Below are 54428 nucleotides of genomic sequence, written 5' to 3' on the forward strand. Positions count from 1 at the left end.
GCGACATCCTGCCGCTCATAGCAGGGATTTCAGGAACCCGCCCAGGTTGTCGGTATGGAAATGCACATGCTCGGCCTCGTGGGCCTCGGGGGCGACATGAACACAGCGCAGCCCCATGGCATGGGGCACGGCCAGGTTGCGCGGATCATCCTCGAACATGGCGCCGCGGGTCTGGTCGAATCCGTCGGTGCCGAAAACCGTGTCGAAGGCCGCGCGGTCGGGCTTCGGGTGGAAGCCCGCATGTTCCACCCCGTAGACCGCGTCAAACAGCCCCGACAGCCCGCGCGCTGCCAACACCCGTTCCGCATAGGGCGCGGTGCCGTTGGTGAAGACGATCTTGCGCCCCGGCAGGGCGCGGATGTGAGCGGCCAGCTCGGGGTCGTGCTCCAGGTGGTCCATGTTGATCTCGTGCACATGGGACAGGTAGGGGCCCGGGTCGACGTCATGCAGGCGCATCAGTCCGGCCAGCGTCGTGCCATGCTCGCGCCAGTAAAGGGCACGCAGCCGGTCGGCCTCGGCCCGGTCGACGCCAAGCGCCTCCATCACCCAGTTGGTCATCCGCACCTCGATCTGATCGAAGAGCCGCGCCTCGGGCGGGTAAAGGGTATTGTCCAGGTCGAAGACCCAGGTGGTGACGTGATCGAAGTGAGGCTTTGGCATGGCGCGACGCTACGCCCGGGCGCGACGAAGCACAAGCGGCCCCGGGCGCGATGCGCGGCCCTTTGACGTCTTGGGTGGGGCCGCGTCAGGGGCGCAGCGGGTCGTCCCCGTTGCGGGCCTCGGGGGCTTTGTCGGGGCGCGATCCCTTGCACCTCCGCCCCGGCCTCGCCTAGGGTGTCGCGATGAGGAAAGGAGCCTGCCCCAATGGCCACGAAACCCCCGCTGGGCGATGCCTATTCACTGATCCTGGAAGCCATTGACGTGGGCGTCTATCGCCCCGGTGACCGGCTGGTGGAAAGTGAACTGGCCGAGCGGTTCGGCGTCTCGCGCACGCCCATTCGCGAGGCCCTGCAGCGGCTGGAAACACAGCGCCTGCTGACCCGCGACGGGCGCTCGCTGATCGTGGCCTCGCTGGATCACAACCAGCTGGCCGAGCTTTACGTGGTGCGCGCCGAGCTGGAGGCGCTGGCCGCGGGGCTGGCGGCGCGCCATGCGACCGCCGAAGAGGTGCGGGTGTTGCAGGAAATGGTCGCCCAGGACCGCCGACTGGCGGGCGACCCCACGGCGCTGGCGCGGGCCAACAAGCGGTTCCACCACCAGATCCACCTCGCCTCGCACAACCGGTTCCTGGTGCAGCAGCTGGACCTGGTGCATCGGTCCATGGCGCTATTGGCCACAACCTCGCTGGCGGCCGAGGGCCGGACCGAGGATGCGCTGAAGGAGCATGAGGCCATCGTGCGTGCCATCGCGGCGCGGGACGAAGAGGCGGCCGCAGAGGCGCTGCGCACCCATATTTCCAAGGCCTTCGTCACCCGGCTGAAGCTGGACGCGGAGCGTCACGAAGAGGGCATCTGACCGGCCGGCGGGCCTTGGTTCGCGTCTGGGGTCCGGGCAGCGGATGAGGCCGCGCCTGCCAGGGAATGACCGTGCTGGGTCTTGTCCCAGTAGAAGGGTTTCACCACCAGCTCGTAAAGCGCCTTGTAAACCGCCAGGCAGCCCAGCGGATAGTAGAAGTGCATCGTCGGGACCCAAGGCCAGAGATGGCGATGCTCGGCGCGCCGCGTGGCGATCAGGCCGAAGGTGATGTTCTGCACCTCGGCGCAGAAGAACAGCACCGCGCAGGTCTTCAGCAGCGCCGGCGGCACCAGCGTCAGCAGCGGATGCGGCAGCCCGGCCAGCATCAGCCAGAAGGACCACAGAAGAGGCGCCAGCATGAACTGCGACACCGCGGTGATGAAATGGGCGTGGAACCCGAGGCACCGCCAGGCCCCGAGGTCGCGGTAAAGGCGCGCGGGCCGGCGCAGGTGCACCAGGTAGGTCACGATATACCCCTTCAGCCAGCGCGAGCGTTGCTTGACCCAGGGCAGGGGGTGGCAGGCGGCCTCTTCGCGGGTGGTGGTGTCCAGCAGCTCGGTCCGGAACCCATGCCGGGCGATGCGGATGCCGAGGTCGGCGTCCTCGGTCACGTTATGGGCGTCCCAGCCGCCGAGGATTTCCAGCGCCGTGCGGCGCATGAACAGGGTCGTGCCGCCCAGGGGGATGGCAAAGCCCAGGCCGGCCATGCCGGGCAGCACCAGGCGGAACCAACTGTTGTATTCGATGGTGAAACAGCGGGCGAGCCAGTTCTGCCGCGGGTTGTAGTAGTCCAGCGCCCCCTGCAGGCAGACGACCTCCGCCGGGGCAGCGGCAAAGCGTGCGGCCACCTGGCGAAGTTGGTCGGGGTCCGGGGCGTCCTCGGCGTCATAGATGCCGATGATGTCGCCGCGGCAGAAATCCAAAGCGTAGTTCATCGCCCGGGGTTTCGTCTGCGGCGCCCCGGCTGGGACGACGACGCAGCGGATCCAGGGCGGCAGGGTCAGATCGCGGATCGTGGTGCGGGTCACCTCGTCCGCCTCTTCCAGCACCAGGACCACGTCCAGGCGGTCGCGCGGGTAGTCCAGCCGATCCAGCCGTTTCAGCAGGGCGGCGGCGATGCGTCTTTCGCGAAAGAGCGGGACAAGGACCGATATCTCTGGCAGCTCCGCTTCTGGCGGGGGCAGGTCCGTTTGCGCCTCCGGCAGGGGCGCCTTTCGCCCCAGGTGGCGGAGGGCCGCGGCCCCTTTCAGGATCATCGCCAGCACCAGGGTCAGCACCGCCCAGCCTGTCAGAGCCAGAAGCACCGGGGCCGGATGCGCGATCAGCAGGGCGAGCCCCAGCAGGGCGAGGCCGAGCATCAGTCGCATCCGGCTGGCGGTCGCCGACCAGCCCCGGCAGCTCTCCGAGGGGGGAACACGGCAGGCCATCTTCCGTGTCAGCTCCGCCCGGCTGGCCTGGGCGACGGTCTGCTGAACCTCCTCGCGCCGCACGATCACCGGGCGCAGGCCAAGGCGCAGGTCGCGGCGCAGCCTGTAGGCGAGACTGGCCATCACCTCCGCGAAATGTTCGGGGCGGGCGGTGGCGCAGACCAGCACGTCGTCATGAAGGCGCCAGGGGACGATCTGGTGATGGAGGCAGAAGGCCGGGTCCAGCAGGGCCTGCAGCGCCGGGTCGGGCGGGGCCTCGGACAGTCCACCCGGTCGAGGCCATGCCGCTCGGCCATGAGATCCAGCAGGGTGCCTTCGTCGAGTTGGCCCGAGGCCCAGGCCGCCCGCAGTGTCGGATTGGGCGGCAGGGGGGGCTGTGCCGCGTCGCCCGAGAGAGGGGAGGGCAGGACAAAGGCCGTGCCGGCCTCCTGCAGGCCTCCGAAGGTGGGGTCGCGGAGTTCGTCGGACGCGACTGGGCCGGTCGGCACGGCGCATGTAGCCGAAAACTTCCGCGCGTTCGTTGCCATGGACCGTCGACCTTCTGTCTGCTCCGCCCCCTGTCTCGCAAGACATCGTTAATTGGCCGTTAAAGCGAACTGAAGAGATGGTTAACGGGGGGCATCGGGGGCAGGTCCCCCGTCCCGCAAAAGCTGCACTGCGCCATGTCCGGCAAGCAAAGGGCGCCGCCGGTGTTTCCGGGGCGCCCCTAGGCATCTGTCATTCGCGATCAGGCGGCTCAGCTGGCCTTTTCGAGCTGTTCATCCATCGAGGCGACGAAGCGCTCGAAGAGGTAGAAGCTGTCTTGCGGACCCGGGCTGGCCTCGGGGTGGTACTGCACCGAGAAGACCGGGCGTTCGGTCATGCGAATACCGCAGTTGGAGCCGTCGAAGAGGCTGACGTGGGTCTCCTTGACGCCCTCGGGCAGGGACTGGCTGTCGACGGCGAAACCGTGGTTCATCGAGGTGATCTCGACCTTGCCGGTTTCCAGGTCCTTCACCGGATGGTTGGCGCCGTGGTGACCGTGGTTCATCTTCACCGTCGTGCCGCCGAGGGCGAGGGCCAGCATCTGGTGACCGAGGCAGATGCCGAAGACCGGCAGGTCGGTCTTGTCCAGCACGTCGCGGATCATCGGCACGGCGTATTTGCCGGTGGCCGCCGGATCGCCGGGGCCGTTCGACAGGAAGACGCCGGCGGGTTCATGGGCCAGAACCTCTTCCGCGGTCGCGGTGGCTGGCAGCACGGTCACGTCGCAGCCGGCGGAGGCGAGGCAGCGGAGGATGTTGCGTTTCGCGCCGTAGTCGATGGCGACGACCTTGTGGCGGGCGTTCTCCTGCCGGGCGAAGCCGTCGGGCCAGGCCCATCTCATCTCGTCCCAGCGGTAGGACTGGGCACAGGTCACGTCCTTGGCCAGGTCGAGGCCGACGAGCCCGGCGAAGCTGCGGGCGCGGGCCACCAGGGCCTCGACGTCGAAGTTGCCGTCGGGGTCATGGGCCAGGGCGGCATGCGGTGCACCGCGGGCGCGGATGGCGCGGGTCAGGCGGCGGGTGTCGATGCCGCCGATGGCGATGCGGCCGCGCGCGGCCAGCCAGTCGCCCAGCTCTCCGGCGGAGCGCCAGTTGGAGGGCTCGGTCGGGTCCCACTTCACCACCATGCCGGCGGCGACCGGATCGGCGGTTTCATCATCTTCAGGGTTCACGCCGACATTGCCGATATGGGGGAAGGTGAAGGTGACGATCTGGCCGGCGTAGGAGGGATCGGTCATGATCTCCTGGTAGCCGGTCATGGCGGTGTTGAAGCACAGTTCCGCCTCAGTCACGCCGGTGGCACCGAAGCCTCGGCCGTAGAAGAGGGTCCCATCGGCCAAGGCGAGGCAGGCGGTCGGTTTCGATCCTTGGGACAGGGGCATGGGCGACTCTCACGACTGGGGACAAATTGGCGCATAGCTATGAGCGGCACGGACAGAGGTCAAGACCCGTCGCGGCGCTGCGGGCCTTTGCGTCATGCCTAATTTGCAGGCCGGCCCTGCGGTGTGACCAGGCGCCGGGGCAGGGCGATTGACGCAGCGACGCCCCTGCGGTCCGGAACCTTGTGAGCGTAGGGCCGTTTCTATATGGTGGGCATCTGCAATCAACGCGAGGGTAGAAGCGAGATGCAAGTGAGGGAACGGGTCAATACCGCCCTGAAACAGGCGATGAAGGACCGGGCCGGCGACAGGCTGTGCACCCTGCGGCTGATCAGCGCCGCCATCAAGGACCGGGACATCGCGACGCGCGGCGAAGGCAGTGAAGAGGGGGTCGGCGAAGACGAAGTGCTGGCAATCCTTGGAAAGATGGTCAAGCAGCGTCAGGAAAGCGCCCGCGTCTATGAGGAGGGCGGCCGCATCGATCTGGCCCAGCAGGAGCTGGAGGAGATCGAGGTGATCGAGGAGTTCCTGCCCCGCCGCCTGTCCGAGGACGAGGTGGAAAACGCCGTCGACGAGGCTGTCTCGGCCACCGGCGCCAACTCGATTCGCGACATGGGCCGGATCATGGGACACCTGAAGTCGCGCTACAGCGGCCAGATGGATTTTGGCTCGGTCGGTGCGAAGGTGAAGGCCCGTCTGGCCAGCTGACCGCGCCCTTCGGTGCATGAGAGATAGAGCAAGGGCCCGCGCCGCCTCCCGGCGCGGGCCCTTTGCATGTCTGGCGGCCCGCCCGGGCCAGGGCTGGGCTGAGGGCGGCGGGGGCGGAACAGCGGCGCCCGGCGCGGCGTTTCCCTTCGAGACAGATCGGAAGGAGAGACCCGATGAAAGCCCAATCGAAAAGCCAGCAGCGCGCCGCTGGCGCCGCCCTGTCCGCGAAGCGCGGCGAGAGCAAGGTGAAGGACCTGCAAGGCGCCTCGAAGGAGATGTACGACAGCATGACAGAGGCAGAGCTGGATGAGATGGCCTCGACCCCGCGCGAGGACCTGCCCGAGGAGAAGGACTAGAGGCGCGGCGCCCCGCCGTCCGGGCCGGCGGCGGCGCGCATCTCGCTGATGGCGGCCCGCAGCTCGGGGTAGAGGCGCTTGCGCTCCTCTTCCGACAGGAAGGCGCCGATCTCCACCTCGCGGCCATTGCCCGACAGGGTGACATAGTGCTTCACCGGGCCCGCGTCTTCGTGGGAGGTGACGCGCACCCAGTAGGGATTGCAGGCCCATTCCGCATGGGCGCCGCGGGGCCCATGGCGGGTCAGGCGGCAGCTGTCGGGGGTCAGCACCAGGTGTTCGGTGATCGCGCCATCGGCGTAGGACCGGCGCAGCCCCCACCACAATCCCCAGAGCGCCAGCATGGCAAAGGGCAGCAGACCCCAGAGGGCCAATGTGCCCAGGAAAGCCAGGATCGGCACGAGGACGAGGGTGAAGAACAGCAGGATCACCCCGGCGAAGCCGCGCGGTGACAGCGAGCGGTGCGGGCTGAGTTCCAGTTCGGTTTCCGTGGTCCAGCGGTAGGGCATTGGCGGCTCCGCGCACAGGGGTCGTGACATCATCGGAAGGCTTGAAAGCAGAAGGGGCGCCCCGCCGGGCGCCCCTTCTCGTTTCGGTCTCGCCCGCGGCTCAGTGCGCGTGGGCCTTGTCCCAGTCTTCCTGCTTCGGCAGCTGCTCGAAGGTGTGTTCGGGCGGCGGCGAGGGCAGGGTCCATTCCAGGGTGTCGGCGTATTCGTTCCAGTAGTTGTTCTGGGTCACCTTCGCGCCGCGGAACAGCGAGTAGAAGATGATCCCGAAGAAGAACAGGAAGGACGCGAAGGAGATGAAGGCGCCGATGGACGACCAGTAGTTCCAGACGGCGAAGCCTTCCGGGTAGTCGATGTAACGGCGCGGCATGCCCTGACGGCCCAGGAAGTGCTGCGGGAAGAAGGTCAGGTTGGCCCCGATGAACATCATCCAGAAGTGCAGCTTGCCAGCCCATTCGGGGTACTGGCGGCCGGTCATCTTGCCGAAGTAGAAGTAGATCCCGGCGAAGATGGCGAAGACGGCGCCCAGCGACATCACGTAGTGGAAGTGGGCCACGACGTAATAGGTGTCATGGAAGGCCCGGTCGACAGCCGCCTGCGACAGGACCACGCCGGTCACGCCGCCCACGGTGAACAGGAACAGGAAGCCGAAGGCCCAGAGCATCGGCGTCTTGAACTCGATCGAGCCCTGCCACATCGTCGCGATCCAGCTGAAGACCTTCACGCCCGTTGGCACCGCGATGACCATCGTCGCCAGCATGAAGTAGCTCTGCTGGGTCAGCGACAGGCCGACGGTGTACATGTGGTGCGCCCAGACGACGAAGCCCAGCACGCCGATGGCGATGATCGCCAGGACCATCGGCAGGTAGCCGAAGATCGGCTTGCGCGCGAAGGTCGAGATCACGTGGCTGATGATGCCGAAGCCGGGCAGCACGATGATGTAGACCTCCGGGTGGCCGAAGAACCACAGGATGTGCTGGTAGAGGATCGGGTCACCGCCGCCCGAGGGCTGGAAGAAGGTCGTGCCGAAGTTCCGGTCGGTCAGCAGCATGGTGATGGCGCCGGCCAGCACGGGCAGGGACAGCAGGATCAGCCAGGCGGTGACGAAGACCGACCAGGCGAACAGCGGCACCTTGAATAGGGTCATGCCGGGGGCACGCATGTTCAGGAAGGTGGTGATGATGTTGATCGCGCCGAGGATCGAGGAGGCACCGGACACGTGGACGGCGAAGATCGCCAGGTCCATCGAATAGCCGCCCTCGTTGGTCGACAGCGGCGGATACAGCACCCAGCCCACGCCGGAGCCGGCCTGGTCGTTGCCGCCCGGGGCCAGCAGCGAGGCGACGCCCAGGGCGACACCGGCCACGTACATCCAGAAGCTGAGGTTGTTCAGCCGCGGGAAGGCCATGTCCGGCGCGCCGATCTGCAGCGGCATGAAGTAGTTGCCAAAGCCGCCGAACAGCGCGGGGATGACGACGAAGAACATCATCAGCACGCCGTGGTAGGTGATCATCACGTTCCACAGGTGGCCGTTCGGGGTACATTCCGCGGCCGACGGCCAGAAACGCGCGCCCTCCAGGCACATGAACTGCACGCCGGGGTGCATCAGCTCCATGCGCATGTAGACGGTGAACAGAACCGAGATCAGGCCGGCCACGGCGGCGACGACCAGGTAGAGAATCCCGATATCCTTGTGATTGGTGGACATGAACCAGCGAGTGAAGAACCCGCGGGTATCTTCATGCCCGTGGTCCTGGACGGCTGCGTCGGCCATATCTTGCCTCCTCATCAGATTGGTCGCTACCGAGGAAGACGGACTCTCCCCTGGCTCGCAAATTAGAGGCTTTTTAGTCGCGCGCGCGTGATCGGACAATGGGCCTGTTTGATGCAGATCAAATTTTTCGGCGCGGTGACGCGGGATGGCGTCGGATTCGGGCGCCTTTTCAGGGGGCTGGCGCGGCGGTCATGGCGCGTGGGCCGGGCGGGGCGCGGCGAGATGACGCGGGGCAGGGTGCAGATGCAAAGGCCCGCCGGAGGGCGGGCCTTCGAGGTCTTGCGTCGTGGTGGCGGAGGATCAGTCCCCGGCCGCCTCGCCTTCTTCTTCGCCGCTGTCGTCCGAGAAGGTGGCCAGGTAGGCGGCCATGTCTTCCTGACCGCGCGTCAGCTTGAAGGTCATCTTCGTGCGGGCGCCGCCGTCGTCCAGCTGCTCCTGCAGGAAGGCGCGCGGGTCGGTCATGTAGGTCTGGATGTTCTCCACGTCCCAGACGAGACCCTGCTCGCCCAGTTCGACGATCGAGTCGCCATAGCGGAAATCCTCGTAGGTGCCGGCGGTGCGGCCGATCACCCCATAGAGGTTCGGGCCGGTCTTGCCGCCCCTGACGATAACCTCGTCGTCAGATGCGATGGTGTGGCAGGCCTTGCACTTCCTGAACTCCTTTTCGCCGGCTGCCGCGTCGCCGACGTCGGCGAGGGCGGGGCTGGCGGTGACAAGAATGGCGGCTGCCGTCATCAAAAATCGGGTCATGCTCTGTCCTCCGATCCGGGGTTGCTGCGTTCCCATCCTCCCTCTCTATGGCATCCGTCCCGGGGGCCACAGGGGAAAAAGATCGACGTATTGTCGCAGAAGGATTTTTCCAGTCACTTGGCCCGCTTGCGCCGGGATCTGCCGCGGGTTTCGGCAGCGGACGCCGGTGCGAGATGCGGTCGGTCAGGCCGGGGGCGGCGGAAATGCCTGGTCGAAGGTGGCCATCAGGGCGGCGTCCAGGTCCTCCATCGTCACCGGCAGCCCGAGGTCGACCAGGCTGGTCACCCCGTGGGTGGCGATGCCGCAGGGCACGATGCCGGTGAAATGCTCCAGCTCCGGCTCGACGTTGATCGAGATGCCGTGGAAGCTGATCCAGCGGCGCAGGCGGATGCCGATGGCCGCGATCTTGTCCTCGCGCAGCGATCCGTCGGCCTGGGGCGCCTTTTCCGGGCGGGGCACCCATACGCCCACGCGGCCCTCACGGATCTCGCCGCGCACGCCGAACTCCGCCAGGGTGGCGATCACCCAGCCTTCCAGCGCCTTGACGAAGGCGCGGATGTCGCGGCCGCGCCGGTTCAGATCCAGCATGACGTAGACCACCCGCTGACCGGGGCCGTGATAGGTGTACTGCCCGCCGCGCCGCGCGTCGAAGACCGGGAACCGGTCGGGATCCACCAGGTCCTCGCGCCGGGCCGAGGTGCCGGCGGTGTAGAGCGGCGGGTGTTCCAGCAGCCAGATCGCCTCGGGCGCGCGCCCGTCGGCGATGGCGGCGGCGCGGGTTTCCATTTCGGTCAGGGCCGTTTCGTAGTCCACGAGCCCGGGCGAGATGATCCATTCGATCGGCTGGGCGCTCGGCCGTGCGCTCTGCGGATCGCTCGGATTGTCATGAATGCTGTCGTTATTCGGCGTCAAAACGCTTCTCCAAACGGACGGGGCTGGTCTAACATGGAGTCAAGTTCTCGTGATTTGATTGCCATCTGGGGAGATTATTCCATGTATTCCAAACTTATTCGCAGCACCATCGCTGCATCGCTACTGGCGACAGCACCTGTGGCGGCCATGGCCGACAACCTCGGCGCGGCCATCGTTGGCGGTATCATCGGGGGCGCCATCATGAACGGCGCCTCGCAGCAGCGCAAGAAGACGACAACAACCTATTACGCGCCCTCGGCCACCCGCACCGCAAACCGCGAAACGCAGACGGCGCTGAACTACTTCGGGTTCAACGCCGGTACGCCGGACGGTGTGCTGGGCTCGCGCTCGCGCAGCGCGATCAGCCAGTACCAGGTTTACATGGGCTACCCCGCCACCGGCCGGCTGCAGCCGCATGAACGGGATGCGCTGGTGGCCTCCTACAATCGCGCCCTGATCGGGGGGCCGGACGTGACCCGGGCGCTGAACCGGTCGAAGGATGGCGTGCGCGGCCTGCTGGTGCTGTGGCGCGGCGGGGCCGGGAGTTCCGGCCATGGGGGCATGGGCTATGCCGGCCTGCCGATCGAGGTCTCCGACGCGGTCGACGAGATTGCCGAAAGCACCGAACCCTCGCCCGAGCAGTTGCTGCAGCGCGCGGGCTTCATTCAGACGGCGGACCTGAACGGCGACGGGCAGAACGACTACATTGTTGATACCGCCGTCACCGGCTCGACCTTCTGGTGCGGCGCCAGCCAGTGCACGACGATGCTCTTCGTCTCCACCTCCGACGGCTATCAGCGGCGGCAGTTCCAGTACCTGATGAATCCGCAGCGCACCAACACCGTGCAGGTCAGCTACTTCCAGTGCGACCATACCGGCTGCCGGATGAATGACCCGCTGGCCGGTGGTGGCGCGACGCAGCAATTTGCCGCCGCGCCGGCCCCCGCACCGGTTGCCCCCGCGCCGCAGACGCAGATGGCCGTGGCCCCCGCGCCGGCCCCTGCACCTGCGGCGCCTGCCACCCTGCCGACCTTCGCCATCCCCGTGCCCGCCCCGGCGCCCGCGCCCTCGCTTGCCAGTTACTGCGAGAAGGTCAGCCTGATGACCAGCTCCAACGGTGGTTATGTCACCGCCGCCACAATGACCGACCCCAAGGTCGCCCTAGGAGAGCAGTTCTGCTACTCGCGCACCTACGCCAAGACCGCGGGCGAGCAGCTGATGCAGAAGGTGCCGGGCCTGACGCCGGCCGCCGCCGCCCAGCAATGCGCGGGCTTCGAGCCGGTGCTGGCCCCCTACGTGGGCAGCCTGACCACCACCCCGGCCAAGCAGGTTGTGGCGAATGTCGCGCAATACGCAGCCAATTCCGGCATGACGGCGGATCAACTGGCCACCACCGCCCGCATCTGCCTCTACTCGGGCTACAACGGCGACACGATGGGCGTGGCCCTTGGATCGGCGCTGCTGCTGACCGCGCTTGGCCAGGACGCCTACGCGGAACTGGTGGGGCATCACCTGAACGAGGGCTTCGGCACCACCGCGTCGCCCGTGGCGGCCGCCAACTGGTACCGCTTGGCGATCGAGGCGCAGGAAGCCGGCGCCCCCTCGGCCTTCGGCGACAGCCTGCCGGGCCGCGTCGAACTGCTGCGCGCCGCGGCCCTGGGCGCTGCAAACCCGGCGCAGACGACCACCGCGCCGACCGTGGTGCCGACCGCGCTGCCCAGCTTCACCATCTCCGAATGATGCGGGCCGGGGCCACCGGCACGGTCATCACGCAAGATCAGAAGGGCCGTCCGCACCGGGCGGCCCTTTGACTTGGGCGCGCTACAGTACCGGAGCGCCCCGGCGGGGCAGGGCGCCCGCGAAGCCGCTGCAAGCGCCCATGCAAAAACCTTTTCGGCGCCCGAATTTTCCGCTTCACATCGCCGTCGCCGCTCGGTATACGCCCGCTACCTACCGGATCACGTGCGGTCGTGGCGGAATTGGTAGACGCGCAGCGTTGAGGTCGCTGTGGGGTAACTCCCGTGGAAGTTCGAGTCTTCTCGACCGCACCATCCGGAAGCTGACCTGACGGTCACCCGGTCCCGCTCAGGGCCAATTTCCCCAGATTGCACAACACCGAGAGCTTCGCCGGAAGGCGGAAGCAGGCATCGGTGATCCGCGACCGCGGGTGATGCGCCTCGACCGTATGAGCGCCTAGTTCCCTTTGCCGAGCCTTTGCCCAAGTCCTGCGTCGGACACGGCTATGTGCGCCCGCGCATATCCGGAATGCACCTTTGCGGCGCGCCGGGGGCTTGCGTCGCGGCAGGGGGCGGGACAGAAGGTTAGCGGTAGCAGTCTTCCCCGGCTGCCTCTTCAGAAAAGATCCGCGGGCCATGCTGCTGCCCTCCGACCCGCGACGGCGCGATCGGGAGGAGGCAACAGGGCCTGCCCCTGCTGCGAAAGGCCCCGCCATGATCCGACAGGAGACGGCCGCCCATCCCATGCTGGTCACGCTGGCCCTTGCCCTTGGCGGCTTCGCCATCGGCGTGGCCGAGTTCGCCACCATGTCCATCCTGCCCTATTTCTCGGCCGAGTTCGGCGTCTCGGAAGCGGTGGCAGGCCATTCCATCGCCGCCTATGCCATCGGCGTCTGTGTCGGTGCCCCGCTGATCGCCTTGGGAGCCGCGCGCATGGCGCGGCGGTCGCTGCTGGTGCTTCTGATGGGGCTTTATGCCCTGGCCAACGGCTTGTCGGCCATTGCCCCCGACTGGACCCTGTTCATCGCCTCGCGCTTCGTCGCCGGTCTGCCGCATGGCGCCTTCTTCGGGGTCGCGGGCCTGATGGCCGCGTCGCTGGCGCCGCCCGAGCGGCGGGCGCGGGCCGTGGCCTCGGTGCTGACCGGCCTGACGGTGGCCAACGTGATCGGCGTGCCTTTGGCCAATGTCTTCGGCGCGCAACTTGGCTGGCGCTGGACCTTCGCCTTCGTGGTGCCGCTGGCGGCGGGCTGTGCGATCTTCGTCCGGCTGCTGGCGCCCCGGATCGAGGCCCTGGCCGATGCCAGCCCCCTGCGCGAGCTGTCGACGCTGAAAAGCCGCCAGGTCTGGCTGACCTTGTCGGTGGGGGCCATCGGCACGGGCGGCATGTTCTGCATCTACACCTACCTCGCCTCCATCGTCATCGAATACGCGGGCGAGCCGGAAACCGTGGTGCCGGTACTGCTGATGATCTTCGGCATCGGCATGACCTGCGGCCAGTTCATCTTCGGTTGGGCGGCCGACAAGTCGCAACTGGGCGCCGCCGCCGCCGCCCTGGCGTTGGCCTCGGTGATGATGATCGTCTTCTGGGCCGTGGCCGGCAACGTCTGGCTGATCGCCCCGGTGCTGCTGATCCTGGGCTGTTCGGGCGGCCTCAGCTCCGTCCTGCAAGCGCGGCTGATGACGCTGGCCTCGGATGCGCCGACCCTGTCGGCGGCGCTGAACCACTCGGCCTTCAACCTGGCCAATGCCATTGGGCCGGTGCTGGGTGGCATGGCGCTGGCGGCGGGCTATGGCTGGCCGTCGGTCGGCCTGGTGGGCGCCAGCCTGTCCGGCGCGGGCCTGCTGGTCCTCGCCATCACCGCCTGGGACGCGGCGCCCCGCCGGCGTGGCCTGGCGGCGGGCTGAGGGCACTTCGGCTTGCAATCCGCGCCGGTTTCGCGATGGTCTGGCCCAAACCGGACAGACCCAGGAAAGCGGATTGCACGCCGAATGACCCAGACGCCCTCTCAGCCCGACAGCCTCTCTGATGGCCCCGAAGCCGACATCCTGACCCCGATCCTCGACGTAGAGCGGATCGAGGATGACTATTATCGCGGTATCGCCACGCCCGGCGGACGCGGTCGCAGCTTCGGCGGGCAGGTGATCGCCCAGGCGCTGATGTCGGCCACCCGCACGGTGGAGGCGGGGCGCGCCAACCACTCGCTGCACGCCTATTTCCTGCGCCCCGGCAAGGCGGACGAACCCGTGCTTTACCGCGTGGCCCGCGACATGGACGGGCGCAGCTTCTCCAACCGCCGGGTGGTGGCGGTGCAGAACGGCAAGCCGATCCTGAACCTCACCGCCTCCTTCCAGGTGGAGAGCGAGGGACTGGCGCATGAGGATGCCTTCCCCGATGACATCCCCGATCCCGAGGAGCTGGAGAACGAGCTGCAGCTGGCCGAGCGTCATCCCGGTGCGGTAGCGCCAGAGGTGATGGAGTTCCTGCGCCTCAACCGCCCCGTTGAGGTGCGCCCCGTCGGCCCCACGCCGCCCTTCGACATGACGCCCCGCCGGGGCGTGCAGTACCGCTGGATGCGGACCCGTTTCCCGCTCTGCGACGACCCGATCATCCATCGCGCGGCGTTGGCCTATACCTCGGACCTGGGCCTGATCCAGGGCGCGCTGACGGCCCATGGCCGGGCCTGGCTGGACGAGGGGGCCAAGGTGGCCTCGCTGGATCACGCGCTTTGGATCCACGGCGATTTCCGCATGGACGACTGGCTGCTCTACTGCATCCAGAGCCCCTGGACCGGCAGCGCCCGGGGCATGGCGCTTGGCCAGGTCTATACCCGCGACCGGCGTCTGGTGGCCTCGGTCGCGCAGGAAGGGATGATGCGTTTCCCCGACTGACCCAGGCGCCTGCGGGCCTTGGCGGGCCTCAGCCCAACAGGGGCAGGCGCCGCACCAGGTGGAAGCGACCTTCGTCATCCTCGCCGCAGAGGCTCAGGCTTTCGATGCGGAAGGGGACGGGCAGGACCGGCGCCAGCGCCGGGCGCAGCGCCTCCTCGACCCGGCCCGCATCGACGCCCGACAACTTGCCCGTCAGCGTCAGGTGAAAGCGGAATTCCTCCATCACGTAGGGATAGCCCCATTGCTGCAACAGCGCCTCCTGCCGGGGGCTGAGGCCTGCCTTGCGGCGCTTGTCCAACTCGCTTTGCGGGGCGGGGGCGCGGAAGGCATCCAGCCCCTGCACGGTTTCCGAGGCCAGCGCGGTCAGGGCCGCGATCTGGCCCTTGTCGCCCTGCGGGGTCAGCGCCAGGAAGCTGCCCAGGCGGGTCAGCGCCAGGCCGTCCAGCGTCACCGGCTCCAGCCGGGTGGCGAGATGTTCGGCCGCGTGCTCCAGACCTTCGGCATCATGGCCCTCGGCCAGGCGGAAGGGCGGTTTCACGGTGCCGTGAAAGCCGTACTTGCGCGGCGTTGCCGTCAGCTCCGTCACCGGGCGGGGCAGGCCGGGCAGGTCGGGGTGGGCAACCTCCGCGCCGGTGGCGATGTCCCAGCCCAGCCAGGCGGCGCCGAAGTCGGCCAGGGGCCCGGGTTCGGGGGTGTAGTAGACGGCATATCGGGCGAAACGGGGCATCTGTCCTCTCCGGCTGTTCGGCCCGTGATAGCGCAGGTCGGGTGACGAGGAAATGACGCTTGCGCAGGGGGCTTAACACGCAACAATCGGGACCTGCCCGCAGGGCGGCAAGGCGTTAAGGCTGAGCATGCATTTTCGGCGCCCGCCCTTGCAGCCGATCCGGACGATCACTAAGACTCTGTTAGGGTTCGGTCGATAGGGATCGAAACGACCGCAGAAGTGACTACAGGGCAGGGCACAGATGAAAGATCCGGTTGAGTTTTACATGAACAATCTCGTGCCGATGGTGGTCGAACAGACCAGCCGCGGGGAACGGGCCTACGACATCTTCTCGCGCCTGCTGAAGGAGCGGATCATCTTCCTCTCCGGCCCGGTGCATGACGGCATGTCCTCGCTGATCGTGGCGCAGCTGCTGCACCTCGAAGCCGAGAACCCGTCGAAGGAAATCTCGATGTATATCAACAGCCCGGGTGGTGTAGTCACCTCTGGTCTGTCGATCTACGACACGATGCAGTACATCAAGCCGAAGGTCTCGACCCTGGTCGTGGGCCAGGCGGCCTCCATGGGCTCGCTGCTGCTGGCCGGCGGCGAAGCGGGCATGCGCTTCGCGCTGCCCAACTCGGAAGTGATGGTGCACCAGCCCTCCGGTGGCTACCAGGGCCAGGCGACGGACATCCTGATCCACGCCCGCCACACCGAGCGGCTGAAGGAACGTCTGAACCGGATCTACGTGAAACACACCGGCCAGGACTACGAAACGGTTGTCGACGCGTTGGAGCGGGACAACTTCATGAGCGCGCAGGAGGCCAAGGACTGGGGCCTCATCGACGAGATCGTCGAAAGCCGCGCCGGCAAGGAAGAGACTGCCGAGTAAATCGGCCTCGGCCCCGGCCTGCAACGCGGGACGGGGCGCGCGTTCAATTTCCGTGTTGTCGCTCCGCAGGTGACGTCCTAGTCTGGTTCAATCAGGACGGGCAGATCCGGCTGGAGGAGCAGTTCCGGTGAACGCATCAGGGCCCGAACGGGCGAAAGGTAAAGAGCATGGCCACGAATTCAGGCGGAGACAGCAAGAACACGCTTTATTGCAGCTTCTGCGGCAAAAGCCAGCATGAGGTGCGCAAGCTGATTGCGGGTCCGACCGTGTTCATCTGTGACGAATGCGTCGAACTCTGCATGGACATCATCCGCGAGGAAACCAAGTCCACCGGGCTGAAATCCTCCGAAGGCGTGCCCACTCCGAAAGAGATCTGCGGCGTCCTGGACGACTACGTGATCGGCCAGATGACAGCCAAACGCGTGCTCTCCGTGGCCGTGCACAACCACTACAAGCGCCTCAACCACGCCGCGAAAAGCGGCGGGGATATCGAACTGGCGAAGTCGAACATCCTGCTGATCGGCCCCACGGGCTGCGGCAAGACCCTGCTGGCGCAGACGCTGGCGCGGATCCTCGATGTGCCCTTCACCATGGCCGATGCCACCACGCTGACCGAAGCCGGTTACGTTGGCGAGGACGTGGAAAACATCATCCTGAAGCTGCTTCAGGCGTCGGAATACAACGTCGAGAAGGCGCAGCGCGGCATCGTCTACATCGACGAGGTCGACAAGATCACCCGCAAGTCGGAAAACCCCTCGATTACCCGCGACGTCTCGGGCGAGGGCGTGCAGCAGGCGCTGCTGAAGCTGATGGAAGGCACCGTTGCCTCCGTGCCGCCGCAGGGCGGGCGCAAGCATCCGCAGCAGGAATTCCTGCAGGTCGACACGACCAACATCCTGTTCATCTGCGGCGGCGCCTTCGCCGGCCTCGACAAGATCATCGCGGCGCGCGGCAAGGGCTCTGCCATGGGCTTCGGCGCCGATGTGCGCGACAACGATGAACGCGGCGTGGGCGAGATCTTCCAGGACCTCGAACCCGAGGATCTGCTGAAGTTCGGCCTGATCCCCGAATTCGTCGGCCGTCTGCCGGTTCTGGCCACGCTGGAAGACCTGGACGCGGACGCGCTGGTCACCATCCTGACCGAGCCGAAGAACGCCCTGGTGAAGCAGTACCAGCGTCTGTTCGAGCTGGAAGATGCAGAGCTGACCTTCACCGACGACGCGCTGACCGCGATCGCCAAGAAGGCCATCGAACGCAAGACCGGGGCGCGTGGCCTGCGCTCGATCCTCGAAGACATCCTGCTGGACACGATGTTCGAGCTGCCCGGCATGGAAGACGTGACCGAGGTCGTGGTGAACGAAGAGGCCGTAACGGCCGACGCGGCGCCGCTGATGATCTACGCCGAGAACAAGAAGGAAGAGGCGACCGCGGGCTGATCCCGCCGCCCTTTCGCGAAGAGCAGGCCGGTCCCCCTGGGGCCGGCCTTTCTCTTTCCGCGCAATCGCCTCAGGCGACCTGCGCCCCCTCGCACAGGGCAGGGGCTTGAGCGTGGCCTCCGGTGATCCGAATGTCGCCGCGTCTCAACCAGGAGGTGGCGATGACCATCAAGCGTATTTTCTCCGGCGGCCCGTTCGAGGCCAAGATCGGCTATTGCCGCGCCACCGTGGGCGGCGGCTTCGTCCATGTGTCGGGCACCGTGGGGGCAGGGGACACCGTCGTCGAACAGTGCCGCGCGGCGCTGGAGGTGATCGGCGGCGCCCTGGCCGAGGCCGGGGCCGGCTTCGCCGACGTGATGCGGGTGCACTACTACCTGCCCGACGCGGCGGAGTTCGAGGCCTGCTGGCCGGTCCTGACCGAGGTCTTCGGGGCGAATCCCCCGGCGGCGACCATGATCGAATGCAACCTGATCGACCCGAAATACCGCATCGAGATCGAGGTCACGGCCCTGTTGCCTGCCTGATCCAATCACGGCAAAGCGAACAATTTCAGGCGTTCCGTCCCCTCCGGGGCTGCGGGACGCACTGGACCTCGCCCGCGGAATGCGCCATATCGGTAGCAACACTGACCGGAGGCTTCGATGGGCATTCTGAATTCGCTTCTGCGCGCCGTGACCTGGTGGAACGGCTCCACCCTGAACACGTCGCTCTACACCAGCCGCAAGGGCAAGAAGGTCGGCGAAGACGATCAGGGCAATGTCTTCTACCAGACCGCTGACGGTAAACGCCGCTGGGTGATCTTCAACGGCGAGGCCGAGGCCAGCCGCATTTCCCCCGACTGGCATGGCTGGCTGCATCACACCTTTGACGAGATGCCCGCCTCGAAGCCGCTGGCACACAAGTCCTGGGAAAAGCCCCACCACGAGAACCTGACCGGCACCATGCTGGCCTATGCCCCCGCAGGCTCGATCCGTCGCCCGGAACCGGCCACCCGCGCGGACTACGAGGCCTGGAGCCCGGAATAAGCCCGCGCTGCCCCTGCGCGGTGTCATCGTGACCGGTCCCGGAACGGGGCCGGACGGATCGGGGGGCAGCACGGCCGCTGCCCCGAGTATCGGGCCACGGCGGTCTGCCCAGGCCAGCCGGGCGCCACCACAACGGGAAGGCCCGCACCCATGTCGAATAACAGGATCGAGATCGTCACCGGCGCGCTGGTGCTGCTGATCGCCGCCGCCTTCTTGGCCTATGGATCCCGTGTCGTGGACCTGGGCGGATCTGGCGGCGGGAGCTATCCTCTCAGCGCCTCCTTCCGCTCTGCCGAAGGGGTCAGCACCGGCACCGACGTGCGGCTGGCCGGCGTGCGCGTCGGCACTGTCACCGGGCTGGAGCTGGATCCCGCCACCTTCCGCGCCAATGTCGGCTTCACCTTGCGCGAGGGCGTCGAAATCCCCGATGACAGCCAGGTGGCGATTTCGTCGGAGGGTCTTCTGGGCGGCAACTACGTCGAGATCCTGCCGGGCGGCTCGCCCTTCAACTATGCGGCTGGCGACGAGATTCTGGACACCCAGGGCTCGGTCAGCCTGATTTCCCTGTTGCTGCAATTCGTGGCCGGGGATTCGGAGGAATGATGCGACGCACCCTGTTTCTGTTGCCGCTGGCGATGATGCTGGCGGGCCCCCTGGCGGCACAGGAGGCCGTGGCCCCCGGCACCGGCGCCATGCTGCGCGGCCTGGACAAGATCAACGCCACCACCGAGGACCTGGAACTGTCCACCGGCGAGACCGGGCAGGTCGGCTCCCTGGAGGTGACGCTGCGCGACTGCCGCTACCCGGAAAACAACCCGGCGGGCGACGCCTTCGCCTTCCTCACCATCCGCGACATGCGGGCGGAGGAGGGCACCGGGCCGATCTTCGAGGGCTGGATGGTGGCTTCCTCCCCGGCGCTGAATGCGCTGGACCACTTCCGCTATGACATCTGGGTGCTGCATTGCGTCCTGCCGGCGGGCGTGGACACGACGCCCGATGCCGTGGTGCCGGAGGCCGAGCCCGCGCCCGAGCTGGACCCGGATCAGCCGGTCGACTGACTCGAGGCAGGGCGCGGTCAGCCGCGCTCTCGCGCGGTCCGGGCGTCGTGCCGGGCCAGCAGACCGTCGACATCCTGTGGCCCGACAGCGGCGAAATTCGCGTCCTGCAGCAGGGCGTCCGACAGGTGCGCATGATAGACCGCCCGGGGCACCTCGACGGCCCCCAGGGAGGCCAGGTGGTGCGTCAGGAACTGCGTGTCGAACAGGGAGTAGCCCGCCAGGTTCAGCCGGTCCACCAGCCAGGCCAGCGCGATCTTCGAGGCATCCGTGCGGCGGCTGAACATGCTCTCGCCGAAGAATGCCCCGCCCAGGGCGACGCCGTAGACGCCGCCGATCAGGGTGCCCTGTTCGTCCCGGACCTCGACCGAATGGGCCTGCCCACGGTCGAAGAGCGCCTCGTAGAGGCGGGCGATCTCGTCGTTGATCCATGTCTCTGCGCGGTCGGCGCAGCCGTCCAGAACGCCGGTGAAATCCCGGTCGAAACTGACGCTGTGATCGGGCCGACGCAGGGCGCGGCGCAACGAGCGGGAAATGTGGAAACTATCCAGCGGAAAGATCCCGCGCCGGCGCGGGTCGACCCAGAACAGCTCGGGGTCGTCACGGCCCTCCGCCATCGGGAAGATGCCGGACATATAGGCCTGAAGCAGAAGATCGGGGGTGATGCCGTCGTCTTCGCTGTCATCCCTCATCGGAAGAGACCTCCGTCGAAGCGCAGCGGCGCGGCGGGAAGGGGCAGGCAGAGCGAGGCAGGGGTCCCTGGCCCCGCTCTGCGCCGATATGAAAGCCGGCGATCAGGGCTTGAAGGTCCTCTCAAGCCAGTCTTCCAGCCAGTGGATGTTGTAGTTGCCGGTCAGGATCTCTTCCTCGCCCAGCAACATCTCGAACAGCGGCACGGTGTTTTCCACGCCATCCACGATCAGCTCTCCCAGGGCCCGGTCGAGACGCGCCAGCGCCTCGCGCCGGTCGCGGCCATGGACGATCAGCTTGCCGATCAGGCTGTCGTAGTAGGGCGGGATCGAGTAGCCGTCGTAAAGCGCGCTGTCCATCCGCACGCCCAGGCCGCCGGGGGCGTGGTAGGCGGTGATCTTGCCGGGGCGCGGTGCGAAGGCCGGCACGGTTTCGGCGTTGATGCGCACCTCGATGGCATGGCCGTTGATCTGCAGGTCATCCTGACCGAACGACAGCGGCAGCCCTTCGGCCACGCGGATCTGTTCGCGCACCAGGTCGACGCCGAAGATCGCCTCGGTCACCGGGTGTTCCACCTGCAGGCGGGTGTTCATCTCGATGAAGTAGAACTCGCCGTTCTCGTACAGGAACTCGATCGTGCCGGCGCCGGCATAGTTGATCTCGGCCACAGCGTCGGCACAGATCTTGCCGATGCGGGCGCGCTCTTCCTCGGTGATGCAGGGGCCGGGAGCCTCTTCCAGCACCTTCTGGTGACGCCGCTGCAGCGAACAGTCACGCTCGCCCAGGTGGACCGCCTGGCCCTTACCGTCACCGAAGATCTGGATCTCGATGTGGCGCGGGGTGGTCAGGTACTTCTCGATGTAGACTTCATCGTTGCCGAAGGCGGCCTTGGCCTCGGACCGGGCGGAGTAGAAGGCGTTCTCCATCTCCTTGGCGTTATGCGCGACCTTCATGCCGCGCCCGCCGCCGCCGGCGGTGGCCTTGATGATGACCGGGTAGCCCATTTCGCCGCCCAGTCTCTGCGCCTCCTCCAAAGAGGCCACCCCACCGTCGGACCCGGGCACGCAGGGCACGCCCAGTTTCTTCATCGTGTCCTTGGCGGTGATCTTGTCGCCCATCACCCGGATGTGCTCGGCGCGGGGGCCGATGAAGGTCAGGCCGTGGTCCTCGACGATCTGCACGAAGGCGGCGTTTTCCGACAGGAAACCGTAGCCTGGGTGGATCGCCTGGGCGCCGGTCACTTCGGCGGCGGCGATGATCGCGGGGATCGACAGATAGCTTTCGGTCGAGGAGGGCGGGCCGATGCAGACGCTTTCATCGGCCATGCGGACATGCATCGCGTCGGCGTCGGCGGTGGAATGCACGGCGACGGACTTGATGCCCATCTCGCGCGCGGCACGGATCACGCGAAGGGCGATCTCGCCGCGGTTGGCGATCAGGATCTTGTCGAACATGGTTCGCCTCACTCGATGATCATCAGCGGGGCACCGTATTCGACGGCGGCCTTATCCTCGACCAGGATGCGCTTGACGGTGCCGGCGCGCGGCGCGGGGATGTGGTTCATGGTCTTCATGGCCTCGACGATCAGCAGCGTGTCACCTTCGGACACCTGGTCACCGACCTTGACGAAGGCCGGCGCGCCGGGCTCGGCCTGCATGTAGATCGTGCCCACCATGGGCGAGGTCACGGCGCCGGGATGATCGGCGGGATCTTCCGACGCGGCAGGGGCCGCAGCGGCGGGCGCTGCAGGGGCGGCCGGGGCGGGTGCGGCGGCAGGCGCCGGGGCCGGCGCGGCATAGCTGATCGGGGCCGGGGCTTCGCCCTTGCGGCTCACCCGGACGTTCAGCTGATCGTCCTTGCCATATTCGCGCTTCACTTCCAGCTCGGTCAGGTCGTTCTCGCGCAGCAGTTCTGCCAGAGCCTGAATGAAGGCCACGTCTGCGTCATGCGTCTTTTCGGTCATTGCACCCTCGGTCACATCTACCTGCTTCCATCGCCGGAAGCCCTATGATTGCAACCTCTATAGAGAAAGCCGGGGGGAGAGAAAAGCCGTGGAACGCACGTGAGGCGCAGCCGGCAAACCACGTCCTGCAAACGGCAGAAGCCGCCCCGGGGGGCGGCTTCGCCTGGCCTGTGGCCAGTCATGATCGCATCAGGATCCGGTCAGGATCAGGAGCCGCCCAGCATCACCGGTTCGTCATCGCTGACCTCTTCGGCGCTCTCCGGATCGAACTCGGCCATCGATTCCAGCTGTTCCTTGGTATAGCCCTCGGCTTTCAGCATCTCGATTTCGCCCTCGGCGGAGGTGGTGGTGCTCAGATCGCTCAGCGGCAGGGCGACGTCATGTTCGCCAAGACCCAGGAAGCCACCGATGCCGACCACGGCCATCTCTTCACCGTTCACCAGCACGACGTTGTCGACCTCGCCGATCACTTCGCCGTTGTCGCCGGCGACTTCATAGCCCACCAGGGTGCTGGCGGTCAGGGTCTCCGGGGTCATGTCGTCCATCGTCTCGTCGACATTCTCGGCCACGTCGTTGGCCGTTTCGCTGATCGCTTCGCCAGCGTCGTTGGCGGTGTCGCTGATGTAGTCGCCGGTTTCCTCGGCGGTATCGGCGATGTCGTCACCCATCGGTTCGCCGTCGTTGTCCAGATCGACCGCGGTATCGCTTTCGGTCTGCACTTCGGCACTGTCATCGGTGATGGCGACGGAGCTGTCGGTGTCGTTCTCCATCTGGGCGAAGGCGGGGGTGGCGGCGGCGATGGCAATGGCTGCGGCACCGGTCATCAGGGTCTTGATCGAAGTCATGTCGGATCTCCTCTTGCGACGTCTCAATTCCTGCCGACACAACCGGCATCCTCCCCCTTCAGTTCCGGGAAAAGTTTCGGGAACTTTTTGAAGGGCTCAGGCATTGAAGAGGCCGCCTGAAAACGCGAAAGGCCCCGCGGCAGGTGCCGCAGGGCCTTGTTTTCAAAGGGGTTGGACGGATCAGCCGCGGTGCATCCGGTTTTCGATCAGCTCGTCCACCACCGACGGGTCGGCCAGCGTCGAGGTGTCGCCAAGCGCGCCATAGTCGTTCTCGGCGATCTTGCGCAGGATCCTGCGCATGATCTTCCCCGAACGCGTCTTCGGCAGGCCGGGCGCCCACTGGATCAGGTCGGGCTTGGCAATCGGGCCGATCTCGGTCCGCACCCACTGTTCCAGTTCCTTGCGCAGCCCGTCCGAAGGCTCCTGATCGTTCATCAGGGTGACATAGGCGTAGATGCCCTGGCCCTTCATATCATGCGGGTAGCCCACCACGGCGGCTTCGGCGACCTTGGCATGCGCCACAAGGGCCGACTCGACTTCCGCCGTGCCCATGCGGTGGCCCGAGACGTTGATCACGTCATCGACCCGGCCGGTGATCCAGAAATAGCCATCCTCGTCGCGGCGGCAGCCGTCGCCCGCAAAGTAGTAGCCCTTGTAGTCGGAGAAATAGGTCTTTTCGAACCGTTCATGATCGCCCCAGACGGTGCGCATCTGGCCGGGCCAGCTGTCGGCGATGGCCAGCACGCCCTCGCACTTGGTCTCTTCGATGATCGTGCCGGCGGTCGGGTCCAGCACCACGGGCTGCACGCCGAAGAAGGGTGTGGTGGCCGAGCCGGGCTTGGTGGGCGTCGCGCCGGGCAGGGGGGTGATCATGTGGCCGCCGGTTTCCGTCTGCCACCAGGTGTCGACGATGGGCAGCTTCCCCTTGCCGATCTTGTCGTTGTACCAGTTCCAGGCCTCTGGGTTGATCGGCTCGCCCACGGTGCCCAGCACCTTGAGGTCCGAAAGGTCGATGCCTTCGACGAATTTGTCGCCCTGGCCCATCAGGGCGCGGATGGCGGTGGGCGCGGTGTAGAACTGGTTGACCTTGTGCTTTTCGCAGACCTGCCAGAAGCGGCTGGCGTCAGGGTAGGTGGGCACGCCTTCGAACATCAGCGTTGTGCCGCCGTTGGCCAGCGGGCCGTAGACGATATAGGTGTGGCCCGTCACCCAGCCCACATCGGCCGAGCACCAGTAGACGTCGCCGTCATGGTAGTCGAAGGTCAGCTGCTGGGTCATCGCGGCATAAAGCAGATAGCCGGCGGAGCTGTGCACCACCCCCTTGGGCCGCCCGGTGGAGCCGGAGGTGTAGAGGATGAACAGCGGGTCCTCGGCGCCCATGGGCCGCACGGGGCAGTCTGGGGCGACCTGTTCCATCATCGCCTTCACGTCGACGTCGCGGTCCTGGATCCAGGTGGTCTGATCGCCGGTGTGTTTCACCACCAGGCAACGCACCTTGTCGGAACAGTGCAGCAGGGCGGCATCGGCGTTGGATTTCAGTGGCGTACGGCGCCCGCCGCGCGGGGCGGTGTCGGCGGTGACCACGACCTTGGCCTGGCAGTCGTTGATCCGGTTGGCCAGCGCGTCAGGCGAGAAGCCGGCGAAGACCACGGAATGGATGGCGCCGATCCGGGCACAGGCCAACATGGCGATGGCGGCCTCGGGGATCATCGGCAGATAGATGACGACACGGTCGCCGCGCATCACGCCCTGGGCCAGTAGCACGTTGGCAAAGCGGCAGACCTTTTCATGCAGCTCGGCATAGGTGATGTGCTGCGCCGGATCCTCGGGGTTGTCGGGCTCGAAGATGATCGCGGTCTGGTCGGCGCGCGCGGGCAGGTGGCGGTCAATGCAGTTGTGGGCGACGTTCATCACCCCGTCCTCGAACCACTTGATGCTGACCTGGCCCAGCGTGAAATCCGTGTCCTTCACAGTGGAAAACGGCTCGATCCAGTCCAGCCGTTCGCGGGCTTCCTTGCCCCAGAAGGCCTTGGGGTCCTCGATCGAGGCCTTGTACATCGCGGCGTATCTGTCCGCGTCCACATGGGCGTTCGCCACGAAGTCGGCGGATGGCGGGTAAGTCGTGTTGGTCATCACGGGCTCCTCATCGCGTGATTAATCGCGGGTCGTTCTAGGCCCCGCGCCGGGGCCGGTTCAAGCCGGCCCCGGTCAGGACTGTCTCACAAACGAGTCAGATCGCAAGGTATTCGGCGCGCAATTCCTCGTTGCCCAGCACTTCGGCGGCCGAGCCGTCGAAGACGATGGAGCCGGTGTCGAGGATCACCGCCCTGTCCGCCAGCTCCAGCGCGCGCACCGCGTTCTGCTCCACTAGGATGGTGGTAATGCCCTGTTCCTTGATGATGCGCAGGGTCTTTTCGATCTCGTCCACGATCACGGGGGCCAGCCCTTCGTAGGGTTCGTCCAGCAGCAACACCTTGATGTCGCGCGCCAGGGCCCGGGCGATGGACAGCATCTGCTGTTCGCCGCCCGAGAGCGTCACGCCCTCCTGCTTGCGGCGTTCGCCCAGGCGCGGGAAAAGCTGGTAGAGACGGTCCACGGACCAGCCGATGGGGGGCGCGATCTGCGCCAGCTGGATGTTTTCCTCCACCGTCAGGCCGGGGATGATGCAGCGATCTTCGGGCACCAGCCCGATGCCGGCCTGCGCCGCCTCGTGGCTGGCCATGCGGTGCAGCGGCTGGTGATCCAGCCAGATCTCCCCATGCGTGACCTGGGGGCTGTTCATCCGCGCGATGGACCGCAGGGTCGAGGTTTTGCCGGCGCCGTTGCGGCCCAGCAGGGCCAGGATCTCGCCCTCGTGCACGTTGAAGCTGATGTTCTGCACGATGTAGCTTTCGCCGTAATAGCTTTCCATGTTCCAGACGGAGAGGAAGGCTGGGGCGGTCTCGGCGTAGTTCTTGCCCTTCGAGAAGTCGGGTTTGACGTTCATGTTCTATCCTTTCTCACTCATCTTGTCCGAAAACCGGATCCCGTTCGCGGCTCTCTCGAACCGTTGGCGGTCGCCGCTCACTCGGGATGAGTGACGAACTCCTTAGGCCGCAGCCGCTTCGCCAAGGTAGGCTTCGCGCACCTTGGGATGGCCCTTGATGTTTTCCGGCACGTCCTCGACCAGCGGCGTGCCCTGGGCCAGCACGGTGATCCGCTCGGCCAGGCTGAAGACCACGTGCATGTCGTGCTCGATGATGACGATGGTGATGTCGCGCTTCTGCTTGATCTCCTTCAGCAGGTCGATCGTGTTGTTGGTGTCCGCCCGCGCCATGCCGGCGGTCGGTTCATCCAGCAGCAGAAGGCGCGGTTCCTGCGCCAGGCACATGGCGATCTCCAGCCGGCGCTTGTCGCCGCGCGACATGGAGGCCGAATGCATGTGCCGTTTCTCGGCCAGGTTCATGTCTTCCATCATCGCTTCGGCGCGCTCGCGGATCTCGGTATCGCTTTCGACGGAGCGGATCCCATTCAGCTTGAACGCGCCGTCCCGCATGGCGAAGCAGGGGATCATCATGTTCTCCATCACCGTCAGGTCGCCGAAGATCTCCGGCGTCTGGAAGACGCGGGAAATGCCCATCTGGTTGATCTCGTAGGGCGTGCGGCCCAGCACCGACTGGCCGTCGAACATGACCGATCCGGTGTCGGGGATCAGCTTTCCCACCAGGCAGTTCAGCAGCGTGGACTTGCCGGCCCCGTTGGGCCCGATGATGGCGTGAACGGTGTTCTCCTTCACGCTGAGGTTCACATCACCGAGGGCCTGGAGGCCGCCGAAACGTTTGCCGACATTCTTGACGTCTAGAATACCCATGTTTCGTTCCTCACTCGGCCGGGGTGGATTGGGTGGCGGTCTTCTTCTCGGCGTCCTTGCGGCGCAGGAGACGGCCCAGACGCTGCCCCCCTTCCACCAGGCCACCGGGCAGGAAGGTCACCACCAGCATGAACAGCAGGCCCAAGGTCAGGTGCCAGCCGGAGCCGACGAAATGCTCCAGCACCCAGACCACGGCGTTCTCGATCCCGTCGGGCAGGGCGTGGAACCAGCTGTGAAGGACCTGCTCGTTGATCTTCGAAAAGATGTTCTCGAAGTACTTGATGAAGCCCGCGCCCAGAACCGGGCCGATCAGGGTGCCGGCACCGCCCAGAATGGTCATCAGCACGACCTCGCCCGAGGCGGTCCACTGCATCCGTTCCGCGCCCGCCAGCGGGTCCATCGAGGCCATGAGACCGCCGGCGAGACCGGCATACATGCCGGAGATGACGAAGGCCGCCAGGGTGTAGGGCTTGGTATTCAGGCCGGTGTAGTTCATCCGCTGCTGGTTCGATTTCACCGCCCGCAGCATCATCCCGAAGGGCGAGCGGAAGATGCGGATGGCCAGGTAGAAGGCCAGCAGCAGCATGATGGCGCACATGTAGTAGCCGTTGTTGAACTGGAAGGACCAGCCGCCGACGTTCATCACCTCGGTCGCGCGCATCTCGATCCCGAAGAAGTTGGTGACGGGGATCGAGCCGGTGGCCGTGGCGGTCTCGCCCAGGATGCGCGGGTCGTCCAGGGTCAGTTGCAGGCCGGTTTCGCCGTTGGTGATCGGCGTCAGCACCGAATAGGCGAGGCGGAAGGACATCTCCGCAAAGGCCAGCGTCAGGATGGAGAAGTAGATCCCCGTGCGCCGCAGCGAGATATAGCCGATCAGCATCGCGAAGAGGCCCGACACGATGACGCTGAGGATGATCGCCGGGACGATGTTCATCGACAGCAGCTTGAACATCCAGACGGCCGAATAGCTGCCCACACCCAGGAAGGCCGCATGGCCGAAGCTGAGGTAGCCGGTCAGCCCGAAGAGGATGTTGAAGCCGATGGCGAAGATCCCGAAGATCACGAAGCGCTGCATCAGGTCCGGATAGCCCGCGTTGAACTGCGCCATGGCGCTGTCGGCGGGGAAGGGGTTCAGGATGAAGGGGGCGAACACCACCAGGGCGGCGACGATCAGCAGCAGGGTGAAGTCTTTCTTGTTCAGTCCCAGCATGGGCTCAGTCCTCCATCACGCCGCGGCGACCCAGAAGGCCCCGGGGGCGGGCAAGCAGAATGACGATGGCGGCAACGTAGATGACGATCTGGTCGATACCGGGGATGATCGACTTGATCTCGTTCATCGAGGCGAAGCTTTCGAGAATGCCCAGCAGGAAGCCCGCGGCGACGGCGCCGGGCAGGGACCCCATGCCGCCCACCACGACGACGACGAAGGACAGCACGAGGAAATCCATGCCCATGTGGTAATTGGGCGAGTTGATCGGCGCGTACATCACCCCTGCAAGCCCCGCGACGGCGGCGGCGAGGCCGAACATGATGGTGAATCGCTTGTCGATGTTGATGCCCAAGAGGCCCACGGTCTCGCGGTCCGCCATGCCGGCGCGCACGACCATGCCGAAGGTGGTGAACTGCAGGAAGGCGAAGACGCCGCCGATGATGACCGCCGCGAAGGCAAAGTAGATCATCCGCCAGTAGGGATAGATGATGGTGTTGGGGTCAAAGCCCATCATGGCGCCGAAGTCGAAGGAGCCCTTGAAGGCGTCGGGCGCGGGCGTCTGGATCGGGTTGGCGCCGTAGTAGTGCTTGATCAGCTCCTGCAGCACGATGGCCAGGCCGAAGGTCACCAGGATCTGGTCGGCATGGGGGCGGCGGTAGAAATGCTTGATCAGCCCGCGTTCCATGATGAAGCCGACGGCGATCATGATCGGGATCGAAAACAGGATCGCCAGGGGCACCGACCAGTCGATGATGGCATGGCCGAGGTCCGGTCCGAACCATCCCTCGATGTAGGGCGTCTTCACTTTCAGCGGGTTGCCCAGGAAGTCGGTGCGGGTCGGATCGACGGTTTCGAAAGACAGGTTCAGCAGCTTGTTCAGCGACACGGCACAGAAGGCGCCGATCATGAACAGAGCGCCATGGGCGAAGTTGACCACGCCGAGCGTGCCGAAGATCAGGGTCAGGCCGAGGGCGATCAGTGCATAGGCACTGCCCTTGTCCAGCCCGTTCAGGATTTGGAGGATGATGGCGTCCATGGCTCTACCTTGGCTCTGTCGGCACGCCCCGTGCCGGGCGGCCGTGCGGAAGTAGGGGGAGAGGGGCCGCACCGGTCAGGCGCGGCCCTCGGAAACGGGACGGGAAGCGGGGACAGGTGGTGCGTCCTGCCCCCGCCCGTCGCGAGGAGGGCTTCCCCCCGCGACCCCGTGCCCCGCAGGCGTCAGGCGCCGGCGTTGCAGGACCCGAGCGCGCCGCCCGAGAACATCGGGTGATCCGGCGCGTAGGTGACCTGATCGACGGGCGTGACCTCGACCACTTCCAGAAGGTCGAACTCGGAGGTCGGGTTGTCCTTCCCCTTCACCACGAGCACGTCCTTGAAGCACTGGTGGTCGTCGGCACGATACAGCGTCTTGCCGTTGCCCAGCCCGTCGAACTCGTAGCCCTCCAGGGCCTCGGCCACGGCGCAGGGGTTGAAGGAACCGGCGCGGGCCACGGCATCCGCATAGAGCAGGGTTTGCACGTAGCAGGTGTGCGCGGCCTGGGACGGCGGGAAGCCGTACTTGGTGCCGAAGCTCTTGACGAAGGCCTGGGAGCCCGCGTCCTGCAGCGACCAGTGCCAGTTGGTGGAGCCAAAGATGCCTTTCACGTTCTCGCCGGCCCCGCGCGCCATCAGGCGCGAGTAGAGCGGCACGACGATCTCGAACTGCTTGCCGTTGACCATCTTCTCGCGCAGGCCGAACTGCACGGCATTGGTCAGCGAGTTGACCATGTTGCCGCCGTAGTGGTTCAGGATCAGCACGTCGGCGTCCGTTTGCAGGATCGGCGTGATGTAGGAGGAGAAGTCGGTCGCCGCCAGCGGGGTGCGGACGGTGTTGACGGTTTCCCAGCCCAGGGACTCGGTCGCCGCCTTGATCGATTCCTCCTGGGTCCAGCCCCAGGTGTAGTCGGCGGTCAGGTGATAGGCCTTGCGATCTGTCCCGTACTGCGAGGCCAGCACCGGGGCGAGGGCCGCGCCGGACATGTAGGCGTTGAAGAAGTGACGGAAGCCGTTGGCCTTCTTGTCCTTGCCGGTGGTGTCGTTGGAGTGGGTCAGGCCGGCCATGAAGATCACGCCCGCTTCCTGGCAGAGACCCTGCACGGCGACGGCCACGCCGGAGGACGAACCGCCGGAGATCATCACCGCGCCGTCCTTCTCGATCATCGACTTGGCCGAGGCACGGGCCGCGTCCGACTTGGTCTGGGTGTCGCCGGTCACGTATTCGACCTTCTTGCCCAGGATGCCGTTGCCCTCCAGCACCTGCGAGCTGAAGGTCTGCATCATGCCGCCGTCGCCTTCACCGTTCAGGTGCTCGACCGCCAGCTGAAAGGCGCGCAGTTCGTCGGCGCCTTCGTCCGCATAGGGGCCCGATTGGGGCACGTTGAAACCCAGGGTGACGGTGCCGCCCGTGGGTTCGTTGGTGAAGGCGCTTGCGCCCGAGGTGAAGATGGTCGGCAGAGCAAGACCGGCGCCAGTTACGGCACCGGTTTTCAATAGCCCGCGACGGGTCAGAAAGTTCGTCATGGATTCCTCCCTAGATCAGGTGCGCCCGGACCTCCTCCGCCCGGCCACTTCATCACGATCGGGTTCAATACCCGAGCGCATGATGCAAAAGGATCATGGCAGAGGAGTGGAAAAGCGATCAACAACCCACTTTCATTGCTTGATTTTTTTGTAAATTAATCGACTATACGTGCGCGAGTTGTGTAAATTAATCAATGTTGCGCCGCAGAATATGGTTGAAAGAACAGGGAAAATTGATGGCTGAACGTGGCAGAGGCGGATCGCTGACCGGCACGCGGATTCGCGAAAGGCGCAATCTGGTGGGCATGCGGCAGGCGGAACTGGCCCGGCGGGCAGGCATCTCGGCCTCCTATCTCAACCTGATCGAGCACAATCGGCGCAGAATCGGCGGGAAGTTGCTGCTGTCGCTGGCCGAGGCGCTGGGGGTCGAGCCCTCCGCCCTGTCGGAGGGCGCGGAGGCCGCGCTTCTGGCTCAGCTGCGCCAGGCCGCCGCCGACCGGCCTGAGGCCGGGGCTGACCTGGAACGGATCGAGGAATTCGTCGGCCGTTTCCCGGGCTGGGCACAGTTGGTGGCGCAGCAGGGCCAGCGCCTGGGGGCCCTGCAGCAGGCGGTGGAGGCGCTGACCGATCGCCTGACCCATGACCCCCACCTGGCCGCCTCCCTGCACGAGGTGCTGTCGACCGTCACGGCGATCCATGCCTCGGCCGAGATCCTGGTGGCGGAGAAGGAGCTGGAGCCCGAATGGCGGGACCGCTTCAACCGCAACATCCGCGAGGAGAGCGCCCGCCTGGCCGAGGGCGCACGGCGTCTGGTCGAGGAACTGGACGAGGGCGAGACCAGCGAGGCGGCCATCGCCTCGCCCCAGGACCAGGTCGAGGGGTTCCTCAGCGATCACGGGTTCCACTTCCCCGCGCTGGAAGGGGGCGCCGAGGACGGTGCGGTGGAGGCGTTGCTGTCGGCGGCCGCCGAACGTCTTGGGTCGGGCGCCGCCCGGCTGATGGCGCGGCGGGTGCTGGACCGCTACGCACGCGAAGCGGCGGCGCTGCCGGTTTCGGCGGTGATCGAGGCCCTGCCGGAGGGCGTGGTGCTGGACCCGGCGGCCCTGGGGGCGCATTTCGGCGTCGATGCCGGGCGGATGATGCGCCGACTGGCGACGCTGCCTGCCGACCGGCTGGCCGAGAAGGGGCAGGCGCCCCTGGGGCTGGTGGCCTGCGACGCCTCGGGCACGCTGACCTTCCGCAAGCCGCTGGACCGCTTCCCGCTGCCACGCTTCGGCGCGGCCTGTCCGCTTTGGCCGCTCTTCCAGGCGCTGAGCCGGCCGATGATGCCGATTGCCGGGAAGATCCGCCTGGCGGGCCGGTCGGAGGGGGTCTTCGTCACCCATGCCATCGCCCAGCCCGTGGGCGCCCCCGTGGCCAACCGCGATCCTACCTTCGAGGCGCATATGCTGATCCAGCCGGGGCGCGCCGAGGACCCTGCGGACCTGCCGCGCGTCGGGGTGACCTGTCGGATCTGCCCGAAAGCGGATTGCCGAGGGCGTCGCGAACCCTCCATCATGGCGGAAAGCGGGGGCTGAGGCTTTTTGGCGTCACTGATTCCGGTTGCGCGCGAGAAGGCGCTTTCAACGCGTCCGTGAAGACTGCTAGAACTTTCCGGCATTGCTCTGCTGGGAGGGGAGGACCGAATGAGCAAGTCCGTACTCGTCGTCGAGGACGAGCCAAACATCATCGAGGCGATTTCCTTCATCCTGTCGCGGGACGGCTGGCACGTGTCCAGCCACTCCAACGGCGTGGATGCGGTGGAGGTGATCCGTGCGCGGGCGCCCGATCTGGTGATCCTCGACGTGATGCTGCCCGGCCGCTCCGGATACGACATCCTGCGCGAGCTGCGCGCGGGAGACGGCGCCGGGGCCAGCCTGCCAGTTCTGATGCTGACCGCCCGTGGCCAAACCAAGGATCGCGCCCTGGCCGAGGAAATCGGCGCCAGCCGCTTCATGTCGAAACCCTTCTCCAACGCCGAGGTGCTGGAGGCGGTGAACGCGCTGGTCGCGCCGTGATGCGCTGCCTCGAAGGTCCGGGGGACTAGACGCCGATGAGCCCGCCGCCGGTCCGCCCCGTTTTCCTCGAACGCCAGAGCTACCGTCAGCGCCGGCTGATCGACGCGGCACGGTTGCTGCCGATCCTGGGGGTGCTGTTGCTGGCGGTGCCGCTCCTGTGGCCGGAGGGCAATGAGTTCGAACTGGGAGAAGGCAGCGCGGGGCAGGGCCTGCCGGTGTCGCGGGCGATGATCTACATCTTTTCCGTCTGGGCCGGGCTGGCCATCGCCTCGGCCCTGCTGGTCTGGCGCCTGTCGGTCGAGGAGGTCGAGCGGCTGGACAGTGGCGGGGCGGGGGGCGCACGCGGTGCCGCACCCGACCTGCCGGCCGCGTTTGTCCTGCGCCCCCGGGGGGCGGGTCCCACGGCTGCGGGCCCGGACCTCGGCCGTGAGGATCCGGTCGCCGATGACATGGACGCCGATGGTATAAGCATCGAGAACCCGGGCGCAGAGGGTGGGGATGGCGCCGGCGGGGGCCGGGACTGATGGCCTCGCTCAACCTGCTGATCGCGGTCTGCATGGCCTATGGCGCGGCGCTGTTCCTGGTGGCCTTCGGTGCCGAACGCGCGGCCCTGCGCGGGCGTTCGGGCTGGTTGCGTTCGCCCATCGTCTACACCCTGTCTCTGTCGATCTACTGCACCGCCTGGACCTTCTACGGGGCCGTCGGCTTCGCCGCGCGGTCGGGGCTGGAATACATGACGATCTACATCGGCCCGTCATTGGTGATGATCGGTTGGTTCTGGGGGCTGCGCAAGATCGTGCGGATCGGGCGCAGCCAGCGCATCACCTCGGTCGCCGACCTCATCTCGTCGCGCTACGGCAAGTCGAACCTGCTGGCCGTCGCCGTGACCCTGATCGCGGTCGTGGGCACCACGCCCTACATCGCCCTGCAATTGCAATCCGTGACGCAGAGCTTCGCCGTCTTCGCCGCCGCTGATCCCACGGCGCGCATGGGTGCTGAAAGTCAGACCACCGCGCTTTGGGTCGCCGCCGGGCTGGCGGCCTTCACCGTGCTTTTCGGCACCCGCAACCTGGATGCCAACGAACGCCACCACGGCGTCGTCATGGCCATCGCGGTGGAGGCGGTGGTGAAGCTTTGCGCGCTGCTGGCCGTGGGCATCTACGTGGTCTGGGGCCTGGGTGGTGGTTTGGGGGAGACGCTCGCACGGATCGATGCCTCGGCCCGGCTGGGGGAATGGCATATCGCCAACGGCCGCTGGTCGGGGCTGATCTTCCTCGCGGGCGCGGCCTTCCTGACCCTGCCGCGGATGTTCCAGGTGCTGGTGGTGGAAAACGAGGATGAACGCCATCTGCGCACCGCCTCCTGGGCCTTTCCCGGCTATGTCATGCTGATGAGCCTTTTCGTCATGCCGATTGCCGTGGCCGGCCTGTCGACGCTGCCGCGCGGCTCGAACCCCGACATGTTCGTCCTCACTCTGCCGCTGAGCCAGGGGCAGACCGGGCTGGCGGTCTTTTCCTTCATCGGGGGTTTCAGTTCCGCCACCTCGATGGTGATCGTGGCCGCCATTGCCCTGTCGACCATGGTGTCGAACCACATTGTCATGCCGATCTGGCTGAAGCTGCAGCCGGGCAAGGGGGCGATGGTTTCGGGCGACGTGCGCCACGTGGTGATCCTGGCGCGGCGGCTGTCGATCGTCGGCGTGCTCTTCCTCGGCTATCTCTACTACCACCTGTCGGGCGGGGGCGCGGCGCTGGCGGCCATCGGCCTGATCTCCTTTTCGGGGGTGGCACAGTTCCTGCCGCCGCTTCTGGGCGGGATCTTTTGGCGCGGCGGCGCGCGGTCGGGCGCCCTGGCCGGGCTGGGCGCGGGCTTTGCCATCTGGCTGTGGTGCCTTTTCCTGCCGTCCTTCGGCGAAGGCGTGGTGATCCCGGCGGAGGTCATGCGGCACGGGCCCTGGGGCCTCAGCTGGCTGCGGCCCTATGCGCTTTTCGGGATCGAGGGGCTGGATCCGCTGGTGCACGGGGTCCTGTGGTCGATGCTGATCAACTCCGGCCTCTTCGCCGGGATCTCTCTGCTGTCCTTTCCCAGCCCGATGGAGCGCCTGCAGGGGGCACAGTTCGTCAACATCTTCCAGCATTCCGCCAGCCCCCGCGGCTGGGAAGGCGGCACGGCGCAAAGCGAGGATCTGATGGTCATGGCGCAGCGCCTGCTGGGGGCGCGCGAGGCGCAGAAGCTGTTCCAGCGGGAGGCGGAACGCCAGGGCGTGCAGGGCTACCTGCCCGAACCCACGGGGGAGTTCCTCCAGGTGCTGGAACGCGAGCTGTCGGGCAGCGTGGGCGCGGCCACGGCGCACGCCATGGTGGGTCAGATCGTCGGCCGCGCCGCCGTGTCGGTCGAGGACCTGATGGCTGTGGCCGATGAGACGGCGCAGATCATGGAATACTCCAGCCAGCTGGAAGCCAAGTCGGCCGAACTGGCCCGCACCGCCCGGCAGCTGCGGCTGGCGAACGAGAAGCTGACCCAGCTGTCGGTGCAGAAGGACGCCTTCCTCAGCCAGATCAGCCACGAGTTGCGCACGCCCATGACCTCGATCCGGTCCTTTTCCGAGATCCTGCGCGATGCCCCGGACCTGTCCGGCGAGGCGAAATCGAAATATGCCCAGATCATCCATGACGAGGCGAAGCGCCTGACCCGCCTGCTGGACGATCTGCTGGACCTGTCGGTCCTGGAAAACGGCCAGGTGACCCTGAACCAGAGCCGGGTGCGTCTGGGCGACGTGCTGGACCACGCGGTGCATGCCACCGGTGCCGAAGATGGCCGGCTGTCCCTGCGCCGCACCCCGGCGCAGGAGGACATCTGGATCGACACCGATGGCGACCGTCTGGCGCAGGTCTTCATCAACCTGATCGCCAATGCGCGGAAGTACTGCGATGCCGAGGCACCGGTGCTGCGCATCTCCGTGCGCCGGGCCGAGGGGCAGCTGATCGTGGATTTCATCGACAACGGGTCGGGCGTCGAGACGTCGCAACAGGCCATGATCTTCGAGAAATTCGCCCGCATCGGCGATCAGAAGGCCGGTGGCGCGGGCCTTGGCCTGGCCATCTGCCGGGAGATCATGCTGCGCCTGGGCGGTGCCATCTCCTACCTGCCGGGGCAGGGGGGCGCGGCCTTCCGCGTCGTGCTGCCACCGCCGGAGGCACTGGCGGCGCAATAAGGCCGGGCTAAAGCGAATGGTAACCATCTGACGCCTACAACCAGCGGGGAAACCCGCGAATGGCGGTGGCGAAAGACATGGCATCAACTGCATCCAATGCGGTGCTGCGCAAAAAGGCGTCAGCGGCGCGAGAGACCTACCAGGCCCGGGCGATGTCGCCCGAGAAGGCCTTGCGGCTGTCGCTTGCCAAGAGCGCGGACGAGCTTTTGGACATGTCGCTGGTCGTGCTGTCGTGCCAGTACGACTACCTCTCGGCGGATGATCTGACCGGGCATCTGGCCGATGACGGGCTGCTGGTGCTGCTGGATGGCGCCGGGCGGGTGACCGGGGCGATGATGCTGGATCTGATGGCGGCTTCCGCCCTGGTGGAGCAGAGCACCATGGGCCGCGTTTCCCCGTTGGAGCCGGAGCCGCGCGCGACCACCACCACGGATGCCGCCCTGATCGGGCCGATCCTCGACGATGTCTTCCTGCGCCTGGCGATGATGCTGGAAGGGGACCCGGCGGCGGACTGGATGGCCGGGTACAGCTTCGGCGTCCGGTTGGAAAACGTGCGGCTGATGAGCCTGGCGCTGGATGCCCCGGATTTTCACGTCTTCCGTCTGCATGCCGAATTCGGCGGCACCCGGCAGGGGCACATGCTCTTCGCGCTGCCCGATCGCCGCCACCTGCCCGCGATCGAGCAGGAGGGCGAGGCGGCCGGCGACGCCGGACCCACCGTGGGCGAAGCGGTCATGTCGGCGCCCGCCACCATCGACGCGGTCCTGCACCGCACCACGATGCCCTTTGCCCGCGTCAGCGCGCTGAAGGTGGGGGACCTGATCGAGATTCCCCGCGCGGCCCTGACCCAGACCCGGCTGGAAACCCGCGGCGAGACCGGTCGCGCGGCTTGCCTCGGCAAGGTTCGGCTGGGCCAGATGGGCGGCTTTCGTGCCGTGCGGCTGACCATGGCGGAGCTGGCCGAGGCGCAGGGCGGCGGTGGCGCGGGCCAGGCCGGCCTGCCTGCTCCGGATGGCGGCAGAGCGGCGGGCTCGGCGATGGACGGTGGGGAGATGGGTTTCGCCGGCGCTGACATGGCGGAGGCGTCGCCCGCACCGATGGATCTCGACGCGATGGCGTTCGATGCGGCGGAGATCGGTGGGGTCGACAGCGAGGACGTCGGGGGCCTCCCACCCCTTGCCGATCTGCCATCCTCCGATGGCGGGGGAGAGGCGGATTTCCCCGCGCTCGACGATCTGCCCGATCTGTCGGACCTGCCGGAGTTGGAGGCAGGAGACGACGATTTCCCGGCCATGCCCCTGGCAGATCTGCCCGACCCGGAGGAATAAGACGCCGCGGCAGGCTCCGGACGATCCCGCGCCGTGGGCTGCTCTTCGCCCCTTTCGGCAAGGCGAAAGGCCTCTGGCGCGAAGAGCCGGAGACCGTCGGAACAGCATGAAAAAAGCGGCCGCGAGGGGCGCTGTCACGTCATGGGCGTTGAGGGGAGGGCAGAGGAGGGCGCCCGGCGAGCGCCTGGTGGCCGCGAGGGCCGGGGTGCGGCCCGGTGACCGGGCCCGCGCCTGTCGGTTCAGCCCATCTGTTCGAGGCGGGGGCGCAGGTTCGACAGGTCGTAACCTGCGCGGGCGGTGGTCGCGAGGATCTCCTCGGTGCCAAGCGCGCCGCTCATCGCCTGGCCCAGCGACCAGATCACCGAACAGCGGGTGCCCGAGGCGCAGTAGGCCAGCACCGGGCCATCGGCCTCGATCAACTCCATCTGCCGCGCGATATTCTCGGGCGTCATGGTGTCATGGGTCAGGGGCAGCACGGCAAAGTCGATGCCGGCGGCCTCGGCGGCCTTGGCCATGGTGTCGGCTTGAAGAGCCGGAGGCACCTCGGCGTCGGGGCGATTGCAGATGACCCGGGTGAACCCGGCATCCCGGATGGCCGTGAGGTCTTCCGGTTCGATCTGCGGGGAGACGGAATACTGCGGGGTGATTTGACGAATGTTCATATCCCATCAATAGGAGCGGCCCCGACGCCTGTCCAGATGCGGGGCGACCGGCGGGGTGGGGCCTCGCGACCTTCTGCCGCGTCGGTGATCATTTCCTTTGGGCGCGGGGCGTCGCTTTCGCTATAGTTGTATCAGGTCCCGTCGGAGGAGCGGCGGCCCCATTTCATCGAAAAGTACCGGGAAGCTGGCCGCAGGATGCTGCGGCGCAGAGGCTTCCCCCCACACCCGGAGGAGCCATCATGAACCCTGTCGCGCTTGACGAGTTGCAGCGGAAATTCGCGAATGTGTCGGAGCTGATTTCCGGAACACGGCCGGGTAGCCGGCATCATCACCTGCCCGAATTGCATGACCTGATCGGGAATTACACCCGCCGCGGCCTGATGGTGCCAGCCCCCCTGCGGCAGCTGCAGGAAGACCTGACCAACGAGGCCATCGAATCCCGCTTTGACAACATGCCGGTCTGAGATCGGAGGCGGACGGCCCTCCGTCCGCGCTGCGGCGCCCGGGATGCGGCGCCGCGGCATCGATTTCCGAGACGCCCGTGTCGAATCGCACGAGAGCGAACGACCCAGTGACCCGGGCCACGCAGGCCGTCGGTCAGCCCAGCCAGATCCCCAGGATCACCAGCATCAGCCCGAAGACAGACAGCAGCAATCCGCCCATGTTCATCGGCATGGCGCGGCGGATCACCTCGCGCAGTTCGGCGTCTTCCAGCCCGGCCGAGCGACCGCGCGCCACCTTGATGATCGACCAGACCAGCAGCACCAGGCCAACCAGCGACACCGCTGCGCCCCCCCAGATCATCACGTCCATCGACTTCTCCGCCTATCGCTTGTCACATCTGCGTTTCGCGCGTAGCGGAGCGGGACCGCCGTTGCAAGCGCGGGGGCGGAATGGACCCTTGCGGCGGGGCGCCCGCGCCGCTAGCAAAGGAAGCTGCCCGAGCAGGGGACCGCGCATAAAAACAGGAGGCGACAGCCATGATGGACGATGAAGACGTCAAGTCCGACAACTACCGTGTGACCGCAGGCGAGCTGCGCCAGTTCATCGAACGCTTCGAGCGCCTCGACGCGGAAAAGAAGGACCTGGCGGACCAGCAGAAAGAGGTCATGGCAGAGGCCAAGGGCCGCGGCTATGACGTGAAGGTCCTGCGCAAGCTGATCGCCCTGCGCAAGCGCGAGCCCGATGACATCGCCGAGGAAGAGGCGGTTCTGGAAATGTACAAGGAAGCGCTCGGCATGCACTGAGCGCCTCGGGCCGGGCGGGGCATCCCCCCGCTGGCCTTCGCGGTGCGCGCGCTTTGCGCTCCGCCCTCGGGCCGGACCGTCAGCGTACATGCGGGGCCCGGCACGCGACCTGCCGCGTCACCTATGGCGTGATGAAGGTCACTCCGGGAAGGCGTTCGATCTCGTAGACGTCTTCTTCGTAAAGCTCCGTCAGCATGTCGATCATCAGCTCGTCCCAGTCGGGGCCGGTCAGCTCTTCCTCCAGCGCGTCGTCCAGGGCGAACTTGTCGAGGAAGACGGTGGCGGCGCGGCGGCGCTGGCTTTCGCTCATCCCAGGATGAGCGGCCAGGTAGGCCTCGAAGCGGCGCATGCCCTCGGGCGACATGATGTCGGTCAGCATGTCAAACTCGCCGTCCAGCCGGTGCTCCGGTGACAGCCCCGCCAGTTCACGCATGACCTCGCCCCAGATCAGGGGCGTATCCTCGTGGCACCAGCAGGTGATCTTCATGTCCGGCACGGTCTCGCGGATGCGCCCGATCAGCTCCGACCAGCGCAGCGCCAGAGGATCGGTGCCGCCCATGAACTGGTCGAAGCTTTGCTGCGGGGAGATGTTGAAGACGTCCGGCAGGTAGGTCGCCGGGTTGCGCACCGCCAGGAACAGCTCTTGCCGGTCGCCGGCGAAGAACTCGCGGAAATCGGCCAGCTTGGTCTCCGCGTGGGGATAGAACTGGTCGTCCGCCACCGCCAGCTTGGGCACGCAGAAGAAGTTTTCGTTCGACAGTACCAGCCGCTCGGGCGTCTCGTGATCCAGCGTCTGCGTGAGGAAACGATCACGCGCGCCGGCCTCGGGTGGACGCGAGGACAATTCGTGGATGGCATCGCGCAGCGCGCGGCGATAGCGCGACGGCCCGGGGACGGCGATGCCGTCGTCATGCAGGCGGTCGCGGTTCTTCAGCAGGCAGCGGATCAGCCGGTCTTCGTCCGTGGTGTGCACCCCGGCGTGGAGAACAACCTGCATCACCTCACCTCACCTGCCGTCACGTTCTGCGGTCGGTTTTCTATATACGCTCACATCTGGACAGGCAAAGCGGTTTCGGGCAACCAGACCTCATGCCGCAAGACCACGCCCAGATCCCCCGGACCGCATCGTCGCGCCCCACGCGGCGCCTTCCCTCGCCCTGGTCGGTGGGGGCGGCGCTGATCGCGGCGCTGGTGCTCTTCCCGATCCTGTCGGTGATCTGGACCGCGCTCTGGCCCGAGGCGAACATCTGGCCGCATCTGGTGGCGACGACCCTGCCGCGCTACCTGGGCAATTCGCTGATCCTGATGGGGGCCGTGGGGGCGCTGACCGGCGCCGTGGGCACCGGGGCGGCCTGGCTGGTGACGCGTTATCGCTTCCCCGGCCATCGCTGGCTGGAATACCTGTTGCTGCTGCCCATGGCGATCCCGGCCTATGTGGGCGCCTATGCGCTGGTCGATTTCCTGGAATACGCGGGACCGGTGCAGACCGGGCTGCGCAGCCTCTTCGGCTGGACCTCCTCACGCGAATACTGGTTCCCTGAAATCCGCTCGATCGGGGCGGCGATCGTGGTGCTGACGGCTTCGCTTTATCCTTACGTCTACCTGCTGTCGCGCGCGGCCTTCCGCGAACAGTCCGGCGGCGCCGAAGAGGTGGCCATGTCGCTGGGGCGCGGCCCCATTCGGCGGTTCCTGACCGTGGGTCTGCCTCTGGCGCGGCCCGCCATCGCCGCCTCGGTCGCCATCGTGATGATGGAGACGGTGAATGATTTCGGCACCGTCGACTATTTCGCCGTGCAGACCCTGACCACGGGCATCTTCTCGGTCTGGCTGCAAAGCTACAACGCCGGCGGCGCCGCGCAAATCGCCTGCGTGATCCTTGGTCTCGTGGTCTTTCTGGTGCTGCTGGAGAAAAGTTCGCGCCGCCGCCTGCGCTACTACAACCTGTCCAGCCGTCACCGGCCCGTGGTGCCGGTGCACCTGCGCGGCCTGGCCGGCTGGGCCGCCACGCTGGCCTGTGCGCTGCCCTTCGCCCTGGGGTTCGTCCTGCCGGGGGCCGTCATCACCAGTCACGCCTGGAACGAGGTCGGGGCCTGGACCGACCCGGGCCTGCTGACTGCGCTGCGCCATACGCTGACGGTCTGCGCGCTGGCAGCCCTGGTAACGGTCGCCGCGGCGGTCTTCCTGGTCTACGGGGTGCGTCTGTCGGGCGCTGCGCTGCCGCGCCTGCTGATGCCGGTGACAACCATCGGGTACGCGGCCCCCGGCGCGGTGCTGGCCGTGGGTATCCTGATCCCGCTGGCCGGCATCGACCATCGTCTGGCCGACGGTATCAGCGCGCTGACCGGGTATGACCCTGGCCTCCTGCTGACCGGTACGGGCTTTGCCCTGGTCCTGGCCTACTCGGTGCGCTTCTTCGCCATCGCCCAGGGGGCGGCCGACAGCGCCATGGGTCGCATCCCGCCCTCGCTGCCCATGGCGGCGCGGTCTCTGGGTCGCAACCGTGCGGCGGTGTTGCGCGAGGTGCATTTCCCGCTGATCCGGGGCTCCCTGGCCTCGGCCCTGTTGCTGGTCTTCGTGGACAGCGTGAAGGAATTGCCAGCGACGCTTCTGCTCAGACCCTTCAATTACGACACCCTGGCGACGCGGGTGCATGAGAAGGCCAGCCTGGAGCAGTTGGGGGAGGCGGCCCCGGCGGCCCTGGTGGTGATCGCGGTGGGCCTCTGCGCCGTGGCGCTTCTCGCCCGTGCCAATCGCTGACCCTGTGGCGCAACCCTCTTGAACGGCGCGGGCGATCCGCGTAAACGGCCTGTGATGCCCCTATAGCTCAGCTGGTAGAGCAACTGATTTGTAATCAGTAGGTCCGCGGTTCGAGTCCGTGTGGGGGCACCACTTCCTTCCAGCCTAGTTGATTTGAAACGATAAAATCCAGGATTTGTCCCACGGATTTTGAGCGTGGGACACTTTGGGGAAGCCGCGATGCTTGTGGTAGAGATTCTGCAGTCAGTCCTCTGAGTTGTCAGGTTGGTGTTAGCTCATGCTGGCGCTGAACGGCTTCTGGGGCTTGGAGCAATCTTCCCTACAGGCTTAAGGATCGGTCTGCGCGATTGACGACGACACAGGCCTTCCCTATCCCTGCTTTATGGAGAAAATCGAGATTTCGTGTGGCAAGCCCAATGGGCGAACAGACAATTATTTTCCGATACCTTGAGAAGTATTTCGGGAGGGCAGATGAGAGACCAAAATCAGGCTGCGAAATGCGATGCTGAGTGATGTTCGGTTGCTGGAGGCTGCGGACGCACTAATCGATCGTCTGGATGATATTGTTGCCATTGCAGATGGTTACAAGATGGAGATTGGTTTTTGGCCAAGGCGCGGGTTGGAGGATGCTATTTGGCGTGGCAGACTGATTGCGGCCTATCGCGAAGGTGAAAATGGAAACGCTGTACTGGGGTTTGTTGTTTTTGGTGGTGTATTTCCAAATGGCAGAGTGCAGGCAGTTGCGGTGCATCCAGACTATTTGCGACAGGGTGTTGCCCAGTATCTGATTGATGCGGTTATATCTAGGTTCGAAATGGAGGGCTTCCTGACAGTCTCTGCTAAGCCGGCCAGAGACCTCGAAGTTGCTCAAAGTTTTTATCAGAAAAATGGGTTTCTCACGGTTAGGTCTAAGGCCGGTGGGGCGTCTCGAAAGAGAGAGATCGTTGTTCGTGAGCGAGCGCTGAAGAGTCCTAGCTTGCTTCCAATTGCGTCTGCAAATGGAAGGCGGATTGGATTTCCCGTTCCGGATGACCGCTCGAAGTTATGGGTTATCGATCTAAATGTTTTTCTTGATCTCTTGAAGGATGGAAGGGCGAACTATGAAATCGCCGTTGGACTTTTTCGATCTGCGCTTCAAGGACGTGTTAGAATTGCGGTTACCTCTGAGTTCACGAAGGAGATGACTAGGGTGCCTCGGGTTGGGGGAGGTGACCCGCTTTTAAAGCTCGCCGAAGCATTGCCTCGCGTTCGTAGAAAGGGCAACGCGGAGGTCGAGAGATTGTCTATGGATATTCATTCATTGATTTTTGAGAAGAACAAGCCGTCACAAGCCGGTTCGGCCCAAGCGCTAAGTGATTGCATGCATCTTGCCGAATCGATCACTGCAAATGCCTCTGCATTTGTGACAAGCGATGGTGTTCTCCTCAGGAATAGGCGCGCGATTAGAGAGGCTTGGAGGTTGGAGGTGGTCGCCCTAGAGGACTTCTGTGAAGCGCTTTCTTCCATCGACAAGGTGCCGATGATCAACGCTGCTCGAGGAGAAGGCTTTCGGGTTTGTTCCGTAGATGCAGCCCGCGCGCGCGGTGTTATATTAAAGCTCAAGCGTGGCGCCGCTAATGGTTTTCTTTTTGGTGATCCCCAAAAGCTGGAGGCGGCCCAGTTCATTGCTGCTTACGACAGTAATGACCGAGAGGTAGCGTTGCTCGCGTCCTGGACGCCATCTGAGTTTGGGCAAGAATATGAGATCTCAATCTTTGTCGATCAGTCTAGCCCCCGGGCTGATGTTATCGCGGACACTATGCTTGGATATCAAGTTGATACTATCGGGCGGTGTGGTGTGAGCTTGATAAAGTTGGACGATGTTCCAGGGCAGTTGTCCGTGCGCAAGGTCGCGCAGCAGAGAGGTTTCGTGCTAAGCGATACTGGTCGGGAGCTGAGGAAAGCTGCTTTAGGCGCCCCTGTTACACCCAATAGCTTCGAGACTCTGTGGGATAAACTCGGAATAATTGTTGGGCGAGATAATTTCGGCTCGGTCCCGTCAACTTTTTCCGGTCTTGAAGAGCTTTTCTCATATAGTATTTCGGATTTTTTGGATATTGAAAACCTGCTTGGTCCGACTTTAATTGTTCCGTCTTCTCGTGAGGTTTGTATTCAGCCGATAGCCAGGCCTTATGCAGATGAGCTTTTGGGTACTTCCGAGCAGGCTTCTTTCCTAGAGCAGCGAGAGGGTGCATTTCGGTCGCAGAAGGTGTACGTTAGCAGCGGGCGAAGCAGAAATTTCTTCAAGGAGAACCAGGTCGTAATGTTTTATGAATCGGTTCGTACCGGAGGGCGTGGCGCGGTAATCGCTGCGGCGCGAGTTGATAATGTTGTGACACAGAGGAAGGTTAAAATAGATCCTGGGTCAATGAGCAGGACGGTTTTGGAGAATGTCGAAAGGTTCTCTTCTAGTGACGAGGTTACTTTGACGAGCTTTAGTTCTATTTTGCGTTTTCCTCAGCCCGTGGGACTCCTCGCGCTTAAACGTGTTGGGGCTGCAGGAACTCAGAACCTACAAACGACTACCAAGATTTCGACGGCTGTTGCTCAGACCGTTTTTGATTTGGGCTGGTCAAATGGATAAAGAGCCGCATGCAATGATTTCGATTCACTCGGACTATGCGAAGAGTATTGTTCGAGGTGTGAAAACTGTTGAGTTGCGGCGGAGGTTTATGGCTCTCCCGAATGGTTCCAGGCTTTGGATATACTCGACTTTGCCGGTCGGTGCGCTTGTCGCGACTGCTGTGGTAGCGGGGATTGACTGTGATAAGCCAGAAAATCTGTGGAATAGGTATCAATCCGAAGCCGCCGTTTCCAAGCAGGCTTTCTTTGACTATTTCCTGGGTTGTAAAAGGGGGGCTGCGATACGATTGACTGATGTTGAAGAGATTTGTCCTGTTCCTTTAAGCCGCATCCGAAGCATTCGCGGAGTCAACCACATTCCTCAGGTGGCAACGAGGCTCTCTTCTTTGGAAGCCAGACGGTTTGAGGAGATTGGGTGTGGCTTATAACGGTTGCCTGTGTTGCTGGAGGGCCGTTGCCTCCTCTAACCGTAGCGAAGCGTCGTCGCGTTTCGTTCAATTTCTTACTGTTTTTTAGCTATATGGTGGCCATTTTCTTCACAACGAAAACCCCTTGATCGCCTCCATCGCTGCCGAGGCCATGCGTCTCCGGTCTGCGCGGTGCGTATAGATGGCCGAGGTCGCCGGCTGCGTGTGCGCCATCACCGCCATGATCTGGTGCTGGGTGGCCCCGGCTTCTGCCAGGATCTCGCCCATGGCCTTGCGTAGCCCGTGCTGGCTTCGGTTCTCCAGGCCGGCGGCCTTGACCCACCTGCGGACCCGCTCGTGAAGGGCGGCGGTTGAGCGGTAGGCGCGACCGTGTTCGCTGAGGATATAGGCTGGGCCTTCTGTGTCGGTCGCGCGTAGCTCGGCCAGGAGCTGGGGGGCGATCGGGACGGAAACGAAGGCAGAGCCCTTCTTCTGGGGTTGCCAGTCTAGGAAGACCACCCCGTCGCGTATGACCTCATGTTGACGGCCGAGGGTGCGCGCGTCGGAGATCCTGCAGGCGGTGAACATGGCCAGGAAGAGCCACCGGCGCGCCGTGGTGCCTTCGGGGTGGGCGTCAAGGAAGGCGCGCACATCGCTGCTGCTCCAGGGCACGGCGCCGCCACGGCTACGGTGGACGCGGGCGATGCCCGCGCAGGGGTTTCGGGTGGCGCGGCCGCGCGTGATGGCCCATTTGTAGGCGGCGCTCAGCGCCTTGCGCGAGTTGTCCGCCTGGGCCGTGGCCTCGCCCCACTGGTCGATGATGTGGTGGATCCCGGCGGGCGGCAGGTCATGGTGCAGATCGCCCATGCGTTCGCCTTCCGGGTCCTTCATCTCGCAAACCTTACCGAAGAGGCTGCGGCGCTGCTTCAGGGTCATGGAGGAGGCGTTGCCGGCCTGCACCTGCGCGTCCAGCCAGATCAGGTAGTCGCGCACCAGCTCGTCCAGGGAGTGGCGCGCGACCGGCTTCAGCGGCGTCTGCTCGACGGTCTGGCCGGCCCGGGCGGCATAATAGTGTTCGGTGAAGGCCGGGTCGTCAGGCCCCACCGGGATGCGTATCCGCTTCCTGGGGTTGCCCTCGACCCGGACCCGATGGCGTAGCTCGCCCGATTTCATCCGTTCCGGCACATAGCCGGGAAACTTCACTTTCATCACTGGGCCCGTGTCTGACCGAATTTCCTCGGCTCACCTTGCGCGACCGGCGCCGGCCGGTCACGGGGCTGGAGGGTTTCGACGGAGAAGCTGCCGTCGGCGGCAACCTGGACGGCGCCAGGCTGAAGGCCCCGCGCGAGCATCGCGTCGAGGACGTTCTTCACGGCAGCGGCGGAGGGTTTCGCGCGGGCCATTCTCAGCTCTCCTTCGTGGTCTGGCGCATCTCTTCGGGCAGCCAGACGTCGATAGCCTTCACCTGATCACGCGATAGGCCGAGGGCTTCCTGCACGCTGGCGTCGTTGAACAGCCCCTCCAATTCCTTCGCGCGGTCTGCCTTCTTCAGGTCGGTGAAGCGTTTCAGCTCTTCGCCCTCGGCGCCGGTCAGCTCTGCCCAGATCGCCACCTGCATGTCAGGCCGGACCCGGCCGAAGTAGTTGGCGGCGTCGGGCGTCCAGATTTTGCGGATCAGATGCTGCGCGTTTACGTGGGCGGCGAGGGCAGCGGGGAAGGCGGAATTGGTCACACCGTGCGCGGTGCGGGCGAGGCCGCGGGCCAACACCTGGTTGCGGTGCTTCTTTCCCTGCTCGCGGAAGGCGGTGAAAGCGTCCCAGGTGCCGGCGGCTCTGTGGTCGACGCTAGGGGGCGGCAGGCGCGCATCCAGGTGGAAGCCGCTGTCGCGCTCAGGCTGGATCACAGGGGCGGCCAGGGTGACGCCGAGGCCGCCGGCATAGGAGGGCAGGTTGGTCTCCATCTGCCAGGCCAGCATGTCCAGCAGGAGTTCGGTCTGGTCGATCAGTGCGACCTGCAGGGCGGCGTGGGCGATGCGGCGCAGGTCGTCCTGGGCGTTCTGGGGTAGGGCGGGTTTCGTGGTACTGCTGCCCTCGGCGCCGGCATTGCTGGACCGCTTGCGGGCTTTCTGCGCGAAGGCGCGCTCCACAACCAGTTCACCGGCCAGGTTCACGTAGGTGATGATGCCAGCGCCTTCGCGTTGCTCCTCGGTGAAGTCGCCGACCTGACGGGCGGTCAGCGCCTCGATCTGCTGACGGTCTTCCTCGCTGCGGTCCTTCCAGGGCATGGCCTCCAGGCGCTCCAGTTCGGCGGCATCGCCTTCGGGCAGTTCGACGCTGGGCGCGGTGATGCGGTCGAACTTCTCGGTCAGGCTCCAGGGGGTATAGGGCTCGGGGCTGGGTTCCGCCCAGCTCCAGCCCCCCTCGGCGCGAAGGCGCTCGGTCTCGGCGATCAGTTTCTCCGTCCACAGCTCATCCAGCAGGGCTGCATCCTCCAGAAAGGCGTCCTCGGTGAAGAGGTCGCGGGAGATCCGGCCGCCGCTCGCCTCGTAGTCGGCCAGGCCGAGGAAGACAGCGCGGCGGTCGCTGGCCGGAACGGCGGCCGAGGTCAGCTCAGCGCGGATCTGCGCGGCGGAAAGGTGGCGGGCGGCTGCGGTCTCGGCCAGGGCGGTCTGGCGTTCGGGATTTTCGGTCAGGCACAGGGCCTCGGCGGCCGATAGACCGATGCGGTCGGCGGCCAGCAGGTCCAGGACCTCGGCGGGCAGCCCGGCCAGCTTCAGCCGCTGGCGGACGTGACGCTCGGTCTTGGCGAAGGCGCGGGCGATGCTCTCGACCGGGACACCATGGGCGGCTTGCTGGCCATAGGCGCGGATCTCCTCGGCCGGGTGCAGGGCGGCGTGGGTGACGTTCTCGGCCAGAGCCCAGGCGCGGGCAGTGGTCTCATTCGGGGCGATTTGCACCGGGATCAGCGGCATCTCGGCGCCCTCGGAGGCCAGCAGCTTCAGCCCGCGCAGCCGGCGCCCGCCCGCGACAATGCCGATGCGCCCGTCCTCCTCGATGCCGCAGAGGTTCTGCAGCAGCCCGGCCGAGGCCAGCGATTGCGCCATGGCCCTGATGTCCTCGTCCGGGACGCTCTGCCGGGGGTTCAGGGGGTGCAGGTACAGCTGCTGGAGCGGCACCATGCGGATGGTCTGGGACTGATCGGTCATTTCTGGGTCTCTTGCTGAGGGATCGCGGCCGGGGGCGCGAAGGGGGCGCCGGCCAGCCAGGCGAGCGAGGCCGTGGCCAGCGTCCAGCCGGTGGCGACGGCGGCGAGGAAGGGCAAGCTGCCGAGGCTGAGCGCGCTCATGCGCCGCCCCTCCGCTCGATGATTTCGCGGACCTTCAGGCGGGTGCGCCCGGTGATCTCGATGACCTGGGCCATGTCAGAGCTGGCCGGGCGGGTCAGGTGCTGCGGGGCGAGCCGGGCCAGCCGGTCAGGTGCGATCGGTTTGCCTTGCGCGGCCTTCCGCGCGGCCCAGTCGGCCGCGATCCGTGCGCTTTGAGCAGGGGTAAGCATGTCTTGCCTCCATCGGGTTGATGGGGGTGGACCATACTACGCAAAATGCGTATCGCAAGATGTAAACTTCGCAATGTGCGTATTTTACCCTTCGGTCATCAGCTTTGGCTTGCGGAACGTAAGGGGAACATTCTAGACGTGTAGAGGAAGGGAGACACAAGGCCATGGACGATTCGCTGCGCTTGGAGTTGCTTAAACTTGCGCGAAAGCGGTCCGGGCTGTCTTTGGATTTGTGGGAAGAGCTGACCGAGGGTCTGGATCAGAGATCCTTGGAGATCCTGGTCGGGAGATCGTCTGTCTTTCCGAAGTACAGAAACTCAAGCGGCAAGCTATAGGTTTTGCGAAGTTTCTTTGCGCTCTGCAGAGATAGGTCCCGCGTACCGTTCTCGAAGGGGCCATAGGTCTGCATCGTGATGCCGGCGCGTTCGGCGAACTCTTTTTTTCCAAGGCCCAAAACCTCACGAACGCGCTTCAGGCGCGCGGCGACAGCTTCTCTCTTGTCTTCGAGTTCTTCAAGCATGACTGGCATTCTACTAGCCCTCATGTTGGCCGCACTGAGCAATTTGCGTATTTATAAACTCCGCGTATTGCGTAGTAGTATCGCGCCTATGGCTAGGCACTTTGTGACAGTTCTGGACTTCGTGACCTTCGTTGGTCGAGCCCGCTTTGAGCGCGAGCTCGGGCACTCCCAACAGGTCATCAGCCGGGCCGTCTCGACCAACCGGATGCCTGCGCACTGGTATTTTGCCTGCCGCGACTGGTGTCGCGAGATGGGCATCACGGTGCCGGAACACCTGTTCCGTCAGTGCCAGAGGCCCAACAGGGCGAACAGTAAGCGGAATGCGAATTTTGGTGATGCGGCATGACACGATCTGACAGGCTCTTCGGCGGCTTCTTCCATCCGGTGACGTGCATTCTTCGCCCGGTCAGCGGTTCCGCACCAGCTAAACGGGCAGGGGTCCATTCACATGCGTAATCACCCCTATGGAACGATCCAGGAGGCGGTTCAGTCGAGCTACCGCGCCTCGGGCCATACCAATGAGGAAATCGCCGAGCTGCTCGGGGTCCGGGGATCAACGATTTCCTACGGCGCCGAAATGAGCGAGGCGCGGCCGGGCGGGCTCGGGGTGAACTACCTCCACCGTCTCGGCCGAATGCGCCCCGAGGCGGCCGTGCCGATCGCCCAGCACTTCGCGCGCCTGGGGGCCGGTGTGTTCCAGCCGGTGCAGCTGCCGGCCGGGGTGACCAGCCTTTTCGCCCATTGCGGCACCGTCGCGAAGGAATGCGGCGAGGCCCAGGCGGCGGCCCTGCGCGCGGCCGAGATGGCCAGCGCGGATGCCTGCGAGGCCGCAGAGCGCGAGATCGCCGAGGCGGTCGAGGCGCTGCTGCGCGCCCGGGCCATGATCCGTGATCAGGGGGCCGCATGACCCGTTTCAACAGCTCTCCCCGTCCCGATCCGCAGGTCTGTGCGGCGGGACCGACTGGTGCGGGGGGATCATGTCCCTCGGTCCCTCCGCGCCCCTTTTCCCGGGAGAGCCGGGAAGATCCGACCGCGATTGAGAACGTGCACACGCTCTGCCGGCGCCTCGGGCGCGGGCACTGCGCCTGTGCCGCCCATGGCCGCGAGGCCTGCAGGGATCTGACTGCGCTCCTGGCGCGCTTCGGCTCGGTCGAGGCCGCGCAGGAAGCGGAACTGCAACGACTGGAGAGACTGGCCCGCAACGCGCGGACCTGACGAGACCCCGGGCCAACCGGGACAGACCTGGAGGACAGGAGCATGACGAAGACACCCAGCCGAGGTCGGAGGTTCCGGCCACGGGCTGACACCCTGCACCCTGGGAGGGCGCGATGAGCCACAAGGCGACCAACTGGCTTTCCGGCATTCCGGCGAAGGAGTTGAGCAGCAGCGAGTTCCGCGTGCTGTTCTTCCTCTGCGACTGTCACAATCCCTCGCAGGGGTGTTTCCCGACGCAGGCCTACCTGATCGACGTCTGCGGTATTTCCAATGGGACGCTGAACAACGCGCTGAATGGGCTGGAGGCCAAGGGGCTGATCGCCCGCCACCAGGAGCGTGACGGCCGCACCCGGCGTCAGAAACCGACCCGCTATGTCCTGGCCTTCGAGATGGGCGAGGGCGGCAAGCCGGCTCCGGGGGCTGGAGGCGGACCAGGTGGCAAACCGTCTCCGAAATCTGGAGGCGGGACGGGCAGAAAGCCGTCTCCGAAAACTGGAGCCGGAAAACAGGCTGCCCCGTCTCCAGCTTCTGGAGGCGGAGCCGTCTCCAATTTGAGGGGCGACCCGTCTCCAATTTCAGGGGGGAGCCGTCTCCAGCCCACTGGAGAGGTAACCTGTAAAGAACCTGTAATTAACCAGCGCGGGGCGCGCGGCGGGTCGAAAAATCCGCTCGTCGTGGCCGAGGCCGAGAGGGCGATCCGGGGCTTTCGGGAGGGGCGGCAGGACGCGCTCCGGGAGCTGAAACCCTGGGTGCAGGATCACATCCGAAACGCGGACCTCCTGACGCCGGACGAGCGTCAGCGGTCGGGACTTTTCTGAGAGAGGAATGGCAATGAGCAGCGAAGTGACGAACCAGACCGTGTCTTTCATCGGGGATCTGCCGGAGGATCCCGATCACATCCCCCTGGCTCCGCCCTGTGGCTTCATCTGGATGCTGGGTAGCACGTTGTGCGGGACCGGGGAGGCCTTTGGCACCACCGATGTACGGGTCAGCTACAAGGGCCGGACGATGGATTTCGTAATGACCTCTGCGGATGTGCTGTGCCTGCAGCAGCTCGTCGAAGAGGCCCTGCAGGCGATGCGCGACAGCGGGGCCGACGACCTCGCTCCGGCGTTCCGCGAAAGGAGCGATGGCCATGCGGAGTGATGCTGAAGGTTTCGAGACCAAGCGTGACCGGGTGCGGCGTTTGCTGCTCGATCCGTTGGACGGCCTCGGCTTCCGCTTCCAGCGGGGTACCGATCCCGAAGAGGCGCGCAAGCGACTCGACCGGCTGGCCGATGATCTGTCCTACATGAGCGATGAGAACCTGCGGCGCCTCTTCGAGGCAATGCGCACCAAGGGTGAGGGCAAGGCGCGGGACTTCTGGCCCAGCCATGCCGCCTTCATCGCCTTGGCGCAGATCGCCCAGCCTCGACCGCTGGAGGAGATGCCCGGCTTGGCGTCCTGGTTCGGCAGTGCTGCCGGGCGGGCGGCCCTGGCCGAGGGGCGGCTGGTCGAAGAATACCGCTGGTGGTTGTCGAAGCACCGCCCGCCGATGAACCCCCAAGAGCGTCGGTTGATCGCGGACCGGGCCGGCGCGGCCCAGTCGAAGGCCGACCGGCTGCGCGAACGGCTGGGGCTGAACCTGCCGGTGGATGCCAGCGACCGCGAGTGGCTGCATGCCTTCGACGCCCACGAAGCGGCGGCGCGGGCCCTGGTGCGGGCCGGGACCACGAAAGGGGTAGCGGCATGACCATGATGATGCGGATGACGCCGGCCCGGGCTGTCGGGCTGAAGGAGGTTTCGATCCTGGAGCTGCTGCACTGGGCCTTCCAGCGCGAGAAGATCTCGATCGAGTTCGACGACCTGCGCGCCGCGATGCCGGGCCAGCTGCCGGGCTTCGGGATGGAGTGGGTGATGATCGAGCGCGCCCGGCTCGGGTGCCGTGTCGATGGAGGAGGGCGGTCTGATCCGCATCCCGACGCCGAAGCGGTGGCCGATGCCCTGGCGCAGCTGCCGGAGGGCGTGGGTGGTCGCCGCATGGCTCTGACCATCGCAGAACTGGCCCGAGCCGGTCAGCTCCACGGCTGGGGCTCCGGCCAGGCGCCGCAGGTGCAGCCGCGCGGCTGGCGTCAGACGAAGCACGGCCTCTTCGCCGAGACGGAAAGCTGTGGAGTGGTGCGGTATCGCAGTCGCGGTAAGGCCCGCGAGGTTGAAACGCGCTGGTGCCCGATCAGGATCGAGAACCATCCGCGGGAAGAGGCCCGGGCGCGGCGGGCCTATCTGCTGTGGTGGGGTGCTCTGAGGGAGCTGCGGGATACGTTCCGGCTATATGGCGGGCTGACACGGCATCAGGTTTCAGAGCAGATGCCGACCATGAAGCCATGGATCCGCAATAGCTAATCTATTGGCAATGCGACCCGGGAATGACCTTGATTTAGGGAGCAGCTTTTTCGTCACACTGGCCAATTTACTTGAGCGTATAGTTTACCTGATGCGCGGAAACACGCTTCTGTGATCGTGTGAATACAAATTAAGGGACACTAAATGCGTTTTCTCATTCTCGCGCCTCTGGCGGTTCTTGCGGTTGCGGCGTGTGCAAAAAAGCCTGACCAGATTGCTGCCGTAGAGCTGCCGGACGATACCTACCGCGCCGCCTCGTGCCGCTCCTTGGCTGCTGAAAAGCTCAAGATTTCTCAGGAACTTGCCAACCTTTCGGCAAAGCAGCAAACCGCTGCGAACGGTGACGCTTGGGGCGTTTTCCTTCTCGGTCTTCCGGTTTCTTCGATGTCGGGTAACGACCAGGAGACGATGATCGCGGTGGCAAAAGGCAAGATCCAGTCCATCGAACGGACCCAGACGGCCAAGGGCTGCGCCTGACCTAAGTTTGTCGAGTCGATCGCGTCTCGCAAATTATTATTGACGAGTTGGTTAGCCTATTGCATCAATGCAGCCGACCTCATTGCGCCCGGAGCTGATTGCCAGCTGCCGGGCGTTTTCATTTCCCGACATCAAGGATCACCATGCCGCGCAAGATCTGCGTCGCCTTCGGCTGCGAAGAGTTGGCCGGCGCCGGGCTTTCCCATTGCCCTGAGCATGAAGAGATCCGGCAGGCGAAGATCGCGGCGCGAAAGGCCGAGGCCCAGCAAGGCGCGGAGGCGCAGGCGAACCGTCGGCTTTATCGCTCGGCCGCCTGGCAGCGCGCGGCGAAGGGGTTCCTGGCCAAACACCCGGTCTGCGCCCATTGCGCGGAGCTGGGGCTGGTGGTGCCGGCGTCGGAGGTCGACCACATCGACCCGCACCTCGGTGACCGGGCAAAGTTCTGGGAGCGGGCCAATTGGCAGCCGCTCTGCAAGCCCTGCCATTCGCGGAAGACGGCGAAGGAAGTCTTCCATCGCTGACCCCGGGGGTACCTCCAAAATCTGGCGCAACTGCTCCTGACCGGTGAGGGGACCGACGCTTTCGCACGCGCGTAATTGAGAAAAAAAGCCCACTTGAAAGGAGGGTAGGATGAAAGGAAAGAAGCCAGCCCTCGACAATGTGGTGCCCATGAAGGGCGACAGCTACCGCCCGACGCCGCCGGCGCCGGAGTGGTTCCCGCATCCCGAGGCGGTAGAGGCCTGGGAGCACCTGGCGCCGGTGCTGATCGCCAAGAACCGCCTGGAGCCGCACCACGAAGATCTCTTCGCGGCCTATTGCGTCGCGGTCGGGGATTTCGTCCGCTTCAGCGGCGAGCTGGCGGTTCTGGGGAATTACTACGAGGTGAAGACCCGCAACGGCCTGCAGGAGAAGAAACGGGCCGCCTGGGGTCAGCGGCAGGACGCGCTGGCCACCATGCAGCGGATCGGTGCGCTTTACGGCATGTCGCCGGTAGACGAGGCGCGCCTCGGCAATGGCGGCCAGGGGTCCTTCCTGGAGGAACTGGAAAAGGCGATGCGCGGTGGTGCATCCTGAGGATCACCCGGTCTCGGTCTATGCCCGCGACGTGGTCGAGGGGCGGATCGTGGCGGGCGAGCTGGTCACCATGGCCTGCGCCCGGCATCTCTCGGACCTGGAAACAGGCGCAGAGCGGGGGCTCCACTTCGACCCCGAGGGTGCAGACCGGATCCTGAATTTCGCGAAGATCCTGCGGCACACCGAGGGGGCCTTGGCGGGCAAG

The 54428-nt window shown here is 65.7% G+C and carries 58 protein-coding genes and 2 tRNA genes (1 of these 60 cut by a window edge); 33 read left to right on the forward strand and 27 right to left on the reverse strand.

Annotated elements, in window-relative coordinates; genetic code table 11:
* Positions 1–15: 15 nt before the first annotated feature.
* Positions 16–660 (reverse strand): pyrimidine 5'-nucleotidase, encoded by a 645-nt coding sequence (locus tag CVM50_RS06845; protein WP_085887369.1) that lies wholly within the window; start codon positions 658–660, stop codon positions 16–18.
* A gap of 204 nt (positions 661–864) precedes the next feature.
* Between CVM50_RS06845 and CVM50_RS06850 the strand changes: the two genes are divergently transcribed.
* Complete coding sequence (locus CVM50_RS06850) at positions 865–1515, forward strand: GntR family transcriptional regulator (protein WP_085887368.1); 651 nt, start codon at positions 865–867, stop codon at positions 1513–1515.
* Here CVM50_RS06850 and CVM50_RS06855 read toward each other — a convergent pair.
* Both CVM50_RS06855 and carA read right to left on the reverse strand, forming a co-directional pair.
* The gene (locus CVM50_RS06855) at positions 1497–3656 is read right to left on the reverse strand and encodes a glycosyltransferase family 2 protein (protein WP_085887367.1); all 2160 of its coding nucleotides are present in this window, start codon (positions 3654–3656) and stop codon (positions 1497–1499) included. The two genes, CVM50_RS06850 and CVM50_RS06855, sit on opposite strands and share 19 nt — an antisense overlap.
* A 22-nt stretch (positions 3657–3678) precedes the next feature.
* Positions 3679–4848: a glutamine-hydrolyzing carbamoyl-phosphate synthase small subunit gene (gene carA / locus CVM50_RS06860; RefSeq protein ID WP_085887366.1), complete on the reverse strand. Its 1170-nt coding sequence runs from the start codon at positions 4846–4848 to the stop codon at positions 3679–3681.
* Positions 4849–5091: 243 nt separating this feature from the next.
* Here carA and CVM50_RS06865 point away from each other — a divergent pair, with 243 nt between their 5' ends.
* Both CVM50_RS06865 and CVM50_RS06870 read left to right on the forward strand, forming a co-directional pair.
* On the forward strand, positions 5092–5553 hold the full coding sequence (locus CVM50_RS06865; protein ID WP_085887905.1) for a GatB/YqeY domain-containing protein: 462 nt from the start codon (positions 5092–5094) through the stop codon (positions 5551–5553).
* 173 nt (positions 5554–5726) lie between these two features.
* Complete coding sequence (locus tag CVM50_RS06870) at positions 5727–5909, forward strand: DUF3008 family protein (RefSeq protein WP_085887365.1); 183 nt, start codon at positions 5727–5729, stop codon at positions 5907–5909.
* Here the strand turns inward: CVM50_RS06870 and CVM50_RS06875 are convergent.
* The 4 genes from CVM50_RS06875 to lipB form a co-directional block, all read right to left on the reverse strand.
* Positions 5906–6415 (reverse strand): DUF2244 domain-containing protein, encoded by a 510-nt coding sequence (locus CVM50_RS06875; RefSeq protein ID WP_085887364.1) that lies wholly within the window; start codon positions 6413–6415, stop codon positions 5906–5908. The genes CVM50_RS06870 and CVM50_RS06875 overlap by 4 nt on opposite strands.
* 100 nt (positions 6416–6515) lie before the next feature.
* On the reverse strand, positions 6516–8186 hold the full coding sequence (ctaD, locus tag CVM50_RS06880) for a cytochrome c oxidase subunit I (protein WP_085887363.1): 1671 nt from the start codon (positions 8184–8186) through the stop codon (positions 6516–6518).
* Positions 8187–8486: 300 nt separating this feature from the next.
* Positions 8487–8936 carry a c-type cytochrome gene (locus tag CVM50_RS06885; protein WP_085887362.1) on the reverse strand — a complete coding sequence of 150 codons (450 nt, stop codon included), beginning with the start codon at positions 8934–8936 and terminating at the stop codon, positions 8487–8489.
* A 183-nt stretch (positions 8937–9119) separates the two neighbouring features.
* Positions 9120–9827, reverse strand: a complete 708-nt coding sequence (lipB, locus tag CVM50_RS06890; RefSeq protein ID WP_085887903.1) for a lipoyl(octanoyl) transferase LipB — start codon at positions 9825–9827, stop codon at positions 9120–9122.
* 102 nt (positions 9828–9929) lie between these two features.
* Between lipB and CVM50_RS06895 the strand changes: the two genes are divergently transcribed.
* The 4 genes from CVM50_RS06895 (at position 9930) to CVM50_RS06910 (ending at position 14473) form a co-directional block, all read left to right on the forward strand.
* Complete coding sequence (locus CVM50_RS06895) at positions 9930–11588, forward strand: peptidoglycan-binding domain-containing protein (protein WP_085887361.1); 1659 nt, start codon at positions 9930–9932, stop codon at positions 11586–11588.
* A 224-nt stretch (positions 11589–11812) separates the two neighbouring features.
* A tRNA-Leu gene (locus tag CVM50_RS06900) sits at positions 11813–11899 on the forward strand.
* Positions 11900–12298: 399 nt separating this feature from the next.
* Entirely contained in the window at positions 12299–13489 is a 1191-nt protein-coding gene (locus CVM50_RS06905) for an MFS transporter (protein WP_085887360.1), read from the forward strand.
* An 84-nt stretch (positions 13490–13573) separates the two neighbouring features.
* A complete protein-coding gene (locus tag CVM50_RS06910; RefSeq protein WP_085887359.1) occupies positions 13574–14473 on the forward strand; it encodes an acyl-CoA thioesterase in 900 nt (299 codons plus the stop codon).
* Between the two features lie 28 nt (positions 14474–14501).
* Here CVM50_RS06910 and CVM50_RS06915 read toward each other — a convergent pair whose 3' ends face one another.
* Complete coding sequence (locus CVM50_RS06915; RefSeq protein WP_085887358.1) at positions 14502–15200, reverse strand: DUF1045 domain-containing protein; 699 nt, start codon at positions 15198–15200, stop codon at positions 14502–14504.
* A gap of 241 nt (positions 15201–15441) precedes the next feature.
* Between CVM50_RS06915 and CVM50_RS06920 the strand changes: the two genes are divergently transcribed.
* The 6 genes from CVM50_RS06920 (at position 15442) to CVM50_RS06945 (ending at position 19593) form a co-directional block, all read left to right on the forward strand.
* Entirely contained in the window at positions 15442–16074 is a 633-nt protein-coding gene (locus CVM50_RS06920; protein ID WP_085887357.1) for an ATP-dependent Clp protease proteolytic subunit, read from the forward strand.
* A 167-nt stretch (positions 16075–16241) separates the two neighbouring features.
* Entirely contained in the window at positions 16242–17510 is a 1269-nt protein-coding gene (gene clpX / locus CVM50_RS06925) for an ATP-dependent Clp protease ATP-binding subunit ClpX (RefSeq protein ID WP_085887356.1), read from the forward strand.
* A 161-nt stretch (positions 17511–17671) separates the two neighbouring features.
* The gene (locus CVM50_RS06930) at positions 17672–18034 is read left to right on the forward strand and encodes a Rid family hydrolase (RefSeq protein ID WP_085887901.1); all 363 of its coding nucleotides are present in this window, start codon (positions 17672–17674) and stop codon (positions 18032–18034) included.
* 117 nt (positions 18035–18151) lie between these two features.
* The gene (locus CVM50_RS06935; RefSeq protein ID WP_085887355.1) at positions 18152–18535 is read left to right on the forward strand and encodes an NADH:ubiquinone oxidoreductase subunit NDUFA12; all 384 of its coding nucleotides are present in this window, start codon (positions 18152–18154) and stop codon (positions 18533–18535) included.
* Positions 18536–18685: 150 nt separating this feature from the next.
* Positions 18686–19138, forward strand: coding sequence for an outer membrane lipid asymmetry maintenance protein MlaD (mlaD, locus tag CVM50_RS06940; RefSeq protein ID WP_085887354.1), 453 nt, complete (start codon positions 18686–18688; stop codon positions 19136–19138).
* Complete coding sequence (locus CVM50_RS06945) at positions 19135–19593, forward strand: DUF2155 domain-containing protein (protein WP_085887353.1); 459 nt, start codon at positions 19135–19137, stop codon at positions 19591–19593. Before mlaD ends, CVM50_RS06945 begins: the two co-directional genes overlap by 4 nt.
* Before the next feature lie 17 nt (positions 19594–19610).
* Here the strand turns inward: CVM50_RS06945 and aat are convergent, their stop codons facing one another.
* The 10 genes from aat to CVM50_RS06995 all read right to left on the reverse strand — a co-directional run bounded on the left by aat (position 19611) and on the right by CVM50_RS06995 (position 30707).
* Positions 19611–20282 carry a leucyl/phenylalanyl-tRNA--protein transferase gene (aat, locus tag CVM50_RS06950; protein WP_085887352.1) on the reverse strand — a complete coding sequence of 224 codons (672 nt, stop codon included), beginning with the start codon at positions 20280–20282 and terminating at the stop codon, positions 19611–19613.
* A gap of 102 nt (positions 20283–20384) precedes the next feature.
* Positions 20385–21734, reverse strand: a complete 1350-nt coding sequence (gene accC / locus CVM50_RS06955) for an acetyl-CoA carboxylase biotin carboxylase subunit (protein WP_085887351.1) — start codon at positions 21732–21734, stop codon at positions 20385–20387.
* An 8-nt stretch (positions 21735–21742) separates the two neighbouring features.
* The gene (gene accB / locus CVM50_RS06960) at positions 21743–22243 is read right to left on the reverse strand and encodes an acetyl-CoA carboxylase biotin carboxyl carrier protein (protein WP_085887350.1); all 501 of its coding nucleotides are present in this window, start codon (positions 22241–22243) and stop codon (positions 21743–21745) included.
* 206 nt (positions 22244–22449) lie between these two features.
* A complete protein-coding gene (locus tag CVM50_RS06965; RefSeq protein WP_085887349.1) occupies positions 22450–23088 on the reverse strand; it encodes a PRC-barrel domain-containing protein in 639 nt (212 codons plus the stop codon).
* Between the two features lie 180 nt (positions 23089–23268).
* On the reverse strand, positions 23269–25221 hold the full coding sequence (acs, locus tag CVM50_RS06970; protein ID WP_085887348.1) for an acetate--CoA ligase: 1953 nt from the start codon (positions 25219–25221) through the stop codon (positions 23269–23271).
* 97 nt (positions 25222–25318) lie between these two features.
* Positions 25319–26074, reverse strand: coding sequence for an ABC transporter ATP-binding protein (locus tag CVM50_RS06975; protein WP_085887347.1), 756 nt, complete (start codon positions 26072–26074; stop codon positions 25319–25321).
* Between the two features lie 102 nt (positions 26075–26176).
* Positions 26177–26938 (reverse strand): ABC transporter ATP-binding protein, encoded by a 762-nt coding sequence (locus tag CVM50_RS06980; RefSeq protein WP_085887346.1) that lies wholly within the window; start codon positions 26936–26938, stop codon positions 26177–26179.
* Between the two features lie 10 nt (positions 26939–26948).
* Positions 26949–28148 carry a branched-chain amino acid ABC transporter permease gene (locus CVM50_RS06985; RefSeq protein WP_085887345.1) on the reverse strand — a complete coding sequence of 400 codons (1200 nt, stop codon included), beginning with the start codon at positions 28146–28148 and terminating at the stop codon, positions 26949–26951.
* Positions 28149–28152: 4 nt separating this feature from the next.
* On the reverse strand, positions 28153–29184 hold the full coding sequence (locus CVM50_RS06990) for a branched-chain amino acid ABC transporter permease (RefSeq protein WP_085887344.1): 1032 nt from the start codon (positions 29182–29184) through the stop codon (positions 28153–28155).
* A gap of 182 nt (positions 29185–29366) precedes the next feature.
* Entirely contained in the window at positions 29367–30707 is a 1341-nt protein-coding gene (locus tag CVM50_RS06995) for a substrate-binding protein (protein ID WP_085887343.1), read from the reverse strand.
* Between the two features lie 236 nt (positions 30708–30943).
* On the opposite strand from CVM50_RS06995, the gene CVM50_RS07000 reads away from it, so the two are divergent.
* The 5 genes from CVM50_RS07000 to CVM50_RS07020 all read left to right on the forward strand — a co-directional run bounded on the left by CVM50_RS07000 (position 30944) and on the right by CVM50_RS07020 (position 37306).
* The gene (locus CVM50_RS07000; protein ID WP_085887342.1) at positions 30944–32284 is read left to right on the forward strand and encodes a helix-turn-helix domain-containing protein; all 1341 of its coding nucleotides are present in this window, start codon (positions 30944–30946) and stop codon (positions 32282–32284) included.
* A 108-nt stretch (positions 32285–32392) separates the two neighbouring features.
* Positions 32393–32764 (forward strand): response regulator transcription factor, encoded by a 372-nt coding sequence (locus CVM50_RS07005; protein WP_085887341.1) that lies wholly within the window; start codon positions 32393–32395, stop codon positions 32762–32764.
* Between the two features lie 35 nt (positions 32765–32799).
* Positions 32800–33288, forward strand: a complete 489-nt coding sequence (locus CVM50_RS22205) for a hypothetical protein (RefSeq protein WP_306372307.1) — start codon at positions 32800–32802, stop codon at positions 33286–33288.
* Entirely contained in the window at positions 33288–35978 is a 2691-nt protein-coding gene (locus tag CVM50_RS07015; RefSeq protein ID WP_085887340.1) for an ATP-binding protein, read from the forward strand. Before CVM50_RS22205 ends, CVM50_RS07015 begins: the two co-directional genes overlap by 1 nt.
* A 77-nt stretch (positions 35979–36055) precedes the next feature.
* Entirely contained in the window at positions 36056–37306 is a 1251-nt protein-coding gene (locus CVM50_RS07020) for a flagellar motor switch protein FliM (protein WP_157792136.1), read from the forward strand.
* Positions 37307–37545: 239 nt separating this feature from the next.
* On the opposite strand, the gene CVM50_RS07025 is transcribed toward CVM50_RS07020, so the two are convergent.
* Positions 37546–37968 carry a TIGR01244 family sulfur transferase gene (locus tag CVM50_RS07025; RefSeq protein WP_085887338.1) on the reverse strand — a complete coding sequence of 141 codons (423 nt, stop codon included), beginning with the start codon at positions 37966–37968 and terminating at the stop codon, positions 37546–37548.
* A 239-nt stretch (positions 37969–38207) separates the two neighbouring features.
* Here CVM50_RS07025 and CVM50_RS07030 point away from each other — a divergent pair, with 239 nt between their 5' ends.
* The gene (locus CVM50_RS07030; RefSeq protein ID WP_085887337.1) at positions 38208–38432 is read left to right on the forward strand and encodes a hypothetical protein; all 225 of its coding nucleotides are present in this window, start codon (positions 38208–38210) and stop codon (positions 38430–38432) included.
* A 133-nt stretch (positions 38433–38565) separates the two neighbouring features.
* Here CVM50_RS07030 and CVM50_RS07035 read toward each other — a convergent pair whose 3' ends face one another.
* Positions 38566–38781, reverse strand: a complete 216-nt coding sequence (locus CVM50_RS07035; RefSeq protein WP_085887336.1) for a hypothetical protein — start codon at positions 38779–38781, stop codon at positions 38566–38568.
* A gap of 167 nt (positions 38782–38948) precedes the next feature.
* Between CVM50_RS07035 and CVM50_RS07040 the strand changes: the two genes are divergently transcribed.
* On the forward strand, positions 38949–39215 hold the full coding sequence (locus tag CVM50_RS07040) for a DUF2312 domain-containing protein (RefSeq protein ID WP_222478173.1): 267 nt from the start codon (positions 38949–38951) through the stop codon (positions 39213–39215).
* A 121-nt stretch (positions 39216–39336) separates the two neighbouring features.
* On the opposite strand, the gene CVM50_RS07045 is transcribed toward CVM50_RS07040, so the two are convergent.
* Positions 39337–40212, reverse strand: a complete 876-nt coding sequence (locus CVM50_RS07045) for a hypothetical protein (RefSeq protein WP_085887335.1) — start codon at positions 40210–40212, stop codon at positions 39337–39339.
* A 92-nt stretch (positions 40213–40304) separates the two neighbouring features.
* Here CVM50_RS07045 and CVM50_RS07050 point away from each other — a divergent pair, with 92 nt between their 5' ends.
* From CVM50_RS07050 to CVM50_RS22240, 4 genes are all read left to right on the forward strand, one after another.
* Entirely contained in the window at positions 40305–41972 is a 1668-nt protein-coding gene (locus CVM50_RS07050; RefSeq protein ID WP_085887334.1) for an ABC transporter permease, read from the forward strand.
* A gap of 56 nt (positions 41973–42028) precedes the next feature.
* Positions 42029–42104 (forward strand) — tRNA-Thr (locus CVM50_RS07055).
* 370 nt (positions 42105–42474) lie between these two features.
* The gene (locus CVM50_RS07060) at positions 42475–44595 is read left to right on the forward strand and encodes a GNAT family N-acetyltransferase (RefSeq protein WP_085887333.1); all 2121 of its coding nucleotides are present in this window, start codon (positions 42475–42477) and stop codon (positions 44593–44595) included.
* 13 nt (positions 44596–44608) lie between these two features.
* Complete coding sequence (locus CVM50_RS22240; RefSeq protein WP_157792138.1) at positions 44609–45022, forward strand: ASCH domain-containing protein; 414 nt, start codon at positions 44609–44611, stop codon at positions 45020–45022.
* Positions 45023–45130: 108 nt separating this feature from the next.
* Here the strand turns inward: CVM50_RS22240 and CVM50_RS07070 are convergent, their stop codons facing one another.
* The 6 genes from CVM50_RS07070 to CVM50_RS07090 all read right to left on the reverse strand — a co-directional run bounded on the left by CVM50_RS07070 (position 45131) and on the right by CVM50_RS07090 (position 49075).
* The gene (locus tag CVM50_RS07070) at positions 45131–46210 is read right to left on the reverse strand and encodes a tyrosine-type recombinase/integrase (RefSeq protein ID WP_085887331.1); all 1080 of its coding nucleotides are present in this window, start codon (positions 46208–46210) and stop codon (positions 45131–45133) included.
* Positions 46210–46404, reverse strand: coding sequence for a hypothetical protein (locus CVM50_RS07075; RefSeq protein WP_085887330.1), 195 nt, complete (start codon positions 46402–46404; stop codon positions 46210–46212). The genes CVM50_RS07070 and CVM50_RS07075 overlap by 1 nt, the downstream gene beginning before the upstream one ends.
* Before the next feature lie 2 nt (positions 46405–46406).
* Positions 46407–48206 carry a ParB/RepB/Spo0J family partition protein gene (locus CVM50_RS07080; protein ID WP_085887329.1) on the reverse strand — a complete coding sequence of 600 codons (1800 nt, stop codon included), beginning with the start codon at positions 48204–48206 and terminating at the stop codon, positions 46407–46409.
* Positions 48203–48346, reverse strand: a complete 144-nt coding sequence (locus tag CVM50_RS21285) for a hypothetical protein (RefSeq protein WP_157792140.1) — start codon at positions 48344–48346, stop codon at positions 48203–48205. The genes CVM50_RS07080 and CVM50_RS21285 overlap by 4 nt, the downstream gene beginning before the upstream one ends.
* Positions 48343–48555, reverse strand: coding sequence for a hypothetical protein (locus CVM50_RS07085; protein ID WP_085887328.1), 213 nt, complete (start codon positions 48553–48555; stop codon positions 48343–48345). Before CVM50_RS07085 ends, CVM50_RS21285 begins: the two co-directional genes overlap by 4 nt.
* A 259-nt stretch (positions 48556–48814) precedes the next feature.
* A complete protein-coding gene (locus tag CVM50_RS07090; RefSeq protein ID WP_232618174.1) occupies positions 48815–49075 on the reverse strand; it encodes a helix-turn-helix transcriptional regulator in 261 nt (86 codons plus the stop codon).
* A 448-nt stretch (positions 49076–49523) separates the two neighbouring features.
* Between CVM50_RS07090 and CVM50_RS07100 the strand changes: the two genes are divergently transcribed.
* The 9 genes from CVM50_RS07100 to CVM50_RS07140 form a co-directional block, all read left to right on the forward strand.
* The gene (locus CVM50_RS07100) at positions 49524–49982 is read left to right on the forward strand and encodes a hypothetical protein (protein ID WP_085887325.1); all 459 of its coding nucleotides are present in this window, start codon (positions 49524–49526) and stop codon (positions 49980–49982) included.
* Between the two features lie 421 nt (positions 49983–50403).
* Positions 50404–51108: a helix-turn-helix domain-containing protein gene (locus CVM50_RS07105; protein WP_085887324.1), complete on the forward strand. Its 705-nt coding sequence runs from the start codon at positions 50404–50406 to the stop codon at positions 51106–51108.
* 13 nt (positions 51109–51121) lie between these two features.
* Positions 51122–51436 carry a hypothetical protein gene (locus CVM50_RS07110; protein ID WP_085887323.1) on the forward strand — a complete coding sequence of 105 codons (315 nt, stop codon included), beginning with the start codon at positions 51122–51124 and terminating at the stop codon, positions 51434–51436.
* Positions 51426–52022 (forward strand): hypothetical protein, encoded by a 597-nt coding sequence (locus CVM50_RS07115; RefSeq protein WP_085887322.1) that lies wholly within the window; start codon positions 51426–51428, stop codon positions 52020–52022. Before CVM50_RS07110 ends, CVM50_RS07115 begins: the two co-directional genes overlap by 11 nt.
* Positions 52019–52672, forward strand: coding sequence for a hypothetical protein (locus CVM50_RS07120; RefSeq protein WP_085887321.1), 654 nt, complete (start codon positions 52019–52021; stop codon positions 52670–52672). Before CVM50_RS07115 ends, CVM50_RS07120 begins: the two co-directional genes overlap by 4 nt.
* A 144-nt stretch (positions 52673–52816) precedes the next feature.
* A complete protein-coding gene (locus tag CVM50_RS07125) occupies positions 52817–53149 on the forward strand; it encodes a hypothetical protein (RefSeq protein ID WP_085887320.1) in 333 nt (110 codons plus the stop codon).
* Positions 53150–53292: 143 nt separating this feature from the next.
* Positions 53293–53670, forward strand: coding sequence for an HNH endonuclease signature motif containing protein (locus CVM50_RS07130; protein ID WP_085887319.1), 378 nt, complete (start codon positions 53293–53295; stop codon positions 53668–53670).
* Between the two features lie 109 nt (positions 53671–53779).
* The gene (locus CVM50_RS07135) at positions 53780–54223 is read left to right on the forward strand and encodes a P27 family phage terminase small subunit (RefSeq protein ID WP_085887318.1); all 444 of its coding nucleotides are present in this window, start codon (positions 53780–53782) and stop codon (positions 54221–54223) included.
* On the forward strand, positions 54210–54428 hold the 5' portion of the coding sequence (locus CVM50_RS07140) for a terminase large subunit (protein WP_408634049.1). It continues 1449 nt past the right edge of the window; 219 of the gene's 1668 nt are visible here — the first part of the coding sequence; its start codon is at positions 54210–54212; the stop codon falls past the right edge of the window. Before CVM50_RS07135 ends, CVM50_RS07140 begins: the two co-directional genes overlap by 14 nt.

Source organism: Pseudooceanicola marinus (assembly GCF_002786295.1).
In the GTDB taxonomy this organism is placed as follows: Bacteria; Pseudomonadota; Alphaproteobacteria; order Rhodobacterales; family Rhodobacteraceae; genus Pseudooceanicola; species Pseudooceanicola marinus.

Coding starts and splice junctions, on each gene's coding strand:
- CVM50_RS06865 (WP_085887905.1), top strand. CDS start 5,092: ATGCAAGTGAGGGAACGGGTCAATACCGCCCTGAAACAGGCGATGAAG.
- CVM50_RS07050 (WP_085887334.1), top strand. CDS start 40,305: ATGCCGCAAGACCACGCCCAGATCCCCCGGACCGCATCGTCGCGCCCC.
- CVM50_RS21285 (WP_157792140.1), bottom strand. CDS start 48,346: ATGAGCGCGCTCAGCCTCGGCAGCTTGCCCTTCCTCGCCGCCGTCGCC.
- CVM50_RS07135 (WP_085887318.1), top strand. CDS start 53,780: ATGAAAGGAAAGAAGCCAGCCCTCGACAATGTGGTGCCCATGAAGGGC.
- CVM50_RS07130 (WP_085887319.1), top strand. CDS start 53,293: ATGCCGCGCAAGATCTGCGTCGCCTTCGGCTGCGAAGAGTTGGCCGGC.
- CVM50_RS06995 (WP_085887343.1), bottom strand. CDS start 30,707: ATGACGAACTTTCTGACCCGTCGCGGGCTATTGAAAACCGGTGCCGTA.
- CVM50_RS06965 (WP_085887349.1), bottom strand. CDS start 23,088: ATGACTTCGATCAAGACCCTGATGACCGGTGCCGCAGCCATTGCCATC.
- CVM50_RS06895 (WP_085887361.1), top strand. CDS start 9,930: ATGTATTCCAAACTTATTCGCAGCACCATCGCTGCATCGCTACTGGCG.
- CVM50_RS07125 (WP_085887320.1), top strand. CDS start 52,817: ATGCGTTTTCTCATTCTCGCGCCTCTGGCGGTTCTTGCGGTTGCGGCG.
- CVM50_RS06980 (WP_085887346.1), bottom strand. CDS start 26,938: ATGGGTATTCTAGACGTCAAGAATGTCGGCAAACGTTTCGGCGGCCTC.
- CVM50_RS06885 (WP_085887362.1), bottom strand. CDS start 8,936: ATGACCCGATTTTTGATGACGGCAGCCGCCATTCTTGTCACCGCCAGC.
- CVM50_RS07005 (WP_085887341.1), top strand. CDS start 32,393: ATGAGCAAGTCCGTACTCGTCGTCGAGGACGAGCCAAACATCATCGAG.
- CVM50_RS07020 (WP_157792136.1), top strand. CDS start 36,056: ATGGCATCAACTGCATCCAATGCGGTGCTGCGCAAAAAGGCGTCAGCG.
- mlaD (WP_085887354.1), top strand. CDS start 18,686: ATGTCGAATAACAGGATCGAGATCGTCACCGGCGCGCTGGTGCTGCTG.
- CVM50_RS07015 (WP_085887340.1), top strand. CDS start 33,288: ATGGCCTCGCTCAACCTGCTGATCGCGGTCTGCATGGCCTATGGCGCG.
- CVM50_RS07045 (WP_085887335.1), bottom strand. CDS start 40,212: ATGCAGGTTGTTCTCCACGCCGGGGTGCACACCACGGACGAAGACCGG.
- CVM50_RS07115 (WP_085887322.1), top strand. CDS start 51,426: ATGCGGAGTGATGCTGAAGGTTTCGAGACCAAGCGTGACCGGGTGCGG.
- CVM50_RS07070 (WP_085887331.1), bottom strand. CDS start 46,210: ATGAAAGTGAAGTTTCCCGGCTATGTGCCGGAACGGATGAAATCGGGC.
- CVM50_RS06930 (WP_085887901.1), top strand. CDS start 17,672: ATGACCATCAAGCGTATTTTCTCCGGCGGCCCGTTCGAGGCCAAGATC.
- accC (WP_085887351.1), bottom strand. CDS start 21,734: ATGTTCGACAAGATCCTGATCGCCAACCGCGGCGAGATCGCCCTTCGC.
- CVM50_RS22240 (WP_157792138.1), top strand. CDS start 44,609: ATGATTTCGATTCACTCGGACTATGCGAAGAGTATTGTTCGAGGTGTG.
- CVM50_RS06990 (WP_085887344.1), bottom strand. CDS start 29,184: ATGGACGCCATCATCCTCCAAATCCTGAACGGGCTGGACAAGGGCAGT.
- CVM50_RS06985 (WP_085887345.1), bottom strand. CDS start 28,148: ATGCTGGGACTGAACAAGAAAGACTTCACCCTGCTGCTGATCGTCGCC.
- carA (WP_085887366.1), bottom strand. CDS start 4,848: ATGCCCCTGTCCCAAGGATCGAAACCGACCGCCTGCCTCGCCTTGGCC.
- CVM50_RS06855 (WP_085887367.1), bottom strand. CDS start 3,656: ATGCCTAGGGGCGCCCCGGAAACACCGGCGGCGCCCTTTGCTTGCCGG.
- CVM50_RS06905 (WP_085887360.1), top strand. CDS start 12,299: ATGATCCGACAGGAGACGGCCGCCCATCCCATGCTGGTCACGCTGGCC.
- acs (WP_085887348.1), bottom strand. CDS start 25,221: ATGACCAACACGACTTACCCGCCATCCGCCGACTTCGTGGCGAACGCC.
- clpX (WP_085887356.1), top strand. CDS start 16,242: ATGGCCACGAATTCAGGCGGAGACAGCAAGAACACGCTTTATTGCAGC.
- CVM50_RS07025 (WP_085887338.1), bottom strand. CDS start 37,968: ATGAACATTCGTCAAATCACCCCGCAGTATTCCGTCTCCCCGCAGATC.
- CVM50_RS06945 (WP_085887353.1), top strand. CDS start 19,135: ATGATGCGACGCACCCTGTTTCTGTTGCCGCTGGCGATGATGCTGGCG.
- CVM50_RS07000 (WP_085887342.1), top strand. CDS start 30,944: ATGGCTGAACGTGGCAGAGGCGGATCGCTGACCGGCACGCGGATTCGC.
- CVM50_RS06850 (WP_085887368.1), top strand. CDS start 865: ATGGCCACGAAACCCCCGCTGGGCGATGCCTATTCACTGATCCTGGAA.
- CVM50_RS06975 (WP_085887347.1), bottom strand. CDS start 26,074: ATGAACGTCAAACCCGACTTCTCGAAGGGCAAGAACTACGCCGAGACC.
- CVM50_RS07075 (WP_085887330.1), bottom strand. CDS start 46,404: ATGGCCCGCGCGAAACCCTCCGCCGCTGCCGTGAAGAACGTCCTCGAC.
- CVM50_RS07120 (WP_085887321.1), top strand. CDS start 52,019: ATGACCATGATGATGCGGATGACGCCGGCCCGGGCTGTCGGGCTGAAG.
- CVM50_RS07035 (WP_085887336.1), bottom strand. CDS start 38,781: ATGGACGTGATGATCTGGGGGGGCGCAGCGGTGTCGCTGGTTGGCCTG.
- CVM50_RS06875 (WP_085887364.1), bottom strand. CDS start 6,415: ATGCCCTACCGCTGGACCACGGAAACCGAACTGGAACTCAGCCCGCAC.
- CVM50_RS07080 (WP_085887329.1), bottom strand. CDS start 48,206: ATGACCGATCAGTCCCAGACCATCCGCATGGTGCCGCTCCAGCAGCTG.
- CVM50_RS07110 (WP_085887323.1), top strand. CDS start 51,122: ATGAGCAGCGAAGTGACGAACCAGACCGTGTCTTTCATCGGGGATCTG.
- CVM50_RS22205 (WP_306372307.1), top strand. CDS start 32,800: ATGAGCCCGCCGCCGGTCCGCCCCGTTTTCCTCGAACGCCAGAGCTAC.
- CVM50_RS07085 (WP_085887328.1), bottom strand. CDS start 48,555: ATGCTTACCCCTGCTCAAAGCGCACGGATCGCGGCCGACTGGGCCGCG.
- CVM50_RS06910 (WP_085887359.1), top strand. CDS start 13,574: ATGACCCAGACGCCCTCTCAGCCCGACAGCCTCTCTGATGGCCCCGAA.
- CVM50_RS06935 (WP_085887355.1), top strand. CDS start 18,152: ATGGGCATTCTGAATTCGCTTCTGCGCGCCGTGACCTGGTGGAACGGC.
- CVM50_RS06870 (WP_085887365.1), top strand. CDS start 5,727: ATGAAAGCCCAATCGAAAAGCCAGCAGCGCGCCGCTGGCGCCGCCCTG.
- CVM50_RS06845 (WP_085887369.1), bottom strand. CDS start 660: ATGCCAAAGCCTCACTTCGATCACGTCACCACCTGGGTCTTCGACCTG.
- CVM50_RS06920 (WP_085887357.1), top strand. CDS start 15,442: ATGAAAGATCCGGTTGAGTTTTACATGAACAATCTCGTGCCGATGGTG.
- CVM50_RS07105 (WP_085887324.1), top strand. CDS start 50,404: ATGAGCCACAAGGCGACCAACTGGCTTTCCGGCATTCCGGCGAAGGAG.
- CVM50_RS07090 (WP_232618174.1), bottom strand. CDS start 49,075: ATGCTTGAAGAACTCGAAGACAAGAGAGAAGCTGTCGCCGCGCGCCTG.
- CVM50_RS07040 (WP_222478173.1), top strand. CDS start 38,949: ATGATGGACGATGAAGACGTCAAGTCCGACAACTACCGTGTGACCGCA.
- accB (WP_085887350.1), bottom strand. CDS start 22,243: ATGACCGAAAAGACGCATGACGCAGACGTGGCCTTCATTCAGGCTCTG.
- CVM50_RS07060 (WP_085887333.1), top strand. CDS start 42,475: ATGCTGAGTGATGTTCGGTTGCTGGAGGCTGCGGACGCACTAATCGAT.
- CVM50_RS07100 (WP_085887325.1), top strand. CDS start 49,524: ATGCGTAATCACCCCTATGGAACGATCCAGGAGGCGGTTCAGTCGAGC.
- aat (WP_085887352.1), bottom strand. CDS start 20,282: ATGAGGGATGACAGCGAAGACGACGGCATCACCCCCGATCTTCTGCTT.
- CVM50_RS06915 (WP_085887358.1), bottom strand. CDS start 15,200: ATGCCCCGTTTCGCCCGATATGCCGTCTACTACACCCCCGAACCCGGG.
- CVM50_RS07030 (WP_085887337.1), top strand. CDS start 38,208: ATGAACCCTGTCGCGCTTGACGAGTTGCAGCGGAAATTCGCGAATGTG.
- ctaD (WP_085887363.1), bottom strand. CDS start 8,186: ATGGCCGACGCAGCCGTCCAGGACCACGGGCATGAAGATACCCGCGGG.